Raw genomic sequence first — 48,978 nt, 5'->3', positions numbered from 1 at the left:
GCCCCCTTGCGCTTGCCCCCACCCCCACGCTTCTTCTTCCACGGTGCACCCTTGCCGCCAGGCGCCAGCGGTGGCCCGCTGATGGTCAGGCGCATCCCCGCGCAACGCTGCACCAGCTTGCCCATCCACGCTGACTGCCGGGCGACGAACTCTTCGAGGGTCATCTCACCGCTTTGCACCATGTCCAACGCCTGCTCCCAGATCGCCGTGGTGCCGGGGTCGGCGATGGCGCGGGGCACCGCGTCGATCAGGCTGAAGGCGGCGGGGGTGGCCGACAGCGCCTTGCCCTGCTTGACCAGGTAGCCGCGGTCGAGCAGGCCCTGGATGATGCTGGCGCGGGTGGCCTCGGTGCCGATGCCGGTGGTTTCCTTGAGTTTCTGCTTCAGTAGCGGGTCGTCCACCAGCTTGGCGACGTTCTTCATCGCCTTGATCAGGTCGCCTTCGGTGAAGGGCTTGGGTGGTTGGGTCCACAGGTCTTTCAATTGCAGATCGTGCACCGCGCAGTCCTGGCCCTCGCGAAGCGTTGGCAGTACCTGCGCCGGGGGCGCCTCGCGGCCTTTGGCCGGGGTGAGCGCCTCGGGCAGTGCGCGGCGCCAGCCCGGTTCGACGATCTGCTTGCCCACTGCGCGCAAGGCATGACCGGCGCAGTCGAACTCGGCTTGTGTGCGGTCGTATTCATGGTTGGGCAGGAACTGCGCCAGGTAACGGGCGCGGATCAGCGTGTACACCGCCTTGTGCTTGGGCGGCAGGCGCGACGGGTCGCTGGCGGCGGCGGTGGGGATGATGCCGTGGTGGGCGCTGACCTTCTGGTCGTTCCACGCCCGTGAGCGGCGTTGTGCGTCGAGGTGCGCTTGCAGGGGGGCGAGGCTGGCATCGGCACGTTGCAGCGCGGCGAGGATCGCCGGCGCCTCGCCGTGCTGGCTGAGTGGCAGGTAGCCGCTGTCGCTGCGCGGGTAGGTGATCAGCTTGTGGGTTTCATACAGCGCCTGGGCGATGTCCAGGGTTTCCTGGGCGCCGAGGCCGAATTTTTTCGAGCACAGTTCCTGCAGCGTGCCCAGGTCGAAGGGCAGCGGCGCCGCTTCGCGCACGCGCTCGGTGGCCACCTTGAGCACCCGCGCCACGCCTGCGGCCTGCATGGCGACGGCGGCCTGTTGCGCCAGTGCCTGGTGCAGGCAGCGGCTCTGGTCGTCACAGGCGTCTTCTGGGGCGCGCCATTGTGCATTGAACACTTGGCCCGCGCTTTCCAGTTGCACGTCGATGGCCCAGAAGGGAACGGGCACGAAATCGGCGATGCTACGGTCGCGGTCCACCACCAGGCGTAGCGTCGGGGTCTGCACCCTGCCCACTGGCAGTACGCCCTGATAGCCGGACTGGCGGCCGAGCAGGGTGAACAGGCGGCTCATGTTCATGCCGATTAGCCAGTCGGCGCGCGAACGGCCCAGCGCCGAATGGTAGAGGCTGAAGGTTTCCTGCCCGGGCAGCAGCCGGCCCAGGGCCTTGCGGATCGAGGCGTCGTCCAGGGCCGATAGCCACAGGCGCTGGATCGGGCCACGGTAGCGGCAATGCTCGACCAGCTCGCGGGCGATCATCTCGCCCTCGCGGTCGGCGTCGGTGGCGATCACCAGTTCGCGAGCCTCGCCGAGCAGGCGCTTGACCGCCTTGAACTGGCTGGCGGTCTTGGGCTTGACGGTCATCTTCCACTTTTCGGGAATGATCGGCAGGTCCTCCAGCGACCAGCGCTTGTAGCGCGCGTCATAGCTGTCGGGCGGGGCCGTTTCCAGCAGGTGGCCGATGCACCAGGTCACGCACACGTCGGTGCCTTGCCAGCAGCCGTCGCCACGGCGCTGGGCGCCGAGCACCTTGGCGATGTCTTTTGCCTGGGAGGGTTTTTCGCAGAGGAACAGGCGCATGGCCGGGAACGCTTCATCACAGGAGGTGGCCACTAGGATGCGCAAGCCAGGGCGAGCAGGCAAGTTTTATCTGTATGCATGTACAGGTTTTATGCCCGCACTTTTGGCAGGGTTGCCCCAGCCAGTGGGTTGGACCTCGGGCCGGGAGCATGCGAAGTTTGGCCCTTCGCCTATCAGTCGTGTCACTGGACGATGTCGCTGGGGCGAATTTCCTACATGCAACAGGGATGTCACCCAATGCCCGTATTCGACTACAAGCAACTCGGCAGCGCGGCCTCCGGCGCGCTTTACAAGGACGCCATGGCCCTGGCCATGTACGCCTACCACGGTATCGACGATGGTTTCGCCGCCGGCTACCAGCAACACGGTTTTGGCCTCGGCCTGCCCGCCACGCTGGTCAAGGCGCTGATCGGCGGCACTGACAGCCAGGGCGTGATTCCAGGCATCCCCTGGAACCCCGACTCCGAAGCCAAGGCCCTGGCCCAGGTGCAGGCCGCCGGCTGGACACCGATCAGCGCCGCGCAGTTGGGCTACCTGGGCAAGACCGACGCGCGCGGCACGTTTCACGGTGAAACACCTGGCTACACCAGTGCCCAGGTGGAAATTCTCGGGCGCTATGACGCCAACGGCCAACTGACCGGCATCGGCATCGCCTTCCGTGGTACCAGCGGGCCGCGCGAGAACCTGCTGGGCGACACCCTCGGCGATGCGGTCAACGACCTGCTGGCCGCGCTGGGGCCGGCCGGCTACGCCCGCGACTATGCGGCCAATGCCTTCGACGGCCTGCTGGGCAGCGTCGCGGCGTTCGCCAAGGGCCATGGCCTGACCGGCGCCGACATCACCGTCAGCGGCCACAGCCTGGGCGGCCTGGCGGTCAACAGCCTGGCCGACCTGAGCGCGTCGCGTTGGGGTGGCTTCTACGGGGATTCGCGCTACGTCGCGTTCGCCTCGCCGACCCAGGCCGCCAACCCCGACAAGGTGCTCAACATCGGTTATGAGAACGATCCGGTGTTCCGCGTGCTCGACGGCACCTCGGCCACCTGGGGCACCGTCGGCGTACACGACGGCGCCAAGGCTTCAGCCACCAACAACATCGTCAACTTCAACGACCACTACGCCTCGGATGCCTGGAACCTGCTGCCGTTCTCCATCGGCAACATCGCCACCTGGCTGTCGCACCTGCCGGCCGCCTATACCGATGGCCTCGGCCGGGTGCTGGATTCGAGCTTCTATCAGTGGACCAGCCGCGACTCGACCATCGTGGTCAGCAACCTGTCCGACGTGACCCGCGGCTCGACCTGGGTCGAGGACCTCAACCGCAATGCCGAGGCGCACAAGGGCAGTACCTTCATCATTGGCAGCGAGCAGGCCGACCTGATTCACGGCGGGCGCGGCAACGATTACCTGGAAGGGCGTGCCGGCAACGACACCTTCCGCGACGACGGCGGCTTCAACCTGATCGACGGCGGCAGCGGCCACGACACCCTGAAGCTTGGCGATGCGCTGGCCAACCTGAGCATCGCCCGCGACGCCCAGGGCACCTTGTACGTGCGTGATGCCGGCGGCGGTATCAGCCTGGTGCGCAACGTCGAGAGCCTGGTGAGCAAGGAGCCGAGCCTGGTGATCTTCAGCAAGGAAGTCACTCATGCGGTGGCCGCGGACGGCCTGCTCGCCAGTGGCAAGCTCAACCCCTATGCCGCCGCGCAGAGTGGTGGCCAGGCGGGTGACACGCTGCAGGCGGGCAGCCAGGGGCAGTGGCTGTTCGGCTTGGGCGGTGATGATCGCCTGGTGGGCGGCGCCGGCAACGATGTGCTGGTGGGTGGCGTCGGCAACGACACGCTCAGCGGCGGGGCAGGGCGCGATACCTTCCTGTTCGATGGCCATTTCGGCCAGGACCGGGTGCTGGACTTCAGTGGTCAGGATCGACTGGTGTTCATGGGCGTGGACGGCGGTACGGCGGCGCCGGACTGGCGCGATCACCTCAGCCAGGTGGGCAATGACCTGGTGCTGAGCTTCGGCAAGGACAGCGTGACGCTGGTGGGGATCGCCGGGCAGGGCCTGGCGGACGGGCAGGTGGTCATCGCCTGACCGAATGAGGCCGCCGCGGCCAGGTGCCGCGGCGGTTTCAGGCAGGGATCAGTATTCCCAGAAGATCCGCTGCAGCTCTTTGCTGTCCTGGGTCTTGGTCATGGCGACCATGGCCAGGATGCGGGCTTTCTGCGGGTTCAGGTCGTGGGCCACGACCCAGTCGTTCTTGTCGTCAGGCTGTTCGGCGTTGCGCAGTACGAAACCGCCCTGGTTGACGTGGGACGAACGAATGATCTGCACACCCTCCTTGCGCAGTTCCTGCAGGGCAGGGACTACCCGCGAGGACACCGAGCCGTTGCCGGTACCGGCATGGATGATCGCCTTGGCGCCGCCTTGGGCGAGTGCCTTGTAGGCAGTGTCGGTCACGTTGCCATAGCCGTAGGCGATGTCGACCTGGGGCAGGCTGCTGATCTGCTTGATGTCGAATTCCGAATTGACCGTGTGACGCTTGGCTGGCAGGCGGAAGAAGTAGGACTTGCCTTCCACCACCATGCCCAGCGGGCCCCATTGGCTCTTGAACGCCTCGGTCTTGATGTTGACCGACTTGCTCACGTCGCGACCCGACTGGATCTCGTCGTTCATGGTCACCAGCACGCCCTTGCCGCGCGCGTCCTTGCTGCCGGCCACGGCCACGGCGTTGTACAGGTTGAGCATGCCGTCGGCGGACATGGCAGTGCCCGGGCGCATGGAACCGACGACGATGATTGGCTTGTCGGTCTTCTCCACCAGGTTGAGGAAGTAGGCGGTCTCTTCCAGGGTGTCGGTGCCGTGGGTAATGACGATGCCGTCGACATCCTTGCTCTCGGCCAGCTCGGCGACGCGCTTGCCCAGCTTGAGCAGGTCGTCGTTGCCGATGCTCTCCGAGGCGATCTGCATCACTTGCTCGCCGCGTACGTTGGCAATGTCGGCCAGCTCCGGCACGCCGGCAATCAGTTTGTCGATACCCAGCTTGGCGGCCTGGTAGGTGGCGCTGTTGGCGGCGCTGGCGCCGGCACCGGCGATGGTGCCGCCGGTGGCGAGGATCACCACGTTGGCGAGCTTCTGTTGTTGCGCGGCTTCCTTGGCGGAAACGGCGGTCGGCAGGACCAGCAGCAGGGCCAGGGCGCCCGGGGCGAAGGTCTTCAGTGCGGTATGGATCATTTCTGCTTCTCTCTTCCTGGTGAGATGTGTGCTGTGTCGCATGACTGCAAAGGCAGATTTCGTACCAGCTACTACCGTTCGTCGTATTTCATCTTCAAGCCATTGATATTCATGGTGTGTAACGTGAATGCGGTAGCCTTCGCCGGCTGCAGTCGTTCGGCAATCCGAACGAGTGTAGGAAAGATGTTCGGTTTTTCGGATAAATCACGGATAATCCGACCGGCGTGGCGGCAATTTGCCCACACGATGGATTTGACAAACGCGGGGCCTGTTTCCATAGTGAGTCACCGCAAACGTTTGCATCCGATAAAAATCACAAAATTCGGAGTCATTTCCATGAAGCTGCCGTTCCCCGGCCGTCCGCTGGCCCTCGCTGTGCTCTCCTCGTTGATCTTCGCCCTGCCGCTGTCTGCCGCCCATGCCGAAGACGCGCCCAAGGTCGCGCTGGTGATGAAGTCGCTCGCCAACGAGTTCTTCCGCACCATGGAAGACGGCGCCAAGGACTACCAGAAAGCGCACCCCAGCGAATTCGAACTGGTCGCCAACGGCATCAAGAACGAAACCGACACCGGTGAGCAGATCCGAATCGTCGAGCAGATGGTCAACGCAGGCGCCAAGGCCCTGGTGATCGCGCCGGCCGACTCCAAGGCGCTGGTCTCGGCAGTGAAGAAGGCCATGGACAAGGGCGTGATCGTGATCAACATCGATAACCGCCTGGACCCCGAAACCCTCAAGAGCAAGGGCATCAGCGTGCCGTTCGTAGGGCCGGACAACCGCAAGGGCGCGCGCCTGGTCGGCGACTACCTGGCCAGCCAGAAGCTCAAGGCGGGTGATCAGGTCGGCATCATCGAAGGCGTGCCGACCACCACCAACGCCCAGCAGCGCACCGCCGGCTTCAAGGATGCGATGGAAGCCGCGCAGATGAAGATCGTCTCGGTGCAGTCCGGCAACTGGGAGATCGACAAGGGCAACGCGGTGGCTGCCTCGATGCTCAACGAATACCCCGACTTGAAGGCGCTGCTGGCCGGCAACGACAGCATGGCCCTGGGCGCAGTCTCCGCCGTGCGCGCCGCCGGCAAGACCGGCCAGGTGCAGGTGGTCGGCTACGACAACATCAATGCCATCAAGCCCATGCTCAAGGATGGCCGTGTGCTCGCCACCCTCGACCAGGCGGCCAGCCAGCAGGCGGTGTATGGCATCCAGGCGGCGCTGAAGATGCTCAAGGGCGAGCAGCCGGGTGTGGATGCCGACAATGTCATCCAGACGCCGGTCGAGTTGATCACCAAGCCATAGGCCGCAAGGCCCCGTTTGTGGGAGCTGGCTTGCCAGCGATTACCGGCGCAGCCGGTGCCATGCACCGCGTTGCCTGCATCGCTGGCAAGCCAGCTCCCACAAGGGGCGTGCCAATTGAATCTGTTGGGAGAGCTGGCCATGTCAGTACCGGCCAATGAAACCGTGCTAGCCGTCAGCGGCCTGGGCAAGACCTACGCCCAGCCCGTGCTCGGCGACGTCACCCTTGAGCTTCACGGCGGCGAGGTGTTGGCCCTGACCGGGGAGAACGGCGCGGGCAAGTCGACGCTGTCCAAGCTGATCAGTGGCCTGGAAACCCCCACCACCGGGCAGATGCTGTTCCGTGGCCAGCCCTACACCCCCGGCAGCCGCGCCGAAGCCGAGCGTCTGGGTGTGCGCATGGTGATGCAGGAGCTCAACCTGCTGCCCACCCTGACCGTGGCCGAGAACCTGTTCCTCGACAACCTGCCCAGCCGCCTTGGCTGGATCAGCCAGAAGCGCCTGCGCCAGCTGGCCACGGCGGCCATGGCCCAGGTGGGCCTGGACGCCATCGACCCGGACACGCCAGTGGGTGAACTGGGTATCGGCCACCAGCAGATGGTCGAGATCGCCCGCAACCTGATCGGCGACTGCCGGGTGCTGATCTTCGATGAGCCCACGGCCATGCTCACCGCCCGCGAGGTGGAGCTGCTGTTCACCCAGATCGAGCGCCTGCGCCAGCGCGGCGTAGCCATCGTCTATATCTCGCATCGCCTCGAGGAGCTGCAGCGCGTGGCCCAGCGCATCGCCGTGCTGCGCGACGGCAAGCTGGTGTGCGCCGAACCCATCCAGCGCTACAGCAGCAATGAGTTGGTCAACCTGATGGTCGGCCGCGAACTGGGCGAGCATATCGACCTGGGCCGCCGCGAAATCGGCGCGCCGTTGCTCAAGGTCGACAAGCTCAGCCGTGGCGACAAGGTGCGCGATGTGTCGTTCGAGGTCAGGGCGGGGGAGATCTTCGGCATCTCCGGGCTGATTGGCGCCGGGCGCACCGAACTGCTGCGCCTGATCTACGGTGCCGACCGCGCCGACAGCGGGCAGGTCGCCCTCGGCCTGCCACCGCAGCCGGTGAGCATCGACTCACCCAAGGCCGCCGTGGCCGCCGGTATCGCCCTGATCACCGAGGATCGCAAGGGCGAAGGCCTGCTGCTGAGCCAGTCGATCAGCGCCAACATCGCCTTGGGCAACCTGGGCGCCGTGTCCCGTGCCGGGGTGCTCGACCGCGACGCCGAGCGCGATCTTGCCGAGCGCCAGATCGACGCCATGCGCATCCGCAGCGCCAGCTCCGCGCAGGCGGTCGGCGAGCTGTCCGGCGGCAACCAGCAGAAAGTGGTGATCGGCCGCTGGCTGGAGCGCGACTGCCAGGTGCTGCTGTTCGATGAGCCCACCCGCGGTATCGACGTCGGTGCCAAGTTCGACATCTATGGCCTGCTCGCCGACCAGGCCCGCCAGGGCAAGGCCCTGGTGGTGGTGTCCAGCGACTTGCGCGAGCTGATGCTGATCTGTGACCGCATCGCCGTGCTCAGCGCCGGCCGCCTGATCGACACCTTCGACCGTGACCACTGGAGCCAGGACCAGCTCCTCGCCGCCGCCTTCGCCGGCTACCAGAAACGTGACGCCCTGCTGCACGACGCAGCCCCCAGGATGGACGCATGAAAACCACCCCTCTCGACACCTCCGGCGCCGCGCCGGTTCGCCGCAGCGGCACTTACTTCGGCCTGGGCACCTACCTGGGCCTGGCCGGCGCCTTGCTGGCGATGATCGTGCTGTTCTCGCTGTTGAGCAGCCACTTCCTGTCCTACGCCACCTTCAGCACCCTGGCCAACCAGATCCCCGACCTGATGGTGCTGGCCGTGGGCATGACCTTCGTGCTGATCATCGGCGGTATCGACCTGTCGGTGGGCTCGGTGCTGGCCCTGGCCGCCTCGACGGTGAGCGTGGCGATCCTCGGCTGGGGCTGGGGCGTGCTGCCCTCGGCGCTGCTGGGCATGGCCGTGGCAGCGCTGGCCGGCAGCGTCACCGGCAGCATAACCGTGGCCTGGCGCATCCCCTCGTTCATCGTTTCGCTGGGCGTGCTGGAAATGGCCCGCGGCCTGGCCTACCAGTTCACCGACTCGCGCACCGCCTATATCGGCGATGCCTTCGCCTGGTTCTCCAACCCCGTCGCCTTCGGCATCTCGCCGGCCTTCATCATCGCCTTGCTGGTGATCGTGCTGGCGCAACTGGTGTTGACCCGCACGGTGTTCGGCCGCTACCTGATCGGCATCGGCACCAATGAAGAAGCGGTGCGCCTGGCCGGGATCGACCCGCGCCCGTACAAGATCCTGGTGTTCGCCCTGATGGGCGTGCTCGCCGGGCTGGCCGCGCTGTTCCAGATCTCCCGGCTCGAGGCCGCCGACCCCAACGCCGGGTCCGGCCTGGAGCTGCAGGTGATCGCCGCCGTGGTGATCGGCGGCACCAGCCTGATGGGCGGGCGCGGCTCGGTCATCAGCACCTTCTTCGGGGTACTGATCATCTCCGTGCTGGCCGCAGGCCTGGCGCAGATCGGCGCCTCTGAACCGACCAAACGCATCATCACCGGGGCGGTCATCGTCATCGCCGTGGTGCTCGACACTTACCGTAGCCGGCGCGCGAACCGGCGGAACTGAACCCATGGCAACCATCAAAGACGTCGCGGCACTGGCGGGTATCTCCTACACCACCGTGTCCCATGTACTGAACAAGACCCGCCCGGTCAGCGAGCACGTGCGGCTCAAGGTCGAGGCGGCGATCGCCGAGCTCGACTACGTGCCCAGCGCCGTGGCGCGCTCGCTGAAGGCGCGCAGCACCGCCACCATCGGCCTGCTGGTGCCCAACAGCGTCAACCCGTACTTCGCCGAACTGGCGCGGGGTATCGAGGACGCCTGCGAGCGCAACGGCTACTGCGTGATCCTGTGCAACTCCGACGATGATCCGCAGAAGCAGCGCAGCTACCTGCGCGTGCTGCTGGAAAAACGCATCGACGGCCTGGTGGTCGCGTCGGTGGGCGAGGATCGCGACCTGCTCGACAGCCTGGCCTGCGTGCGCACGCCGATGGTCATCGTCGACCGGGCGCTGGAGGGGGTCGAGGCGGACCTGGTGCGCATCGACCATGAGCACGGTGCGTACCTGGCCACCCGTCATCTGCTGGAACTGGGCCATCGTGAGATCGCCACCATCGCAGGCCCCGTCGATACCGGCGTCAGCCAGCTGCGCCTGGCCGGTTTTCGTCGCGCCATGGCCGAGGCGGGGCTGCGAGTCGCCCCCGGCCATGTGTTGCACAGCGACTTCACCAGCCCCGGTGGGCATGCCGCTGCGGCGCGCCTGCTTGACGGCGAGCGGCCGACGGCGATCTTTGCCGGCAACGACATGATCGGTTTTGGGGTGCTGCGCGCCGCCGCCGAGCGCAACATCAACGTCCCCGGCGAGCTGTCGGTGATCGGCTTCGATGACATCGAGCTGAGCCGCTACGTGTACCCGGCGCTGACCACTGTCGGCCAGTCGATCCGCGAGCTCGGCGAGAACGCCGCAGCGCTGCTGCTGTCGCGCATCGGTGCACCGCGCCGTTGCGAGGCCGAACAGCGCATCGTCGCCCCGCGTATCGTCCTGCGCGAGTCCACCGGGCCGCGCCCGGACCTGTTCAACGATTACCGATAAGGAATGCCCATGAATGCCAAGGTGGTTGTGGTCGGCAGCCTGAACATGGACCTGGTGGCGCGCGCCCAGCGCCTGCCGCGCGGCGGTGAAACCCTGGCCGGCGACAGCTTCTTCACCGCGCCCGGTGGCAAGGGCGCCAACCAGGCCGTGGCGGCGGCCCGGCTGGGCGCCAGTGTGGCGATGGTCGGCAATGTCGGCGATGACGCCTACGGCCAACAGCTGCGCCAGGCCCTGGAAGTGGAGGGTGTCGACTGCCAGGGTGTCAGCGTGTGCGGCGGCGTTTCCAGCGGTGTGGCGCTGATCGTGGTGGACGCCGCCAGCCAGAATGCCATCGTCATCATCCCGGGCGGCAACGGCCGGCTCGGGCCTGAGTCAGTGCGCCGCTTCGACAGCTTGCTGCAGCAGGCCGAAGTGGTCATCTGCCAGCTGGAAGTCCCCACTGCCACCGTGGCCTGGACCCTGGCCCGAGGCCGTGAACTGGGCAAGACGGTGATCCTCAACCCGGCACCGGCTACCGGCCCGCTGCCGGCGGAATGGTTCGCCCATATCGACTACCTGATCCCTAACGAAAGCGAGGCCGAGGCCCTGGCTGGGCTGAAGGTCAGCGATCAGGACAGTGCGCGCCGCGCGGCGGAACGCCTGCGCCAACTGGGGGCGGGCAAGGTCATCGTGACCCTGGGGGCCCAGGGTGCGTTGTTGGTCGACGCAGACGGCGCTCGGCACTTTCCGACGACACCGGTCAAACCGCTGGACACCACGGCGGCCGGCGACACCTTCGTCGGCGCTTTCGCCGCCGGCCTGGCCCGTGGCCTTTCGCTGCAAGACGCAATCGTTTTCGGGCAGCGCGCCGCAGCGTTGTCGGTCACCCGAGTGGGCGCTCAGCCGTCGATTCCCTATTTGAAAGAGCTGACACCATGAAGAAGACGCCGCTGCTGAATATCGCCCTGTCGCGGGTGATCGCCGGGCTGGGCCATGGCGACATCCTGGTGATCGGCGACGCCGGTTTGCCGGTGCCGCCTGGGGTCGAGCTGATCGACCTGGCGTTGACCCCGGGCATCCCTGATTTCGCCAGTGTGCTGCGCGTGGTGCTGAGCGAAATGCAGGTGGAGCGGCATGTGCTGGCCGAGGAGATTTTCCAGGCGCTGCCACCGGCGTTGGCCGAGGTTGAACGTTTGCGTGGCGAGGGGGCGATCGGCCAGCGCCAGCAAGTGGGGCATGCCGAGTTCAAGGTGCTGTGTGAAAGGGCGCGGGCGGTGGTGCGTACCGGTGAGTGCCAGCCCTACAGCAATATCGCCCTGGTGGCCGGCGTTACCTTCTGATTGCAAAGGCGAGGGCTGTGCCCTCGCATCGCTGGCAAGCCAGCTCCCACAGGTTGCGGCGCAACCTGTCATTACCACCCAAGCAACAAGGAGTGCTAAATGTCCCTCAAGCGCCTGTTTCAAGGAGCTGTCCTCATGTCCGCGCTAGCCAGCACCAGCCTCATGGCCGCCCCGCGCGACCTGATCATCGATACCGACCCCGGTGCCGACGATGTGGTCGCGCTGCTGCTGGCCATGGCCTCCAAGGAAGAGCTGAATATCCGCGCCATCACCACGGTCGCCGGCAACGTGCGCCTGGAGAAGACCTCGCGCAACGCCCGGCTGGCCCGTGAATGGGGTGGCCGCGAGGATATCCCCGTGTACGCCGGGGCAGGGCGGCCGCTGGTGCGTGCACCGATCTACGCCGCCAATGTGCACGGCGAAGAGGGCCTGACCGGCGTGCAGGTGCACGAGCCGAGCAAGCCCCTGGCCAAGGGCAATGCCGTGCAGTACCTGGTGGACACCCTTGGCGCCGCCGAACCCCACAGCATCACCGTGGCCATGCTCGGCCCGCAGACCAACCTGGCGCTGGCGCTGATCCAGCAGCCAGACATCGCCAAGGGCATCAAGGAAGTGGTGATCATGGGCGGCGCGCACTTCAATGGCGGCAATATCACCCCGGCGGCGGAGTTCAACCTCTTCGCCGACCCCCATGCCGCCGAGGTGGTGCTGGCCAGCGGCGTCAAGCTCACCTACCTGCCGCTGGACGTGACCCACAAGCTGCTCACCAGCGACGCGCGCCTCAAGCAACTGGCCGCGGTGAACAACCAGGCCAGCAAACTGGTGGTGGATATTCTCAATGCGTACATCAAGTTCGATATGGACACCTACGGCATGCCCGGTGGCCCGGTGCACGATGCCAGTGTGATCGCCTACCTGCTCAAGCCCGAACTGTTCAAGGGCAAGCAGATCCACATGGTGGTCGACAGCCGTGAAGGCCCGACCTTCGGCCAGACCGTCGCCGACTGGTACGGCGTGCTCAAGCAGCCGGCCAACGTGATGTGGATCGAGGAGGGCGATGCCCAGGGCTTCTTCGACCTGCTCAGCGCCCGCTTGGCTCGACTGAAATAGCCGCACTCGGCGCGTGGTGTTCGAGCACCTGCTCGATGAAACTGCGCGCCGCTTCACCGCCGAGGTCGCGCACCAGCAGGTCGATGGCGATCAGCACCAACTCTTCGGGCGTGCCCGGGCTGTAGGCGCTCTGGCCTTCGTCCCATTTCACCTTGATATCGGCATCGATGCTGTGGCTGCTCATGTGGGGCTCTCGCGTGGGCCTTGGCTGTGGGGTCGAATGCCGGGTCCTGGCGTTCGAGGGGGAGGCGAGGCGCGCTCCACTTCTTGCAGTAAATCATGCCTTTGCCGCAGCGGCCCTGCGACTTAGGCATAAGTGACGGTTTTTCGCGAACCCCTGGTTTGGTGCAAAATCCGGTCACGATTGCGTTTCGCGTCTGCTGCGGGGTTCAGGCAGAATCTTGCGGTTTTGCAACAAACAGTTGAAGGAACTGTCGCATAGGCAGGTTCCCTGATCGATCTAGGAGGATTCATGTTCCGTACCCGCGCTACCCTGGCGACCCTGCTGCTGGCCAGCGTCCTGGCAGGCTGCAGCACCGGCGGCTCGTCGGGCGGCAGTGCCGCGCCCACTGCTCCAGCCGGCAACGATGGCCGCTGCGAAGCCAGTGGCGCCGACTTCACTATCGGCAAGCCGGGCACCCCGGAGTTGCTCGAGCAGGCGCGCAAGGCCAGTGGTTCGCAGATGGCGCGTATCCTCAAACCGCACGATGTGATCACCCTGGAGTACCGCTCGGAGCGCTTGAACCTGAATGTCGACGAGAAGGGTGTGGTGACGCGCGTCAACTGCGGTTGAACCCAGGCCCTGCAACGGCTCTGTAGCCGCGGCCTTGTGCCGCGCAAGAGGGCAGGGCTGGCGCGATACAGGCAATAAAAAACCCGCCACAAGTGGCGGGTTTTTTTGTAGCGGTAGCCGAATTACTCCGGACGAACCTGTGCAGCCTGCATGCCCTTCTGGCCTTTCTCGGCAACGAAGGAAACAGCTTGGCCTTCTTTCAGGCTCTTGAAGCCGTCGGATTCGATGGCCTTGAAGTGAACGAACAGGTCGTCGCCGCCGCCTGCTGGGGTGATGAAGCCGTAGCCTTTTTCATCATTGAACCATTTGACGGTGCCGTTTTGGCGATTGGACATGAGGTGAATCTCCAGAAACATGATTTTTTTTCGAAGTGCGATGTTGCCGAGGCTACAGGTGCACGGGCGACATCATAGTCCATTTCTGCGCATGTAGCGCCTATTACCTTCGCAGGATGTTGATCCAGCGCAAATGATCTGCGCGATGGCCGGATAGCCCTGCCTATTTCGGCTTGCAGGCGGCTTGTACAGTCATCTGCGCCTTCTGCATCAGCTTGGCGTCGACGCCGTCCTGGCTGTCGAGGTCTTCGATCTCCTTGTTATTGAAATTATCTTTGATGGCCTTGGCACCGCATTCGCAGTGCTTCTTCGCCGTGGCCGCATCCACGCCCTGGGCGCTCGCCACTTGCTGGCACTGCGCCATGTAGGCGCCTTCCTTGCCTGCTGGGAAGTTGCCCGCGTTGGCCGCCAGGGGCAGCAGCAGGGCGCTCGCGGCACAGGCGGCCAGAAGAGACTGAAGTCGCATAACCACACACTCCTTAGGTTAAGGTCTCATCAAGAGTAGGTTGCTTCAGAAGGTCTGATCGGAAATTTTCCGCACAAGTTCATCCCGTCTGCGCAATTTCCAAATAAATCTGCGCCCCCGCACAACCCGCGTGCTAGCATGCTCGGCTTGCAGCTTGCCACTGGCGGCTCGCAACTTTTTACCTTCCAGTCACTCTGGTTCGACCCTGGCAGACCGAACAGGTCTCTGCCACTGTGAGGCAGGCTTTCCCCACGGAAAGGCAGGGCGGATCTTGTACTGGCTCATCCCAACCCACGTGACCTTTGGTAGGGGTCACCACTAGGAGAGGAGGCGCCATGCCCGTTATTACTCTTCCCGATGGCAGTCAACGCACGTTCGACCAGCCGGTATCCGTAGCCGAAGTCGCCGCCTCGATCGGCGCAGGCCTGGCCAAGGCGACACTCGCCGGCAAGGTCGATGGCAAGCTGGTCGATGCCTGCGACAAGATCGCACACGACGCCACCCTGCAGATCATCACCCCCAAAGATGCAGAGGGACTGGAGATCATCCGTCACTCGTGCGCCCACCTGATCGGCCACGCAGTGAAGCAGCTGTATCCGACCGCCAAGATGGTGATCGGCCCGGTGATCGACGAAGGCTTCTACTACGACATCGCCTACGAGCGTCCCTTCACCCCGGACGACCTCGCCGCGATCGAAAAGCGCATGCAGCAGCTGATCGACACCGACTACGACGTGGTCAAGAAGATGACCCCGCGCGCCGAAGTCATCGACGTGTTCACCCAGCGTGGCGAGGACTACAAGCTGCGCCTGGTCGAGGACATGCCGGACGAGCAGGCCATGGGCCTGTATTACCACGAAGAATACGTCGACATGTGCCGCGGCCCGCACGTGCCGAACACCCGCTTCCTCAAAGCCTTCAAGCTGACCAAGCTGAGCGGCGCCTACTGGCGCGGCGATGCCAAGAACGAGCAGCTGCAACGTGTGTACGGCACCGCCTGGGCCGACAAGAAGCAGCTGGCGGCGTACATCCAGCGCATAGAAGAAGCCGAAAAACGCGACCACCGCAAGATTGGCAAGCAGCTCGACCTGTTCCACCTGCAGGAAGAAGCCCCGGGCATGGTGTTCTGGCACGCCAACGGCTGGACCGTGTACCAGGTGCTCGAGCAGTACATGCGCCAGGTCCAGCGTGAAAACGGCTACCAGGAAATCAAGACCCCGCAGGTTGTCGACCGTATCCTCTGGGAGCGTTCCGGTCACTGGTCCAACTACGCCGAGAACATGTTCACCACTTCGTCGGAAAACCGCGACTACGCGGTAAAACCGATGAACTGCCCGTGCCACGTGCAGGTGTTCAACCAGGGCCTGAAGTCCTACCGCGACCTGCCGCTGCGCCTGGCCGAGTTCGGCGCCTGCCACCGCAACGAGCCGTCCGGCGCGCTGCACGGCATTATGCGCGTGCGTGGCTTCGTGCAGGACGACGCGCATATCTTCTGCACCGAAGAACAGGTGAAGAAAGAAGCCGCCGACTTCATCAAGCTGACCCTGGACGTGTACAAGGACTTCGGTTTCACCGACGTCGCCATGAAGCTGTCGACCCGCCCCGCCAAGCGCGTGGGCTCCGAAGAGCTGTGGGACCGTGCCGAAGGCGCACTGGCCGACGCCCTGAACGAGTCGGGCCTGGAGTGGGAATACCAGCCGGGCGAGGGCGCCTTCTACGGGCCGAAGATCGAGTTCACCCTGCGCGACTGCCTCGGCCGTAACTGGCAGTGCGGCACCCTGCAGTACGACCCGAACCTGCCCGAGCGCCTGGACGCCAGCTACATCGCCGAAGACAACAGCCGCGTGCGCCCGGTGATGCTGCACCGCGCCATCCTCGGTTCGTTCGAGCGCTTCATCGGCATGCTCATCGAGCACTATGCCGGCGTGTTCCCGGCGTGGCTGGCCCCGACCCAAGCCGTGATCATGAACATCACCGACAAACAGGCCGATTTCGCCCTGGAAGTGGAAAAAGCCCTGAACGGTAGCGGATTCCGTGCCAAGTCGGACTTGAGAAATGAGAAGATCGGCTTTAAAATCCGCGAGCATACGTTGCTGCGGGTCCCTTATCTTTTGGTTATAGGGGATCGCGAAGTCGAAACGCAAACCGTCGCTGTGCGCACCCGCGAAGGCGCAGACCTGGGCTCGATGCCCGTCGCGCAGTTCGCTGAGCTGCTGTCGCAAGCGGTTTCCCGGCGTGGTCGCCAAGAATCGGAGTAATGACTATTAAGCGTGAAATGAGAAACGATAAACGAACTGCACCGAAAGCCCCGATCAACGAGAATATCTCGGCACGCGAGGTTCGGTTAATTGGTGCTGACGGCGAGCAGATTGGCATCGTCTCGATTGATGAAGCGCTGCGTATCGCTGATGAAGCGAAGCTGGATCTGGTGGAAATCTCTGCAGACGCGGTGCCGCCCGTCTGCAAGGTGATGGACTACGGCAAGCACCTCTTCGAGAAGAAGAAGCAGGCCAACGAAGCCAAGAAGAACCAGAAGCAGATCCAGATCAAAGAAATCAAGTTTCGTCCAGGGACGGAAGAAGGGGATTACCAGGTAAAACTACGCAACCTGGTACGTTTCCTTAGCGATGGGGACAAGGCCAAGATCTCTCTGAGATTCCGCGGCCGTGAGATGGCCCACCAGGAGCTGGGCATGGAGCTGTTGAAGCGGGTCGAGGCTGACCTCGTGGAATACGGCACCGTTGAGCAGCATCCGAAGATGGAAGGACGCCAGCTTATGATGGTCATCGCCCCCAAAAAGAAGAAGTAATCTCCCGGGCACGGCAGGCCTGATGATTATTGTGTAATTTTTATTCGAATGCGGAGTTCCAACATGCCAAAAATGAAAACCAAGAGCGGTGCTGCAAAGCGCTTCCTGAAGACGGCTTCCGGCTTCAAGCACAAGCACGCTTTCAAGAGCCACATCCTGACCAAAATGTCGACCAAGCGTAAGCGTCAACTGCGCGGTGCCAGCCTGCTGCACCCGTCTGACGTGGCAAAAGTCGAGCGCATGCTGCGCGTTCGTTAATTCTGGTTAAGATAGAGGAAGTTACTCATGGCTCGTGTTAAGCGCGGCGTTATCGCTCGTAAGCGTCACAAAAAAATTCTGAAACTGGCTAAAGGTTACTACGGTGCACGTTCGCGCGTATTCCGTGTAGCCAAGCAAGCGGTCATCAAGGCAGGCCAATACGCCTACCGCGACCGTCGCCAGAAGAAGCGTCAGTTCCGCGCACTGTGGATCGCTCGTATCAACGCCGGTGCCCGCACCAACGGCCTGTCCTACAGCCGTCTGATTGCTGGCCTGAAAAAAGCGTCGATCGAAATCGACCGTAAGGTTCTGGCTGATCTGGCAGTGAACGAAAAAGCGGCGTTTGCTGCGATTGTCGAGAAGGCTAAAGCCGTACTGGCTTAAGTACCCACGACAATCATCCGGCGGCGCCTGCGCCGTCGGGTGTAAAACGTCATCGGATAGGGGAAGAGCCTTCAAAAGCTCTTCCCCTATTTTCGTATCTGGAGTCTGTACATGGAAAACCTGGACGCGCTGGTCGCCCAAGCCCTCGAGGCCGTGGAACGCGCTGAAGACATCACTACCCTGGAACAGATCCGGGTCCAATATCTCGGCAAGAAAGGCGAGCTGACCCAGGTGATGAAGACCCTGGGCAACCTGCCAGCCGAAGAGCGCCCCAAGGTTGGCGCGCTGATCAACGACGCCAAGGAACGCGTCACCGACGTGCTCAACGCACGCAAGGCCGCCTTTGAAGAGGCCGAGCTCAACGCTCGCCTGGCCGCCGAATGCATCGACGTCACCCTGCCAGGCCGTGGCCAGACCACCGGCGGGCTGCACCCGATCACCCGTACCCTCGAGCGCATCGAGCAGTTCTTCACCCACATTGGCTACGGCATCGCCGAAGGCCCCGAGGTCGAAGACGACTACCACAACTTCGAAGCGCTCAACATCCCCGGCCACCACCCGGCCCGGGCGATGCACGACACCTTCTATTTCAATGCCAACATGCTGCTGCGCACCCACACCTCGCCGGTCCAGGTGCGCACCATGGAATCCACGCAACCGCCGATCCGCATTGTCTGCCCGGGCCGCGTGTACCGTTGTGATTCGGATATCACCCACTCGCCGATGTTCCACCAGGTCGAAGGCCTGCTGATCGATCGCGGCATCAACTTCGCCGACCTCAAGGGCACCATCGAAGAGTTCCTGCGGGTGTTCTTCGAGAAAGAACTGGCCGTGCGCTTCCGCCCGTCGTTCTTCCCCTTCACCGAGCCGAGCGCCGAAGTCGACATCCAGTGCGTGATGTGTTCCGGCAACGGCTGCCGCGTGTGCAAGCAGACCGGCTGGCTGGAAGTGATGGGCTGCGGCATGGTCCACCCGAGCGTGCTGCGCATGTCCGGCATCGACCCGGAAGAATTCCAGGGCTTTGCCTTCGGCATGGGCGCCGAGCGCCTGGCCATGCTGCGCTATGGCGTCAACGATTTGCGTCTGTTCTTCGACAACGACCTGCGGTTCCTGGCGCAATTCCGCTAGGCCCAATCGACGCAAATTCTAGGAGAACAGCATGAAATTCAGTGAACAGTGGCTGCGCGGTTGGGTAAACCCGCAAGTCTCCCGTGACGAACTGGTCGCCCGCCTGTCCATGGCCGGCCTCGAAGTCGACAGCGTGACCCCCGCTGCCGGCCAGTTCAGCGGCATCGTGGTGGGCGAGATCCTCACCACCGAACAACACCCGGACGCCGACAAACTGCGTGTGTGCCAGGTAAGCAGCGGCGCGGAAACCTTCCAGGTGGTCTGCGGCGCCCCCAACGCCCGCCCAGGCATCAAGATCCCGTTCGCCATGATCGGTGCCGAACTGCCGGGCGACTTCAAGATCAAGAAGGCCAAGCTGCGCGGCGTCGAATCCTTCGGCATGCTGTGCTCGGCCGCCGAGCTGCAGATCAGCGAAGAGAACGACGGCCTGCTGGAACTGGCGGCTGACGCCCCGGTTGGCCAGGACATTCGCCAGTACCTGAACCTGGACGACGCCAGCATCGAGATCGGCCTGACCCCGAACCGTGGCGACTGCCTGTCCCTGGCGGGCCTGGCTCGCGACGTCAGCGCCCTGTACGACGTGCCGGTCACTCGCCCGGTGGTGCCGGCCGTAGCGCCTGCCCATGACGAAGTGCGCTCGGTGGAAGTCAGTGCTCCAGCAGCCTGCCCGCGCTACCTGGGCCGCGTCATCCGCAACGTCGACCTGAGCAAGCCGACCCCGCTGTGGATGGTCGAGCGCCTGCGCCGCAGCGACGTGCGCAGCATCGACGCCGCCGTCGACATCACCAACTACGTGATGCTCGAACTCGGCCAGCCGATGCACGCCTTCGACCTCGCCGAAATCAACGGTGGCATTCGGGTACGCATGGCCGAGGAGGGCGAGAAGCTCGTCCTCCTCGATGGCCAGGAAGTCGCCCTGCGCGCCGACACCCTGGTGATCGCCGACCATACCCGCGCCCTGGCCATCGCCGGCGTGATGGGCGGCGAGCACAGTGGCGTCAACACCGAGAAGACCCGCGACCTGTTCCTGGAAAGCGCCTTCTTCGAGCCGATCTCCGTCGCCGGCAAGGCCCGCTCCTACGGCCTGCACACCGACGCCTCGCACCGCTACGAGCGCGGCGTGGATTCGCAACTGGCCCGTGAAGCCATGGAGCGCGCCACCGCCCTGGTGCTGGACATCGTCGGCGGCGAAGCAGGCCCCATAGTCGAAGCCGTGAGCGAGCAGCACCTGCCGAACATCGCGCCGATCACCCTGCGCGACGAACGCATCACCCAGATGCTCGGCATGCAAATGCAAGCCGCCCAGGTCGAGCAACTGCTCAACGCCCTGGAGCTGACCACCAGCGCCAGTGGGGCAGGGCAGTGGACCGTCAGCGTCCCAAGCCACCGCTTCGACATCAGCCTGGAAGTCGACCTGATCGAAGAGCTGGCCCGCCTGTACGGTTACAACAACCTGCCGGTGCGCTACCCGCAGGCCCGCCTCGCACCTCAGGCTCGCCCAGAGACCCGCGGCGAGCTGCCGAACCTGCGCCGCCTGCTGGTCGCCCGCGGCTACCAGGAAGCGATCACCTACAGCTTCATCGACCCGAAACTGTTCGAGCTGTTCACCCCAGGTGTCGAGCCGCTGCTGCTGGCCAACCCGATCTCCAACGACATGGCCGCCATGCGCGCCTCGCTGTGGCCGGGCCTGGTCAAGGCGATGCAGCACAACCTCAACCGCCAGCAAGACCGCGTGCGCCTGTTCGAAAGCGGCCTGCGCTTCGTCGGCCAGCTGGGTGACCTCAAGCAGCAGCCGATGATCGCCGGCGTCGTCACCGGCAGCCGCCTGCCCGAAGGCTGGGCCAACGGCCGCGACGGCCTCGACTTCTTCGACGTCAAAGCCGACGTGGAAGCCCTGCTGGGCTACTCGGGCGCCCTGAGCGACTTCACCTTCGTCGCCGGCAAGCACCCAGCCCTGCACCCCGGCCAGACTGCCCGCATCGAGCGCGACGGCAAGGAAGTCGGCTACCTCGGCGCCATCCACCCCGAGCTGGCCAAGACCCTCGGCCTCGACCGCCCGGTGTATGTCTTCGAGCTGGTACTCGGTGATGTCGTCGAAGGCCGCCTGCCGAAGTTCAGCGAACTGTCCAAGTTCCCGGAAACCCGTCGTGACCTGGCCTTGATCGCAGGCCGTGATGTTGCTTCCAGCGCCGTGCTTGAAGTAATTCGTGACAATGCCGGCGAATGGCTCACAGACCTCAGGCTGTTTGACGTCTACCAGGGTAAAGGCATTGATCCTGATAGAAAAAGCCTGGCCGTCGGCTTGACCTGGCAACATCCATCGCGCACTCTTAACGACGATGAGGTGAACGAAACCCTGCAATCTATCCTCGCCTCGCTCGAACAAAGGTTGAACACCACGTTAAGGAAATAACGGCATGGGTGCTCTGACGAAAGCTGAGATGGCCGAAAGGCTGTACGAGGAGCTGGGGCTCAACAAGCGAGAGGCCAAGGAGCTGGTCGAGCTGTTTTTCGAAGAAATTCGGCACGCGCTTGAAGACAACGAGCAGGTCAAGTTGTCCGGTTTCGGCAACTTCGACCTTCGCGACAAACGCCAGCGGCCGGGCCGCAACCCCAAGACCGGGGAAGAGATCCCGATCACCGCACGCCGCGTCGTCACCTTTCGTCCAGGGCAGAAGCTGAAAGCCCGGGTAGAGGCCTATGCTGGAACCAAGCCATAACGACGAGCTGCCCCCCATCCCGGGCAAACGCTACTTCACCATCGGTGAAGTCAGCGAGCTCTGTGCGGTAAAGCCGCACGTGCTGCGCTACTGGGAGCAGGAATTTCCGCAGCTCAACCCGGTGAAGCGCCGCGGCAACCGGCGGTATTATCAACGCCAAGACGTGCTGATGATCCGCCAGATCCGCGCTTTGCTGTATGACCAGGGCTTTACCATTGGCGGGGCGCGGCTGCGGCTCTCCAGTGATGAGGTCAAGGATGAGTCCAGCCAGTACAAGCAGCTGATTCGGCAGATGATTGCCGAGTTGGAGGATGTGTTGGTGGTGTTGAAGAAGTGACCTGGTTGGCGACGAGTGGAAATTTTTGAAAAAAAGCTTCCATTATTCAAAAGGTTAGGTTAAATTCTTCAACGTTCTCAGCGGTATCGAGAATGATGTCGGGGCGTAGCGCAGCCCGGTAGCGCACTTGCATGGGGTGCAAGGGGTCGAGTGTTCGAATCACTCCGTCCCGACCAAAATACTCCAAAAAATCCAGTCACCTAGCGGTGACTGGATTTTTTTATGCCTTCGCATTTTGCCGCTGATAAAAATTTACCCCACTTTTTGCGCCACCGAAATGTTGATTAGGTTTCGCGGGCTGCATAGTGCATCGAAAGCCGTGCTTGAGGGCTGCTCAGGGCCATTTACCTTTAGGGGATGATGGTCAGATGCTCGCACCCAACTGATCTGCAAATGGTGAACTTCGGATGGCCACTTTCGACCCACAGCGTCCATCAGGTGTCGGCAATTTAGTGACTGTTGTCCAGACGCTTTGAAGCCGTGCCGTAATTACCAAGCTGATATATCGCAATGTTTTTGGCGCCAAAGGTGAAACGATCGAATGGCTTCTTTTCAAGCGCCTTGAGCCAATCGAGCGGTGCAACGCCGATCGTCACGTGTGGTTTGTATCTGTCACCGGTCTGGTTGGGGATGAACGTGTCGACGTACGCGAACAGGGCCGTGGGGAAGGCGACACCAGACTTGTCGGGCACGAAGGCCGAGACATCGCCGTCCTTGACCGCATACTGGCCCGCGCCATCGATGACCGCTTGCTGCAACTGGCTCAAACGTTCGGCCGGCTCGATAACGATACCAGCCAAACCTTCGTTGCCATTCGGAATGTGGTACAGCCCAGTTGCCGTCATTTCGAGACTGCCCAGGTTGTTCTTTGACTTCACGCTGTCAACGGCTGCCACAACCTTCGGCAGGTCAGTTTGCGCAATGTACAACTGGAGCAAGGTAATGTGCGGGGCGTGCTCTGCGTCCAGTTCGAAGCCGTTTGGGCTTTGCTCGCGCATCAAACCATTCCATTTACCGGCCTCTTCGACCATTTTCGCGCTGGGCTGTATGAGAATGTCGATGGCGATCAAGTCATCACGGGCAACAGCTGACGACGCAGCCAGCAACAGTGCTGTCAGTACGAGCGTTTTCTTCACGATAGTCGGGAGCATTGTCACTTCTCCTACGCTTGCTGAGCGATTGCAGTGCAGGGTCGCTCTGATGAGTGAGATCAAGCGTAGCCGAGGAATATTCATCCAAGCCGCTTCAGTGGGGCCAGTTATCATCATGCTGAGCGTACAGCCAAGGAGTTAAATTTTGAGAAGCATAGGGATATTGCTGTTGTTCTATTGCGTGAATATTTTCGCCATAGAGTCGTCACTCGAGAATTATGCCGAAGCTAATCGCGCCCGTGCGGTCGGCATCACTCAACTAGATAGCTCGACAATTCTTGTCGAGGAGGCTCGGCTCGCACCGTTGGCCAGTGACCTGTTACTCAAGGTCAAGCCGATGATCCGTGAGGGCGGCAGCGGTGCGGCGATTCAACGTTACGTATTGACGCAGTTCGAACACTACGGCTGGCTACCAATGCTAGTGGGCTACAAAGGCTACACGGCAGCAGTGCCGGTTTCGGTGAACAGCCAAGTGGGTAACGCACTGCCTACTGATACGCCATTCCCGAGCGCAGCCTTGGTCAAAGTTGAGTTGGTTGCCGCATCAGCCCAGGCCCATGTCGCCCAGGTTTGGACATTTGCCACCGCCAACGCCACCGAACAGCAGCGTCAGCTGTTGGCAACAGCCCGCAGAGCGTTGCGCGGTGGCATTGATCAGGTTCGTGCTGGCGAGCGGCTGTTCAATGTGGGCCAGGCCATTCAAGAGGTGCTTGATGCCAACCAGGCGGTTGCGATTCATGAACTCGCGGGCTATGCCATGGGGCAGTCGCGCATTCAGGAACCTCAGGTGCTGGGTTACAAGGGCAACATAAACGATGACCCCCTCATGCAACCAGGGCAGGTGCTGAACATTTATGTGATTGCGAAGGCAGGTGCCTTCGGGGTGCGGTTTCAGCCGCCTGATTTTTGGACAATCCTCACTCAGGATGGTGCAGACAGCGTCATGCTGTCTGCGATGGTGGAGGTTACAGTTGACGGGCACCGGCTGCTAAGTCGATTGGTGGACTAATTGCTGTTGGCCAAGTAGTAGAAGATATAACCCGACGTACGCTAACGATCCGGCCAAATTTTTACCTTGAGGTATTCCTTGAGTGCACCTTCATCCGAAAACCCGTACTCCGGCATCAAATATACTGCTGCATTTGATTGTATCGGGCTTCATGTGGGCTATGGCCTGATTATCAAAAGCAAATAATTGCAGGACCAATAGCTGGCTATGTGCTCAATTGACAGCCTCGGGGCGAAAGTTGCCCGATGCGAGTTGCTTCTACCATCTGCCGGGGGCTTCACATACGCTTGGTTGCCTCCAGCCCTGACGTAGGCGATCTGAGGCATGCAGAAACTTACATTCTCAATATGGAACGTCGTATCCGAACTGCCTTCCCCTGACCGATGCCGGCGAGGCGTTCTATCGCACGTGTGCTTAGCCGGCAATTGATCCCAAGGTCGATAGCATCCGGCGTCATCTTTCCCGGCATTTAACGCCATTGTTCCTCGACCCCAACTGAATCCAGTCCCGCCCTGCGGCGTGGCGAAGGGGCGGCATGGCCTTGCGCGTGTGGATCACACCTCGTGCTCGAACGGCAGGTCTGGCCCGACCCGGGAGCAGGTGATCGCGGCGGCACGGATGGCGAAGTCGAGCAGAGCATCGAGGGTCGCGCGATCGAGCATCGTCACCCTGGCCGGGGTGTCGGCGCCAAGGCGGGCGAGGTAGGCGAGCACGGCGGCTTGGAACGTATCGCCGGCACCCACGGTATCGCGCACTGGCAACGAGGTATCCGCCGGACGCTGCCATGAGCCATGCGCGCAATGCACGCTGGCGCCATCTGCCCCATGGGTAACGAAAACCAACCGGCAGCGTTCGTTAAGCCAGCCACGGGCCACATCACGAGTTTCCCGACCTGGATAGAGCAGGGCGAGGTCTTCATCACTGGCCTTGATCACATGCGCATGTGCAGCAAACGCTTCCACCTGCCGCCGCCACAGCGCCACATCCGGCTGCGGATTGAGCCGCACATTCGGATCAAGGCTGATCAACCGCCGGTCCCGCTCGCGCTCCACCAGCGCCATCAGCGTATCGGCCACCGGCTTCACCACCAGGGTGTACGACCCCACATGCACCCCTCGCACACGCTCATCCAGCTCCGGCAGATGCTCCAGCTTCACCTGCCGATCCGCACACCCTTCACCGCGAAACTGATAATGCGCCGAGCCACCGGCATCCAGCCCAACCATGGCCAGCGTGGTCGGCGCATCGCTGGTCACAACATAGCGGCAGTCCACCCGTTCCTCTTCCAGCACCCGGCGCAGCCGGGCACCGAGGTAGTCGCTGGACAATCCGCCGAACATCGCCGATTCCACGCCCAGCCGACGCAGGCCGACCGCAACGTTGAACGGCGACCCGCCGGCAATCGCGGTCAACCCCAGCTCGCTGCTGCGGGTGCTGTTTTCCTGGCTGAACACATCGAACAGGGCCTCGCCACACACCAGATACATGAACTTCTCCAATTCAAAAGAGGGGGCAGACGCTCAGCGCGCCGGCAGATGATCCCGATACCGTCGATAGGCCACTTCGTACGCGGCCTGCTGTACTGGGCGGGGCAGGGTGCGGGTGCTTTCGTCCAACGCCACGCAGCGCCGGCACAGCACCTCAAGGCTGTCACCCCGGCCGAACTGCCGGCCCAGGCTCCAGGCAGCCTGGACCGCCGCACCCAGCGCCGCGGCTTCGGTCTGTCGGGGGCACACCACCGGCAAGCCCAGCAAATCTGCCAGCACCTGCTGCCACAACGGGCTTTTCGCCGCGCCGCCCACCAGGCGGATTTCGCTGCCGTGCAGGCCGCTTTCGCGCAGCAGGTCGAGGCCGTAACGCAGGCTGAAACAGGTACCTTCGAGCACCGCGCGGCAGAGGTTGGCGCGGGTCAGGTTGAAGCTGGTCATACCGTGCAGGCTGGCGGTGGCTTCCGGCAATGCGGGCACGCGCTCGCCGTCGAAGAACGGCAGCATCAGCAGGCCGTCGGCGCCGATCGGGGCCTGGGCGGCGAGCTCAGTGAAACGGTCGAGGTCGAGCTCCAGCAGGTCGCGCACCAGGGCACAGGCGCTGGTGAGGTTCATGGTGCAGATCAACGGCAGCCAGCCGCCGCTGGAGGCGCAGAAGGTCGCTACTTCACCCTGTGGGCTGACGTGGGGCTGGTCGGCGTAAGCGGCCAGTGTGCCGGACGTGCCCAGGCTCAGGGTAATCATGCCGGGGGCGATATTGCCGGTGCCGATGGCGCCGAGCATGTTGTCGCCACCGCCGCTGGCCACCCATGCCTGCGGGCTCAAACCGAGGGCCGCGGCGGCCTGTGGGCGCAGGGTGCCGATACAGTCGCCAGCTTCGACCAGCGTCGGCAGCGCCGCCAGCAGGCGCTCGCCGGGCGCGATACGTTGCAGCACATCGGCCGCCCAGGCGCGGCGGCGCACGTCGTAGTAGCCGGTGCCGGAGGCATCGCCGGGCTCGCTGCAGGCGCGGTCGGTCAGCCAGTAATTCAGGTAGTCGTGGGGCAGCAGAATATGGCTGATGCGGGCGAACAGTTCGGGGTGATGGCGCTGGGTCCACAGCAACTTGGACACGGTGTAGCCGGGCGCAATCACCAGCCCCAAGCGTTCGAGCGAGCCTTGGGCGCCACCCAGCGCATCGAGCAGTTGCTGATTCTCGGGCGCAGTCTCGGTATCGCACCAGAGCTTGGCTGGGCGCAGCACCTGGCCCTTGCTGTCGAGCAGCACCAGGCCATGCTGCTGGCCAGACACCGCCAGTGCGCGGATCGCCCGGCCCTCGACACCGGCCTCACGCAGCGCACCCGCTACCGCGATGGCCAGTGCCCGCAGCCAGTCCGCCGGCTCCTGCTCGCGCCGGCCATCACGGCCGTGGGGCGGTGCATGGGTGGCGCTGCCCAGGCCGAGCACTTGGCCACTGCCGGCGTCCAGCACCAGGGCCTTGGTGCCTTGGGTGCCGCAGTCGATGCCGAGGAACAGTCCGTCCATGTCGAAAGCCTCCGTGTCAGTCGCCGAGGACCTGGCGCAGGGTTTCACTCACGCCGACTTCGCGCAAGCTGTCGTACAGGCGCTCGAAGGCGCTGACGAAGGCCTTGGACGCCGGGATTGCCGTGCCGAAGATTGCCTCGTCGCCGAGTACCCGGGCGGCCAGGCCGTCGCGCTGCGCCACCCGAGCCTGGCAGTCGGCAGCGCGCGGGTCGGGGATGTTGTAGTGGTTGCCGCGCTCATCGATGCCACGCAGGTACAGGGCCCACGCCGCCACCACCAGGGCCACGCGCTCCAGCGGCTTGCCGTCGGCAATCAGGCGGTTGGCGGTGGGCACGATGAACTTGGGGAATTTCGACGAGCCGTCGGAGCACACGCGTTCCAGCTGGTCAGCGATGGCGCGATTGGCGAAGCGTTCGGTGAGGCTGTGCTTGTAGCGCGCCAGGTCGATGCCCGGCACCGGGGCCAGTTGCGGGGTCACGACCTGGTCCATGAAGGTGCGCATGTAGCGGCGCAGCAACGGGTCGGCGAGGGTTTCGTGGACGAAGCGATAGCCTTGCAGGAAGCCCAGGTAGGTGAGCGCCAGGTGGCTGCCGTTGAGCAGCTTGATCTTCATTTCTTCATAAGGCGTGACGTCGTCGGTGAACTGCACGCCGACGTTTTCCCAGGCCGGGCGGCCGGCGACGAACTTGTCTTCCACCACCCATTGCAAAAACGGCTCGCACACCACTGGCCAGGCATCGTCGACGCCGTGGCGCTCGAGCAGCTGCTGACGGTGGGCCGGGCTGGTCATTGGGGTGATGCGGTCGACCATGGCGTTGGGGAAGCTGACGTGGTGGGCGATCCATTGGGCCAGGTCGGGGTTCTGCAGGTGGGCAAAGGCCAGCAGGGCTTTGCGGGCGACGTTACCGTTGTGTGGGAGGTTGTCGCAGGACATCACCGTGAATGGCCCGCTGCCGGCGGCGCGGCGGCGGCGCAGGGCTTCGCAGAGGAAGCCGAACACGCTCTGCGGGGCTTGCGGGTTGGCCAGGTCGTGCTGGATCTGCGGCAGGTCGGCGCGGAACTCGCCGGTGCTGTCGTCGATGCAGTATCCGCCTTCGGTGATGGTCAGCGAGACGATGCGGATGGCGGGTTCGGCGAGCTTGGCCAGCAGCGCTTCGGCGCCGTCTTCGGCCAGCAGCATGCCGTTGATGGCGGCGATCACGCGGACTTGAGTGTCGGGTTGGTCGCCCAGTTCGAACAGGGTGTAGAGGTGGTCTTGCGCGGCCAAGGCGTCACGCATGGCGCGGTCCTCGTGGCGCAGGCCGGCGCCGCAGATGGCCCAGTCGAGGCCTTCGCCCAGGTTCATCAGGGCGTCGGTGTAGGCGGCCTGGTGGGCGCGGTGGAAGCCACCGACGCCGATGTGCACGATGCCCTGGCGCAGATGCGTTGGGTCGTAGCTGGGGCGGGCGACCGCCAGGCGGGGGAGGTTGTGTTGGTTGAGTTTCATCCTGAGGGTCCTTAGGCCGCCTGTTGCAGGCGCTTGTCGAGGGCTTGGCCATTGCTGTCGAACAGGTGGCAATGGGCGGGGTCGAAGGTCAGCTCCAGGGCCTCGCCGAAGGTCGGCGCGAAGTCCCCGCGCACGCGCACGGTGAGCATCTCGCCGGATGCGGCGCGCACATGGCAGTAGCTGTCGCTGCCCAGCCGCTCGCTGACATCGGCCGTCACCTGCAGCGAGCCCAGGGTGCCCTGGCAGGCATGGCTGATGGTCAGATGTTCCGGCCTGATCCCCAGCGTCACCTGGCTACCGGTATGCAGTTCCCCCGCGCACAGCGGCAGGACGATGCGCGCACCACACTCCAGTGCCACCTCGCACTGGTTGCCTTGATTACGACTCAGGTGCCCGCGCAAGAACCCCATCTTCGGCGTGCCGAGAAAACCCGCGACGAACAGGTTGGCCGGGTGGTGGTACAGCTCTAGCGGCGAGCCCACTTGCTCGATGCGCCCGCCATTGAGCACCACCACCTTGTCGGCCAGAGTCATGGCCTCGACCTGGTCGTGGGTCACGTAGATCATGGTCGCCGCCAGCTCCTGGTGCAGGCGCGCCAGCTCCAGGCGCATCTGCACGCGCAGGGCGGCGTCGAGGTTGGACAGCGGTTCGTCGAACAGGAAGATCTTCGGGTTGCGCACGATCGCGCGGCCGATCGCCACCCGCTGGCGCTGGCCGCCGGAGAGCTGGCGAGGTTTGCGTTCCAGCAACGGTTGCAGCTCGAGGATGCGTGCGGCGTTGTCGACCTTGGCGGTGACCTCGTGCTTGGCAACGCCGGCCAGGTCCAGGGCGAAGGACAGGTTCTTGCGCACGGTCATGTGCGGGTACAGGGCGTAGGTCTGGAACACCATGGCCAGGTCGCGCTTGGCCGGGGCGGTGTCGGTGATGTCGGCGCCGTCGAGGGTGATGCTGCCGCTGCTCACTTCTTCCAGGCCGGCGATCACGCGCAGCAGGGTGGACTTGCCGCAGCCGGAGGGGCCGACGAACACCACGAACTCGCGGTCGCGCACGTCGAGGTCGATGCCCTTGATGATGGCGTGGCCATCGAAGCCTTTGTGCAGGTTGCGGATTTTAAGGTCAGCCATGGGGGGCCTCCAGGGGAGTGGTGCAAGGGCTTTTGGGATGTAGAAAGGCTGCTGGTGCCGGGACCGCTTTGCGGTCCTTTCGCGACACAAGGCCGCTCCTACAGGCAACCGCGATCCCCTGTAGGAGCGGCCTTGTGTCGCGAAAGGGCTGTAAAGCAGCCCCAGCAGGCTTGAAGGCGAAACTCATTTCACAGCCCCAAACGAAAGCCCGCGCACCAACTGCTTCTGGCTGATCCAGCCAAAGATCAGGATCGGCGCGCAGGCCAGGGTCGAGACGGCCGAGAGCTTGGCCCAGAACAGCCCTTCGGGACTTGAATAGGAGGCCACCAGCGCGGTCAGCGGGGCGGCGGCGGACGAGGTCAGGTTCAGCGACCAGAACGCCTCGTTCCAGCACAGGATCAACGACAGCAGCAACGTCGAGGCCAGCCCGCCGCGGGCGATCGGCAGCAGCACGCGGACGATCTCCTGCCAGGTGCCGGCGCCGTCCAGCCGCGCCGCTTCGAGGATGTCCACGGGGATGTCCTTGAAGTAGGTGTACACCATCCACACCACGATCGGCAGGTTGATCAGGGTGTACACGATGACCAGCGCCAGGCGCGAATCGAGCAGGCCGAACTGCTTGGCCAGCAGGTAGATCGGCATCAGCACGCCCACCGGCGGCAGCATCTTGGTCGACAGCATCCACAGCAGCGTGCGCTTGGTGTGGCGGGTTTCGAAGAAGGCCATCGAATACGCCGCCGGCACGGCGATGAGCATGCACAGCAGGGTCGCCGAGAACGAGATCAGCACCGAGTTCCAGGCATAGGCGAAGTAGTCGCTGCGCTCGTTGATGTGCAGGTAGTTCTCCAGCGTCGGCGCAAAGATGAACTGCGGCGGTGTGGCGAAGGCGTCCAGCTCAGTCTTGAAACTGGTCAGCAGCATCCACAGGATCGGGAAGAAGATCACCAGGGCGATGGCCCAGCACAGCAGGCCGAGCAGGGCGTTCTTCAGGGTGCGGGTTTGCTTGAGTGTCAGCATGGCGGGCTCCTCAGCTGCGCGCGGTGAGGTTCTTGCCGATCATGCGGACCAGCACGATGGCGGCGATATTGGCGATCAGCACGGCGATCAGGCCACCGGCCGACGCCATGCCCACGTCGAACTGCAGCAGCGCCTGGTTGTAGATCAGGTAGGCGAGGTTAGTGGACTCGAACCCCGGGCCGCCGCTGGTGGTGGTGAAGATCTCGGCGAACACCGACAGCAAAAAGATCGTCTCGATCATCACCACCACGGCGATGGGGCGCGCCAGGTGCGGCAGGGTCAGGTGCCAGAAGATCGCCAAGGGGCCTGCGCCATCCAGGCGCGCGGCTTCCTTCTGCTCCTGGTCCTGCGACTGCATGGCGGTCATCAGGATCAGGGTGGCGAACGGCAGCCACTGCCAGGAGACGATCAGGATGATCGACAGCAGCGGGTAGTGCGCCAGCCAGTCCACCGGTTGCGCGCCGAACAGGCGCCACACGGCGGCGAGGATGCCCGACACTGGGTGCAGGATCAGGTTCTTCCACAGCAGCGCGCTGACCGTGGGCATGATGAAGAACGGCGAGATCAGCAGCACCCGCACCACGCCGCGGCCCCAGAACTCGCCGGCCTCCAGCAGCGCGGCAATCAGCACGCCCAGCACCACGCTGATCGCCAGCACGCTGCCGACCAGGGTCAGGGTATTCAGGGCGCCGGGCATGAAGCCGGCGTCGGTGACGAAGAAGCTAAAGTTCTCCAGGCCCACGAACGGGTTTTCGCCGGGGTACAGCAGGTTGTAGCGGATCAGCGAGAAATACAGGGTCATGCCCAAAGGCACGATCATCCACAACAGCAGCAGCGCCACCGAAGGGCTGACCAGGAACCAGCCGGGGCCGACGCGGCGTTTGCCGGGGCGCGCGCTGGCGAGGCTCTGGGTGTCGAGGGCCGATGTGTTCATGGCGACTCCGTGTGCATCGGGAAGGGGGCACCGCGCCGGGGTTCGGCGCGGACGGGGGCGCTGCGGGTTACTTGGGGTAACCGGCGCGCTTCATCTCGCGTTCGGTGGACTGCTGGGCGGCGGCCAGCACTTGATCCACTTTCATCTGCCCGGTGAGGGCGGCGGCGAACAGCTTGCCAACCTGGGTGCCGATGGCCTGGAACTCGGGGATGGTCACCAGCTGGATGCCCACGTAGGGCACCGGCTTGAGGGTGGGGTGGTTGGGGTCGACGCGCTTGAGTGATTCGAGCGTGACCTTGGCGAATGGCGCAGCGGCCAGGTACGCGTCGCTGTAGGTCGAGGCGCGGGTGCCGGGCGGCACGTTGGCCACGCCTTCCTGCTCGGCCACCAGCTTGCCGTAGGCCTCGGAGGTGGCCCAGGTGGCGAACGTCCTGGCGGCGGCCTTGGATTTGGAACTGGTGGGGATCGCCAGCGCCCAGGAGTAGAGCCAGGTGGCGCCTTTGTCGGTGACTTGTTTGGGCGCGAAGGTGAAGCCGACCCGGTCGGCGACCTTGCTCTGGGTCTTGTCGGTGACGAACGAGCCGGCGACGCTGGCATCGACCCACATCGCGCACTTGCCGCTGTTGAACAGCGCGAGGTTCTCGTTGAAGCCGTTGCTGGAGGCGCCGGGCGGGCCGTATTGCTTGAGGGTGTTCACATAGAAAGTCAGCGCGTTCTTCCACTCGTTGCCGCTGAATTCGGGTTGCCATTGCTCATCGAACCAGCGCGCGCCGAAGGCGTTGGCCACGGTGCCGATCAGCGCCATGTTCTCGCCCCAACCGGCCTTGCCGCGCAGGCAGATGCCGTACTGGCCCTGGTCGGGTTGGTTGAGCTTGGCGGCGAATTCGCCGAGCTGGCTCCAGGTCGGTTGCTCGGGCATGCTCAGGCCGGCTTGCTGGAACAGGTCCTTGCGGTAGTAGGTGATCGAGGCTTCGGCGTAGAAGGGCAGGGCGTACAGCGTGCCATTGGCCGACAGGCCGTTGCGTACCGAGGGGAACACGTCGTCGAGGTTGTAGTCGGCGGGCAGCTCGGTCATCGGCGCCAGCCAGCCCTTGGCACCCCACAGCGCGGCTTCGTACATGCCGATGGTCAGCACGTCGAACTGGCCACCCTGGGTGGCGATGTCGGTGGTCAGGCGCTGGCGCAGCACGTTTTCTTCGAGTACCACCCACTTGAGCTGGATGTCCGGATGCTGTTGTTCGAACACCTTGGCCAGGCGCTGCATGCGGATCATGTCGTTGTTGTTGACCGTGGCGATGGTCAGGGTGTCGGCGGCCTGGGCATACAGCGGCAGGCTGAGGCAGGCGGCGGCCAGGCAGGCCTTGATCGAGTCGTTCATCAGTGAACTCCCTTATTGTTTTTGTATCGCTCGGCGCTGATTACACCCGTGCACAGCGGCGTCGACAAAGCCTCGCCTGCACCTTGGCTGATACTTTTTTGCGGTGCAGATCGGCATGCGCACCCTCTGTAGGAGCGGCCTTGTGCCGCGAAAGGGCTGCAAAGCAGCCCCGGCACCCTGCACTGAAGATGAAGATTGCCGGGGCCACTGCGCGGCCCTTTCGCGGCACAAGGCCGCTCCTACAGACCTTGCGTCTGGAAGACGCGTGCCTTAGTCAGGCCCGGTTCTGCTCGGTCAGCCGCTGGGTCACCAGGCTGCGGTAGTCCGAAGGGGTCATGCCCTTGAGTTGCAGGAAGCGCCGGTTGAAGTTCGACAGGTTGCTGAAGCCTGAATCGAAGCACACCTCGGTCACCGGCAGCTCGCCCTTGGCCAGCAGCTCGCAGGCCTTGCTTACCCGCAGCCGGTTGACGAACTCGACGAAACCGCGCCCGGCAGCCTGTTTGAAAAACCGCGAGAAGTAGGTTGGCGTCATGCCCAGATGCTCGGCCACCTCGTTCTGGCTCAGGTCCTGGGCGTAGTGCTGGAAGATGTAGTCCACCGCCCGGTTGATACGCTCGACGTTGTGCTCGTCGGCCAGTTGCGAGGAAGTGACGGTGGACAGCAGTTGAAAGTCGTCGCAGGCGGCCAGCTGCTCCATCAGGATAAAAAAGTATCCCAGCCGGGTCATGCCGCGGCTGTCGGCGATACGCTGCAGCAGCTGGCCGCTCTCCTTGATCAGTGCCGGATCGCGGAACTCGATGCCATAGCGCGCCCGGGCAAGCAGCGGGGCCAACTGGTTGAGCTCGGAGAACACCTGGCTGCCATCCTCGAGCACTTCGTCGGTGAAGTTCACCAGCATGTCACGCTTGCCCACCACCTCGTCGGGGGCGACCTGGCTGATCCAGTTGTGCGGCAGGTTCGGCCCGGTGAGGAACAAGGTGTCGGGGGCGAAGTTGCCGATGTAGTCGCCAATGAACACCTTGCCCGAGCTGGCCACGATCAGGTGCAGCTCGTACTCCTTGTGGAAGTGCCAGCGCACCAGCGGGCTGGGGAAGCCGTGCTGGCGGTAGATCAGCGAGTGGCCTTCGTGGTCGTCCATCAGCTCGTAGGACGGATCGGTGACTTTGCTCGTTCTGGGCATGGCGCTGACTGAGCCTTGGGGACGAGGCGTCATCGTAGCGCGAAGTATCAGGGGCAGGCAGCTCCCCGCACCCATCAACGCAAATCCCCGTAGGAGCCGGCCTTGCCGGCGAAGGCGTCCGATCATGCAGCGCTGGTGTGACGGCTGACGCACTCGCCGGCAAGGCCGGCTCCTACCGTGACACTGGGCCGATCAGCAGCAGTCCTACAGTCATTCTTCCCGTGTTCGTGTAGTCCATTTCCCAAAGGGGCCTTTTCCATCCGTTTGCCCGTTGTGGCCCCGGGAAGGTCGCTTTAGTCTCGCCCTGCTCGTCGTGCTTCACCCGCCAGGGTTGCCCGAACTGCTGGGCATAACGCTGCGCAAGGATCGCGCGGTGTGGTCCGGGGCCTGGTGGGTTGGGGCGCGGCGAGCGCTTTCTTTATCAAGCCAGGGGGTGGGCCATGGACAACGATGATCGAGGCAAGGGCGAAGGCGAACTGAAAATCATCAGCCTGGTGGACCGCATCAAACGGTACACCGTGCGCGACTGGGTACGGGCAATTCCCGGCATGCCGCCGCAGGAGGTACTGCAGGAGACGACCATCATCCTCGGCTGCATCACCGGGTTGACGCACCAGGCCTTGAGGCAGCCCAAGGAGGCGCAGACGCTGATGCGCGCCACCTACTACCTCAGTGGCATGGTCAAGGCAATGATCGAGGGACAGTTGCCAGGGAACCAGGCTGAGGAAGGCGACCGCGAGCCGTGATGCCTGGCCTGCGCTGAATATGGGCAGGGTGAGTTTCACACAAGCCGCTTCCGGCAAGTTCGGAAGCGGCTTTTTCATGCCCGCGGGCGAGGATAAACAATCCGTTTAAAAACGGGCTGGCAATTTCAGACGCGGCTGGCATACAGGTCCGGCTTGAATCCGTAGCCTGCATGCCTAGCTCACTGCTTCGAGCGCCTCGGAGTGCAATATCGATCTAGATTTGATGAAAGAACTTCTCAGTGAGGATTTTGCAGCTGTTGTTGTTTGCGTTGTGTGATGTGGTCGTCACGCTAGTGTTAACTAATTATGTATTCAAGGACTTGGTTGCGGGGTGGCGGTTTTGGGGGCTTTGTCGTATGCGGTAATACTGGGAGGGCTTTATCTTGAATTGATAGGTGGGCATGGTTTCGTCATGTTTTCATTGAAGAATTTGACGTTGGCCGAGTATGTTTCGCTGGTGGTTTTCAGTTTGGGGATGATGGCTTTTCATTTTGGTGTGTTGAGAATTTGGTAGGTGTGTCGAGTGTCTTTGTGTTGACCACAGAGGAGGTGAACGCTTGAATGATGTATAAGGCCTTATAAAAGATATTGCGACGTGAGCATCTGGGGGTTGATTTCGCTAACGATAGTTGATGTTTTTGTGACGTTGGCGTTGAGTCGATATGTATTCAAGGAGCTTGTTGCAGGTTGGCAATTTTGGGGCGCCTTTCTGTATGCGTCAGTCGTGGGCGGATTCTATTATGAGCTTATGAGTGGAGAGGGTTTTGTTTCTTTTGTCGTGGATGCATTGTCACCGATCGAATTTGTCTCGCTGGTGATATTCAGCTTGTTGATGGCTTTTTTTCATTTTTGGGCGTTGAAAATTTTGTAGGCGTGCAACCAGCGCGGCGCATCGCCGGCAAATCGCAGCGGCGAACCGCGGCTCCCACATCCGTTTCGGGCCAATCTATCTTGTGAGGTCTCTGCTGTCCGCCTTGGCGCATGACTCAAGTCTGGCGGTGCGGTATCAGCGCCATTGTTGGAACCGCGTCGTACAAACAAGGCGAACAGCCGAGGCGGTGCAGGCATGAACGGCCCGAAACAGTTGTGGGAGCAACTGTCTTGTTCTGCCTGTGCTGCCCTCATCGCTGGCAAGCCAGCTCCCACAGGTGCAGTGCAAGTCCTGAGAATAACGCGGTCGGGGTGGGAGCCGGCTTGCCGGCGATGTGCCGCGCGGGCGGCGCTCGATCTTGAGAGCACCGAAAAGCTCTTGCCAGGCGCCTGGTCGCCCTCATGCAATAGCTGCCTGGACTTTGTCCAGAAAGCTTGTAGGACCTCGGGAGGGGCTACACCCCAAGCCCAATGCCTCATAGGCCCAGTCGCTGCCGAGCCCTCAGCTCATCAACTGGCCCGTATGCGGCGCAGGCCTGCGGCCAATGCGATGGTCAGCGCCACTGCCACGCCCATGGCCAGGCTGATGGTCACGGCCACACCCAGCCGCTCGAGCAACCCCGCCACCACCAGGTAGAACGCAATTACCCCCACCGCCCCGATCGCATTGCCCCGTACCATCGCCGCCATTGCGGCACGCCCGCCCTGCACATGGGCGAATACCACCAACGGCCAGGCAATCACCGGGATCGGCGCCAGCATCCCGCTGGTCGCCGGGCCCAGCCAACTGGCCAGGCTGGTCGTGACCATCAGCAACGAAGTGGCGGACACCATGCGCAGCGGGATCTCCCAATAGCGGTGCCGAGGCCGGGTGAGGGTGTCGGGTTGCGGTTCCCGTCCGCTGACGCGTATCAGCACGCCGATCAGTAGCAGCGCCACGCCAATCGACAGGTACAGCCCGCCCCAGTGGGTGAAGGCATACGCCGCCACTCCATAGAACAGGATCGCCATCAACGCCGCCGAGGCCACCCCGGCCTTGCGCGTGGCGAACAGGTAGAACGCATAGGTGGCCTGCACCGCCGCCAGGCCGCCCAGCGCGCCGGGCACCGCGCCCAGGACAAAATCGGCGCCCTGTTCCAGGCACAGGAAGGTCATCACCAACCCCGAAGTGATCGGCAGGCCAGACAACAACCCGCCCAGCAGGCCACCCCAGCGCCGCGAGGCGAGGGAGATGGCCCACATCAGCAGCGGGGTGACGCAGAGTTTCAGGTAGAACAAGGTCATTGCGAGGGTATCCAGCCATGCAAGGGAGCGCCCGCCGTCGGCATTGGGTGGGGCGCGGGCAGATCAACCGCGGCTGGCTTCCAGCGCCTGCGCGAGGTCGGCAATGATGTCGTCGCTGTGTTCGATGCCGATCGACAGGCGCACCATGTCCCGCGGCACGCCGGCCTTCTCCAGCTCTTCGTCGTTGAGCTGGCGGTGGGTGGTGGAGGCGGGGTGGCAGGCCAGCGATTTTGCGTCGCCGATGTTCACCAGGCGCACCACCAATTGCAGCGCATCGATGAACCGCGCACCGGCCGCCTGGCCGCCCTGGATGCCGAACGACAGGATCGCCGCCGGCTTGCCGCCGGTGTAGCGCTTGGCCAGTTCATGTTCGGGGTGGTCGGGCAGGCCTGCGTACTTCACCCAGGCCACGTGTTCATGCCCTTGCAGGTAGCGGGCGACCTTGAGCGCGTTCTCGGTGTGGCGCTCCATACGCAGGGCCAGGGTTTCCAGGCCTTGCAGGATCAGGAAGGCATTGAACGGCGACAGTGCGGCACCGGTGTTGCGCAGCGGCACCACGCGGCAGCGGCCGATGAACGCGGCGGTGCCGAAGGCTTCGGTGTAGGTGACGCCGTGGTAGGACGCATCGGGGGTGTTGAGCAGGGCGAAGCGTGCCTTGTGCTCGGCCCAGGGGAACTTGCCCGAGTCGATGACGATGCCGCCAATGCTGGTGCCATGGCCACCGATGTACTTGGTCAGCGAATGCACGACGATATCGGCGCCGTGCTCGAACGGCCGGCACAGCACCGGGGTGGCCACGGTATTGTCGACGATCAGCGGCACGCCGTGGCGGTGGGCGGCGTCGGCCAGGGCCTGGATATCGACGATATTGCCGGCAGGGTTGCCGATGGACTCGCAGAACACCGCCTTGGTGCGTTCGTCGATCAGCGCCTCCAGCGCGGCGATGTCGTCGTGGGCGGCGAAGCGGGTGTGGATGCCCATGCGCGGCAGGGTGTGGGCCAGCAGGTTGTAGGTGCCCCCATACAGCTTGGCCACCGAGACGATGTTGTCGCCGGCTTCGGCGACGGTCTGGATGGCGTAGGTGACGGCGGCCATCCCTGACGCCACCGCCAGCGCGCCGACCCCGCCCTCGAGGGCGGCCATGCGCTGCTCGAGCACGTCGTTGGTGGGGTTCATGATGCGCGAGTAGATGTTGCCAGCCACCTTCAGGTCGAACAGGTCGGCACCATGCTGGGTGTCGTCGAAGGCGAACGAGGTGGTCTGGTAGATCGGCACGGCCACCGCCCTGGTGGTCGGGTCGGGGCTGAAGCCCGCGTGGATGGCGAGTGTTTCCAGCTTCATGCGGTCGGTCCTTGAGCGTGGGTGGAAGCGGCTGAGCATGGGCTGCGAGGTGCGAGAGGGTCAAGTCGTTCGGAGGGGCGGGGTACTCCAGTTGTGATCGTGCTGTCTGTCGTACTTGGTAACTTCTCATTGAAGTAATTTCGGAAGCGTCCGACATACAGGCGAACAGTGCGCCATTAGATTGCGAACCTCTTACAAGGGAGTTCGCAACATGGCTTATCACGGATATATGTCGATCACTGGCGCGCTGCAGGGTTTGATCTCGGCGGGCTGCTCTACACAGGACTCCATTGGCAACAAGTGCCAATTGGGTCACCGCGACGAGATCATGGTCCTCGCTTTCGACCATGGTCTCATCAATACCGACAACACCCGGCGCGCAATGCACCGGCCGGTCTATATCACCAAATTCGTCGACAAGGCCAGCCCTCTGTTGGCCCAGGCACTGGACGCGGGCGAACGGGTCGAGTGCGACATTCAGTTCTACCGCACCAGCGCCGCGGGCCTCCAGGAAAAATACTACTCGGTGAGGCTCGGCGGGGCGGTGATCGTCCAGCAGAACGTTGCCATGCCCCATGCCGTGCTGCTCAACGAGCAGGAGCCGCAAGAGCACCTGGCGCTGCGCTATCGGGATATCTCCTGGATACACCACGCGGCGGGGACTACCGGCTATGCGACCTGGGGGTAGGAATGAGGGCGTACTACGAGCAGCACGTCCCGTTGGACGACGACTTCTGGGAAGTCAGCCATGCGGCGGCGCGGCTGACGCAATACGCCTGCGAGGTGGCCGCACGATGCCTGGATGACGGCATGTTGCGGCTGCAGTTTACGCAGGAGATGGCGTATGTCGGGAAGGGCATTGTGGAGGATGTTCGGACGGGAAAGATATCTTCAGCGCAAGGAATGGAAAAGATAAGGGATGAGCATGTACTCCTAGTTAACCAATTATCGACATATCTGCGGATAGTTGCTGGTTTCGTATCGGGTGTATTAGTCGCAGGGACAGGTGTCGCTGTCTGCAAGGTGTCATTAGGGTTGGCATGTGGCGGGCTTGGGGTACCTATGATGCTTCATGGCTTCAATGCGATGTATGAAAATAGCCTTAATATTTATCTAAAGCGTTCGGATGTTGAAGGGCCTGTGAGAAGAGCTTATCAAAAAGTGGCGGTTCGGGTCGGTGGCAATGCTTCTCATGGAAATATAGCTTATGGAGTGGTTGATTTAGGGCTTTCAGCGTACGGGCTTGGAAGAAAGGTGATCGCACCGGGGGCTAGGCGACTTTGGCATTACATTGACTCGGATAAGGTAAGAGCATATAGAGCGATGGGGACTGGAACCAAAGCTTTTGAACTTGGGGTTGATGTGATGACTGGGCAGCAAATTTGGGTGGAAATTGAGAAGCAATAATTTGCGAACTGTCTTGGGGCTAGTAAGGTTTGATTTTTAAGATGGTGGATATGTATGCTATTAATTTATGTCGCTTTTTCAATACTCGGTCTTGCGGGTTCCCGCCTTCTTCGTTGTTTGGTCACGAAAAGGGGGGAGGAGCATCTCAGGCATGGCTTGGTGATTTTTTATAACTTTATCTTTGCTTTTATGCATATGACTGTAATTGCGCAGGATAAATACTTTTATGTTTATAAGCGGCCGGATGTGTTGGTATTTCATCCGTGGCTGGCATGGTTTGCGTGGTTACTTATGGTTCTGCATTTTTGGGCTAAATACAGTAACAATGATGTGAATTGCTTCCGCTGGAAAAAAGATATGGATCTGTTTAAGTAATGGTGGGCGAAAATGAGTATTATGGTTTTTGTTTTGGTCGTGGTATGGAGCTTTATCTCTTCACCGCTTTTGTTTTTGGTGCTTTCAGGAGCTGATCTGACTGAGGGCAAAGAGGTTATCGGCATTTTTACAACAGCGCGTTCGCGGCTTTCTACTACTTCAATATATTCCCTGGAGAGCATGGTGGCTTTGGTCCACCTCCTGAAGTGCTCCTGGATCATCCTTGGGTCGTCTGGCTTTCCATCCCGATGATCCTCTTCCACCTCTGGATGTTCCCAGGTCTGCGACCCGCTCATCTTCGCCTGCGCCGCAAATGGGACCCTACCTTCAAAAGCCACGATGACCCCTGACCCTACCGCTCCACCACCCCCTGCACCCGCGTCGTTTCCTCTTCCAGGTACGCCAGCAACGCCGCCACTTCGGTCTCCCCCAACCGCATATTGGGCATCGCCAGCTGGTTGTACTGCTCATACAGCAGCATCGCCAGCGGGTCTTTCTCCGCCAGCATCCGATCCGGTTCCATCATCCAGCGTTTCAGCCATTGCTCCTCGCGCTGACGGGTCACCCCCAGCAAGTCCGGCCCGATGCCGCGGGTGACGCCGCGCTCCGCATCGCCAACGGTATGGCAGGACGAGCACCGTGTGCGGAACAGCTGCTCGCCGGCACTGGGGGTGCGAATCTCCGGCGCCTGGTTGTAGTCGTTGCTGGCGCTGGCCTGCTTCCAGTTGTGCAGGCTGTTGGCCAGGCGGTCGGCGAGGATGTACGGGCTTTCGAAGGGCGAGGCCTTCATCCAGCGGCCGGTGGCCTGGTTGCCGATGATCAGGCTGAGGTTGTGGTCCTTCGAGCGGCCGTTCTCCAGGCCTTCGATGTACAGCCCCAGGCTGCGGCGCAGTTGCTCGATGTCGGCGGCTTCACCGGTGAGCAGGGTCCAGCCGGGGCCGATGGCGAATTTCTCGGCGTAGCGTTTGAGGGTGGTGGGGGTGTCGTTGTAGGGGTCGATGCTGATCGAGTAGATGAAGATGTCCTGGCCGACGCGCTCGCCCAGCAGTTTCTGCACCTGGCGCAGGCGTGCGGTTTCCACCGGGCAGGAATCGCCGCAGCCGGTGAAGATGAAGTTGATGGCGACCACTTTGTCCTTGATCAGGTCGTCGAAGAAACGCACCTGCTTGCCGTCCTGGGTCAGCAGCGGGATGTTGGGGAAGTAGTTGGCGCCCCAGGGGGTGTCGGGCTCGCTGCTGGCGCTGGTCGGGGGCAGGGCGCAGGGGAGGCTGAGGATGAGCAGCAGGGGGAGCAGCAGGCGCCAGGTGCGGGGCATGGTCTTACCCTCTTGGGTATCTGATGGGGCCTGCGGTGCAGGCCATCGCCGGCAAGCCGGCTCCCACAGAGACCGCGAAAGATGTGGGAGCCGGCTTGCCGGCGAAAGGGGCGCAGCGCGCCCCCCGCCTTGTTTCACTTGACGCTCAGCGGTGCGGTCACCACCTGCCCGAGCGCCGATTTCACCGTCACTGTCGGCGGCGAGGCCGGGCCGCTGCCGGTGGTGGTCACCGACAGCTTCCAGCGTGCGCCGCTGCCGCTGACGGTCAGCGTGGCCAGGCCCAGGTCCAGCGGGCCGCTGGTGGTGGTGGCGCTCACGCGGATGCTGTTGTTGCTGGCTACCGTGGTGGTGCCGGCCACATCCCAGGTCCAGCGGTTGTTGCTGCGCAACTGCACCGTGGCGCTGCTGACCTGGATCGTGTCGGCGGCCACCGCCGGCGACACGGCGACACTCACCGTGGCCGGGTTCACCGACTCCAGGCCTTTGGCGTCACGCGCCAGGTAGGTGAAGCTGGCGGTGAACGGGCTGGCGACCGTGGCCGGCGGGGTGTAGGTCACCTGGGTGCCGTTGCTGCTCACCGCACCCATGCCTGAGTCGGGCTGGGCCAGGCCACTGACCGTCAGCGGCAGGTTGCCGTCGGGGTCGGTGTCGTTGGCCAGCACGTTGAGCACGATCGGCTTGCCGGCGCTGGTGGCGGCGCTGTCGTTCACGGCCACCGGTGGCTTGTTGGCGGGGTCGTTGTTGCCACCGTCATCGCCGTCGGCGCGGCGGAAGGTCGGCAGGGCGGCGGAGCTGACGTACTGCACGCCATCCCAGCCGGGCAGGGGCGTCGGCATCAGCTGGAACTGGCCGGGGTGCTCGATGTCCCAGCGCAGCAGCATCGAGGTGTCCTCGTGCTGGGTGTTGTGGCAGTGCTCCATGTAGGTGCCGGCGAACTCGCGGAAGCGGATGGCCATTTCCACCTCCTCCGAGGAGTCGCTGTCCGGTCCGATGCGGTACACGTCCTTGCGCGCCCACTTCTCCCATTCCGGCGGCGCCTTGCCGTCGCGGCTGAGGATCACCCCTTCTTCGAAGTGCACGTGCACCGGGTGGCTCCAGCCGTTGCCGCCGTTCTTGATCTTCCACACCTCCATCGTGCCGTCGCCGCTGAAACCGCCATCGGTGGCTTCGTTGGCCAGCTGCGGGGCGGCGCTGATCCGCCGTGGGTCCATGGTGTAGCCGAAGCCGCCGTCGGTCTTGATGGTCCAGGGCGTGCTGTCGGTGCCGTCCGAGCGGCCGAAGATGAACTCGCGGTGGCGGGCGGCCTTGATTTTGGCCTGGTCGGCGGTGTCACCCGGGTTGATGGACAGGGGGATCATCACCAGGCCTGCGGCCTTGCCGGGCTTGGCGGGCTCATACAGCGCCGGGTTCATGCTCACGTCCTGGCCGCTGTAAGGCTGCACCACCAGTTGCAGGAACTTGCCGACCGCAGGGTCGCCCTTGTCCCATTCCGGGCCGTTGCTGGCCTGCTTGATCACCGCCTTGTACTTCTCCGACAGCACGTCGGCCAGGGCGATGGGCTGTTTCGGGCCCTTGCCGGTGTCGTGTTCCATCAGGTTGACGAAGTACAGCTTGTCACCCACGTTGATCCCGTTCTTGGCGAAGTTGACGATGATGTCGTAGCGCTCGGCGATGCCCTGCAGCGGCAGGATGGCGTTGTTGTCCTGCAGGTCGCCGTTGCCGTTGAGGTCCAGGGTGCCGTCGAACGGCACAGCGTGTTCCATGATGTTGCCGTCGTTGGCGATCATGTGGAACGGCACGCGGTTGTAGGACACATTCGAGCCCGACGGGCCCTTGAACTCGCCGCTGTTGCCGGCCACTTCGCGCACCAGGGCGAACTTGAAGTAGCGCGACACCGAGCCGTTGAGGATGCGGAAACGGTAGCTGCGTGCGCGCACCTTGAGCTTGGGCTGGTACTGCCAGTTGACCAGGATCTGGTCACCCAGGAAGCCGTCGGTGTTGAACGGGTTGAACCACAGCTGGCCGTTGGCATCCCAGGCCTTGTCGGCGATCACCAGGTTGACGTCATAGTCGCGGTTGCCCCAGGGCATCGCACTGCCGCTGGGGAAGCGCAGGTTGACGCCGTCCTGCAGGGCCTCGTTGCCGCGGTCGAGCGCCGAGTAGTAGTTCATCATCACCGCGTTGCCCTTGTAGACGTTTTGTGCGGTGAAATCGAGCATGTGGTCGTGGAACCAGTGGGTGCTCATGGTCTCGCGCCAGTCGCCACGGATCTTGATGCTGCCGTTCTCGCAGGTCTTGATGCCTGGCGAGGCATCGTTGACGAACAACGTTTCGCCCGGCGAGCAGGGGAACGCTGCGCGCGGGTCCTGGGCGCGGGTGTTGATGGTGTCGTAGCCAGCCAGCTGGATCGGCCAGCGGTAGTCGTAGTACTGGCCGGGGAAGAAGTAGGCGTTGGCGAAGCCGTCGCTCTCGGCCGGCGAGTGGCCGTTGTGCTCGTGGGTGGAGATGGTGTGCAGGCCAAAACCGTTGTTGGCCGACGGATCGATCGGCAGGGCGTTGTAGTGGCGCATCAGCACCGGCTGGCCGTAGCGCACCATCAGCAACTTCACTGGGAAGGTGCCGTCGAAGGTCCACAGCGCCTTGTGGTTCTGCAGCGGCATTTTCGGGTGGAAGCGCGTGTCGATGCCCTTGGTGGTCCCCAGGGTGGTGGGGATGTCCGAGGTCTGGTAGTACAGGCCACCCGGGCCGAATTCGCCCTTGCTGTAGCCGTGCAGCTGCTTGCGGTCACGCAGGCCCTGGTTGATGCGCGCGCCGGCTTGCGCGGTCTTGAACGCGGCCTGTGGGTAGAACTCGTTCCAGCGCTGGTGCGACCAGCCTTTTCCTGGCGGCCGCCCTTCGGCGGGCGAACCCACGCCGGTGCGGTTGAGGAACATCTCGATCTGCGCCTTCCACGGGTTGCGGTCGAGTACGTTGGCATACTGCGACGGGAAGGGCGTGAGCCCCGGCTGGGTGAGGAAGGCTTCCAGCGCATTGCCGTTGGGGCTGCTGCGGGCGACGATGTTCGGGTCTTGCGCGGGGGCGGGCCCGAGGATCGGTGGTGGGAACGTCAGCTCGTAGGGCGGTGTGGCCGGGTCGAGCTTTTCCGGGCCAAATTCTTCGAACAGCAGCAGTTGCTGGGTGAACGGCTCGGCCCCGAACAGCGGGCTGGGCTTGCCGTTGGTGGGGTACTTGCGTGAGGTCTGCTGCGCCGGTGGCAGCACGTTGTCGGTGGTCACCGTGGCGCGGGTGCCGTAGACGCCATTGCTCAGCTCCAGCGAACCTTCGTTGGCCTCGGGCATGCTCTTGAGCGCTTCCAGCGCCGCCGCCGCGGCCACCGGGTCGGCGGGCGGGTCGCTGTAGGCCGAAGGGTCGGTGGGCGGTGGTTGGCTCACGTCGTCCAGCGATCCGGCAACCGCGCCAACCAGCCCGAAGCTGAGCAGCAGCGCCGTGACGGAGGACAACCTGAACACCTGTAGGGATGTTGCAGCTGGTCTTTTCATTGCGGAATGCCCCGTGTTGTGCAGCCGGGCATCTGTTGCCCACCCGAACGGATGGCGCCGTGCCCTGTACAGGGCATGAGCAACCACTGTGCCAAACGGAAGGTGGCCAAGGGCCAGATATTTCAAGATGTTACAAAAGATGCGAACGCGTAACGCTCAGGGTTTGCCGCAAACCTGGGGATAGGCCCCCACTCCTGGGTGGGGAATCCGGCCCTACAGGCCTGTGCAGGCCTTGCCTCGGCCAAGGCTTCTTGGCACCCTTTGCCCGCCATTGCCTGTCGCCAAACCCGTTGAACAAGGAACCCCAAGGTGAGCTGGGAAAAAGTCGGTAAAACCCTCGCGGGCCTGCTGGTCGTCGTGGTCATTGCCACCGCGCTCTTCGCAGGGTTACGCGACGACGACCGTCTCGAGGCGCGCCTGACCTACTCGCACCTCACCTACCCAGGGCAGTTCAACGAGCGCATCAGCCAGGCCAATGCATTGCTCAAGTACGAGCGCCTGCATGGGTTGATCAGTGAGGTCGGCAATGGTGCGCTCAATCATCCGCAGGTGGACAGGCTGGTCGAACTGGCCCAGGCGCCGTACCTGCAACTGTTCGCCCGGCCCTTCGAGGCGGGTTTGGTGGACCACCGCACCGGGCTGCTGATCGAACTGGCCAACCCGCGCCAGACCCCGTTGCACGACGTGCATATCCGCCTGCCGGCCAAGGGCCTGGTGCAGATTCGCGATGCCATGGGCAACGACACGTTGCTGCCGGCTCCCACCAGCAGCATCGAGATTCCGACCCTCGATGCACTGGGCGAGAGCCGGGTCTGGGTGTACTTCGATGCCGACTATTCGCAGATCCGCCAGGGCGGCATCAGCATCCGCCACGCCGATGGCAGCGCGGATATCCAGGTGTACCGCGAGGTGATCGGCTTCCCGTCGCTGGTCGCGCGCTACAGCCGTGAACTGATGGTGCTGCTGGGCGCACTGCTGCTCGGTGTGCTGTGGCTGGGCTATCGTGCCGGCACGCGTCGGGCGCCCGCTCACGGCTGAGCGGCGCCGGCCTGGTTATTTGTTGTTGATGCACTGCGACTGCATCACATAGCGCACGGTGCGCAGGGTGCCTTGGCTATCTTCGAACGTCATCAGCCGCGGCACCACCTCGCAGGTGCGTGGGTCGGCGGACTGGCGCACGAAGCGTGCGACGTCCAGGGGCATGCCGTAGCGGTAGTCGACGATCTGCGGCATGGGCTTGGCGCGTTTGGCCGCATAGGCCGCCACGGCCTGTTGGTGTTCGCTCTGCAGTTGTTCGCTGCGCTGCGCGTTGAAGCCCGTGGCCTGGGCCGAGCACGCCAGTGCCAGCAGCAGGGCGGTGAGGGTCGGGCGTAGCATGGTGAGCCTCCGAAAGTGTTCAGGTTTCGTAGCCCACGCTAATGAGTGCCCCCCAACAGCGGCATGACGCCAGGGTTACAGTTGCGCAAGGTGGCGGTTCATGGCCGCGCCGCGTCGCCCTCCTATCCGACTGCTCATGCTCAACCGCCCCAGGGCGCACGCATGACGCGATTGTAATTTGCCGATCACCTTGCCGTTATCCCGCGCCTGCGAGCATCTGCCTCGGCCGAAGGGGCTGGGTGCGCATGCGCTTGGCCAGACCAGGGACGCTCCAGCGCCGAGGCCGTAAAAAAACAACAGCCGCAAAGGAGCATCGGATGAGAAACGGTCCAACACTTTCCCTGGCCGCTTTGGTGGCGCTGACGGGCCCCGCGGCCTGGGCTGGCGACGACAGTCAGGAAGGGTTCATCGAGGGCAGCCGCCTGAATGTGCTCAACCGCAATTTCTACTTCAACCGCGACCATCGCGATGGCCCGGCGCCGACCTATAACAGCGGCAAGGCCAGCGACAATGGCTACTCCGAGGCTTGGGCCCACGCCATCATCACCCGCTTCGAGTCCGGCTACACCCAGGGCACCGTGGGTGTGGGGGTGGACGCTTTCGCCATGCTAGGCCTGAAGCTCGACACCGGGGGTGGGCGCAACGGCGGGCGCAGTTCGTTCGACGTACTGCCGGTGGACCGCGACGGTCAGGCCCGTGACGAATACAGCAAGGTCGGCGGCGCCGCCAAGCTGCGCCTGTACGACACGGTGCTGCGGGTGGGCGATGTGTTCCCGGTCAACCCGGTGGTGGCGGCCGGCGACTCGCGCCTGTTGCCGGAAAGCTTCCGCGGGGTGACGGTGGAGAACACCAGCCTCAAGGGCCTGACCCTGCAGGGTGGGCGCCTGCATGCCATGAGCCAGCCGGTGTCCAGCGACTTGCGCGACAATTTCGTGACCTTCTATGGTGGCCCGGTGGACTCGCCGTGGATTGCCTATGGTGGCGGCGACTACGCAGTCAACGACTATGTCAGCGTCAGCCTGTTCGGCAGTCGTCTGAAGGATGTGTGGAACCAGTACTACGCCGGTACCAGCGTGACCTGGCCGCTGGGTGACGAGCTGGCGTTGATCGGTGGTTTCAACTTCTACAACGCCAAGGATGAAGGGCGCCAGCGCCTGGGCCAGTTCGACAACGACATCTGGAGCGCCAAGCTCGGTATCCGCTATGGGGCCCACACGGTGGCGCTCACGCATCAGCGCAACAACGGTGACGATGACTTCGACTACCTGCGCCAGTCCGATTCGATCTTCCTCGACAACTCCATCCAGTACAGCGATTTCAACTCGCCGAAGGAGCGTTCGTGGATGCTGCGATACGACTTGAACATGGCGGCTTATGGGGTGCCGGGGTTGAGTTTCATGACCCGTTATGGGCGCGGCAGCGACGCCGACTACAGCCACGCCAACGCTTTCTACATGCGCCGTGACGGCAATGGCGATCCGCTTACCGACCAGAAGCGTTGGGAGCGTGATGTGGAGGTCAAGTATGTGGTGCAGACGGGGGCGGCCAAGGACCTGTCGCTGCGGGTGCGCCAGGCTACCACGCGGGCTACGGCGTTCGAGTCTGACCTCGATGAGGTGCGGTTGATCGTGGAGTATCCGCTGTCGATCTTGTGATCATGAGAATTCACCTTCAGAAGCTTAAGTGCTCCTTTGGTTACAGGTGAATGTTTTGGCGCCTCGATGAGGCGCTTTTTTTGTGTTCTTCATGAGGTTCTGGGGAGGGCTGGGTTGTGTGTGATATTGGATCGGCTTGTGGTCGAATTGGTTGGTTAGTTGGTTAGTTGGTTAGTTGGTTAGTTGGTGGATTGGTTAGTTGGTTTTGAAGTTGTGTGAATATCCATTTGCTTTGGTGACGCTTATTCACCTTTCCGCCCTTACGGCGGCTTACTTTGGTCTTGGCCAAAGTAAGCAAAGCCGCTCGCTCCCATCATACGGCCCCTACGCTGCGCTCCGGGGTTCCCTCACTCCGGTCTTGCTCCCGGGAGTACGCACCGAAGGGCCATCCATGGCCCATCGGTGCTCGACGGGCATCCATGCCCGTCGCCTCCCTCCGCAAGCCCTCCGATCGGCCTCCTGAAGTCGCGAAGTTAGGGGCGGCGCCTATATTGGCGCTGCTGTCGCTAGTTGGTTGTTGTGTTGGATATTAAATTGCATTCGCCGGCACAGCCGGCTCCTGCGCGTGTACGAACTTTTAATTGCACACCGTCCGTGGGAGCCGGCCTTGCCGGCGAACAGGCCATTACAAACAACAGATCAATAACAATTAAACACTATCCGCTCTTGCTCTTGCTCTTGCTCTTGCTCTTGCTCTTGCTCTTGCTTCTAAGCGCGCGATAGCCCAGTCACCGCCAAACGCGACTTCAGGAGGCCGAACGTAGGACTTGCGGAGCGGGGCGATGGGCATGGATGCCCATCGAGCACTGACCGGGCCATGGATGGCCCGTCAGTGCGTCCACGCGGGAGCAAGGCCGGAGTGAGGGAACCCCGGAGCGAAGCGTAGGGGCCGGATGATGGAGCAAGGATTTTTTGGTGACTTTTTGATCCTTCAAAAAGTTACCCGCCGTAAGGGCGGAAAGGTGAATGAGCGTCTCC

44 protein-coding genes and 1 tRNA gene are annotated in these 48,978 nt (G+C 63.2%); 25 read left to right on the top strand and 20 right to left on the bottom strand.

What is annotated here, in order from left to right; translation table 11 throughout:
- Nucleotides 1-1,910, bottom strand: a 1,910-nt coding sequence (locus IX761_RS15455) for a DNA topoisomerase III (protein ID WP_194790439.1), incomplete at its 3' end; no start/stop codon positions are given.
- A 237-nt stretch (nt 1,911-2,147) separates the two neighbouring features.
- On the opposite strand from IX761_RS15455, the gene IX761_RS15450 reads away from it, so the two are divergent.
- A complete protein-coding gene (locus tag IX761_RS15450) occupies nt 2,148-3,998 on the top strand; it encodes a polyurethanase (RefSeq protein WP_194790432.1) in 1,851 nt (616 codons plus the stop codon).
- A 48-nt stretch (nt 3,999-4,046) separates the two neighbouring features.
- Here IX761_RS15450 and IX761_RS15445 read toward each other — a convergent pair whose 3' ends face one another.
- On the bottom strand, nt 4,047-5,138 hold the full coding sequence (locus tag IX761_RS15445) for an asparaginase (RefSeq protein WP_194790431.1): 1,092 nt from the start codon (nt 5,136-5,138) through the stop codon (nt 4,047-4,049).
- Between the two features lie 336 nt (nt 5,139-5,474).
- Between IX761_RS15445 and IX761_RS15440 the strand changes: the two genes are divergently transcribed.
- The 7 genes from IX761_RS15440 (at nt 5,475) to IX761_RS15410 (ending at nt 12,571) form a co-directional block, all read left to right on the top strand.
- Nucleotides 5,475-6,431, top strand: a complete 957-nt coding sequence (locus tag IX761_RS15440; protein ID WP_194790430.1) for a sugar ABC transporter substrate-binding protein — start codon at nt 5,475-5,477, stop codon at nt 6,429-6,431.
- Between the two features lie 138 nt (nt 6,432-6,569).
- On the top strand, nt 6,570-8,123 hold the full coding sequence (locus IX761_RS15435) for a sugar ABC transporter ATP-binding protein (RefSeq protein ID WP_194790429.1): 1,554 nt from the start codon (nt 6,570-6,572) through the stop codon (nt 8,121-8,123).
- Nucleotides 8,120-9,115: an ABC transporter permease gene (locus IX761_RS15430; RefSeq protein WP_194790428.1), complete on the top strand. Its 996-nt coding sequence runs from the start codon at nt 8,120-8,122 to the stop codon at nt 9,113-9,115. The genes IX761_RS15435 and IX761_RS15430 overlap by 4 nt, the downstream gene beginning before the upstream one ends.
- A gap of 4 nt (nt 9,116-9,119) precedes the next feature.
- A complete protein-coding gene (locus IX761_RS15425; protein ID WP_194790427.1) occupies nt 9,120-10,142 on the top strand; it encodes a LacI family DNA-binding transcriptional regulator in 1,023 nt (340 codons plus the stop codon).
- 9 nt (nt 10,143-10,151) lie between these two features.
- Complete coding sequence (rbsK, locus tag IX761_RS15420) at nt 10,152-11,060, top strand: ribokinase (RefSeq protein ID WP_194790426.1); 909 nt, start codon at nt 10,152-10,154, stop codon at nt 11,058-11,060.
- Nucleotides 11,057-11,461, top strand: coding sequence for a D-ribose pyranase (rbsD, locus tag IX761_RS15415; RefSeq protein ID WP_194790425.1), 405 nt, complete (start codon nt 11,057-11,059; stop codon nt 11,459-11,461). The genes rbsK and rbsD overlap by 4 nt, the downstream gene beginning before the upstream one ends.
- 99 nt (nt 11,462-11,560) lie before the next feature.
- Nucleotides 11,561-12,571 carry a nucleoside hydrolase gene (locus IX761_RS15410; RefSeq protein ID WP_194790424.1) on the top strand — a complete coding sequence of 337 codons (1,011 nt, stop codon included), beginning with the start codon at nt 11,561-11,563 and terminating at the stop codon, nt 12,569-12,571.
- On the opposite strand, the gene IX761_RS15405 is transcribed toward IX761_RS15410, so the two are convergent.
- Nucleotides 12,543-12,755, bottom strand: a complete 213-nt coding sequence (locus tag IX761_RS15405; protein WP_194790423.1) for a hypothetical protein — start codon at nt 12,753-12,755, stop codon at nt 12,543-12,545. The genes IX761_RS15410 and IX761_RS15405 overlap by 29 nt on opposite strands.
- A 288-nt stretch (nt 12,756-13,043) precedes the next feature.
- On the opposite strand from IX761_RS15405, the gene IX761_RS15400 reads away from it, so the two are divergent.
- Entirely contained in the window at nt 13,044-13,364 is a 321-nt protein-coding gene (locus IX761_RS15400) for an I78 family peptidase inhibitor (RefSeq protein WP_194790422.1), read from the top strand.
- A gap of 122 nt (nt 13,365-13,486) precedes the next feature.
- On the opposite strand, the gene IX761_RS15395 is transcribed toward IX761_RS15400, so the two are convergent.
- Together IX761_RS15395 and IX761_RS15390 are read right to left on the bottom strand one after the other, a co-directional pair.
- Nucleotides 13,487-13,699 carry a cold-shock protein gene (locus IX761_RS15395; protein ID WP_194790438.1) on the bottom strand — a complete coding sequence of 71 codons (213 nt, stop codon included), beginning with the start codon at nt 13,697-13,699 and terminating at the stop codon, nt 13,487-13,489.
- Nucleotides 13,700-13,862: 163 nt separating this feature from the next.
- The gene (locus IX761_RS15390; protein WP_194790421.1) at nt 13,863-14,165 is read right to left on the bottom strand and encodes a hypothetical protein; all 303 of its coding nucleotides are present in this window, start codon (nt 14,163-14,165) and stop codon (nt 13,863-13,865) included.
- A 335-nt stretch (nt 14,166-14,500) separates the two neighbouring features.
- Between IX761_RS15390 and thrS the strand changes: the two genes are divergently transcribed.
- From thrS to IX761_RS15345, 9 genes are all read left to right on the top strand, one after another.
- Nucleotides 14,501-16,423 carry a threonine--tRNA ligase gene (gene thrS, locus IX761_RS15385; RefSeq protein ID WP_194790420.1) on the top strand — a complete coding sequence of 641 codons (1,923 nt, stop codon included), beginning with the start codon at nt 14,501-14,503 and terminating at the stop codon, nt 16,421-16,423.
- The gene (gene infC / locus IX761_RS15380; RefSeq protein ID WP_172670897.1) at nt 16,423-16,974 is read left to right on the top strand and encodes a translation initiation factor IF-3; all 552 of its coding nucleotides are present in this window, start codon (nt 16,423-16,425) and stop codon (nt 16,972-16,974) included. The genes thrS and infC overlap by 1 nt, the downstream gene beginning before the upstream one ends.
- 63 nt (nt 16,975-17,037) lie before the next feature.
- Nucleotides 17,038-17,232, top strand: coding sequence for a 50S ribosomal protein L35 (gene rpmI / locus IX761_RS15375; protein ID WP_003250667.1), 195 nt, complete (start codon nt 17,038-17,040; stop codon nt 17,230-17,232).
- 27 nt (nt 17,233-17,259) lie between these two features.
- Nucleotides 17,260-17,616 carry a 50S ribosomal protein L20 gene (gene rplT, locus IX761_RS15370; protein ID WP_003250671.1) on the top strand — a complete coding sequence of 119 codons (357 nt, stop codon included), beginning with the start codon at nt 17,260-17,262 and terminating at the stop codon, nt 17,614-17,616.
- Nucleotides 17,617-17,727: 111 nt separating this feature from the next.
- Complete coding sequence (pheS, locus tag IX761_RS15365) at nt 17,728-18,744, top strand: phenylalanine--tRNA ligase subunit alpha (RefSeq protein WP_194790419.1); 1,017 nt, start codon at nt 17,728-17,730, stop codon at nt 18,742-18,744.
- Between the two features lie 31 nt (nt 18,745-18,775).
- On the top strand, nt 18,776-21,157 hold the full coding sequence (pheT, locus tag IX761_RS15360; protein WP_194790418.1) for a phenylalanine--tRNA ligase subunit beta: 2,382 nt from the start codon (nt 18,776-18,778) through the stop codon (nt 21,155-21,157).
- Nucleotides 21,158-21,161: 4 nt separating this feature from the next.
- A complete protein-coding gene (gene ihfA / locus IX761_RS15355) occupies nt 21,162-21,464 on the top strand; it encodes an integration host factor subunit alpha (protein WP_009394049.1) in 303 nt (100 codons plus the stop codon).
- Nucleotides 21,445-21,801, top strand: coding sequence for a MerR family transcriptional regulator (locus tag IX761_RS15350; RefSeq protein WP_011533210.1), 357 nt, complete (start codon nt 21,445-21,447; stop codon nt 21,799-21,801). The genes ihfA and IX761_RS15350 overlap by 20 nt, the downstream gene beginning before the upstream one ends.
- Nucleotides 21,802-21,900: 99 nt before the next feature.
- A tRNA-Pro gene (locus IX761_RS15345) sits at nt 21,901-21,977 on the top strand.
- Nucleotides 21,978-22,250: 273 nt separating this feature from the next.
- Here IX761_RS15345 and IX761_RS15340 read toward each other — a convergent pair.
- Nucleotides 22,251-22,952, bottom strand: a complete 702-nt coding sequence (locus tag IX761_RS15340; protein ID WP_194790417.1) for a 2'-5' RNA ligase family protein — start codon at nt 22,950-22,952, stop codon at nt 22,251-22,253.
- A 145-nt stretch (nt 22,953-23,097) separates the two neighbouring features.
- On the opposite strand from IX761_RS15340, the gene IX761_RS15335 reads away from it, so the two are divergent.
- A complete protein-coding gene (locus tag IX761_RS15335; RefSeq protein WP_228533583.1) occupies nt 23,098-23,961 on the top strand; it encodes a M24 family metallopeptidase in 864 nt (287 codons plus the stop codon).
- Nucleotides 23,962-24,515: 554 nt separating this feature from the next.
- Here the strand turns inward: IX761_RS15335 and IX761_RS15330 are convergent.
- The 8 genes from IX761_RS15330 to IX761_RS15295 all read right to left on the bottom strand — a co-directional run bounded on the left by IX761_RS15330 (nt 24,516) and on the right by IX761_RS15295 (nt 34,091).
- The gene (locus IX761_RS15330) at nt 24,516-25,448 is read right to left on the bottom strand and encodes a carbohydrate kinase family protein (RefSeq protein ID WP_194790416.1); all 933 of its coding nucleotides are present in this window, start codon (nt 25,446-25,448) and stop codon (nt 24,516-24,518) included.
- A 33-nt stretch (nt 25,449-25,481) separates the two neighbouring features.
- Nucleotides 25,482-26,972 carry a xylulokinase gene (gene xylB / locus IX761_RS15325; protein WP_194790415.1) on the bottom strand — a complete coding sequence of 497 codons (1,491 nt, stop codon included), beginning with the start codon at nt 26,970-26,972 and terminating at the stop codon, nt 25,482-25,484.
- Nucleotides 26,973-26,988: 16 nt separating this feature from the next.
- Nucleotides 26,989-28,458, bottom strand: a complete 1,470-nt coding sequence (locus tag IX761_RS15320) for a mannitol dehydrogenase family protein (protein ID WP_194790414.1) — start codon at nt 28,456-28,458, stop codon at nt 26,989-26,991.
- A gap of 11 nt (nt 28,459-28,469) precedes the next feature.
- The gene (locus tag IX761_RS15315) at nt 28,470-29,582 is read right to left on the bottom strand and encodes an ABC transporter ATP-binding protein (protein ID WP_194790413.1); all 1,113 of its coding nucleotides are present in this window, start codon (nt 29,580-29,582) and stop codon (nt 28,470-28,472) included.
- Nucleotides 29,583-29,765: 183 nt separating this feature from the next.
- A complete protein-coding gene (locus IX761_RS15310; protein WP_194790412.1) occupies nt 29,766-30,599 on the bottom strand; it encodes a carbohydrate ABC transporter permease in 834 nt (277 codons plus the stop codon).
- A 10-nt stretch (nt 30,600-30,609) separates the two neighbouring features.
- Nucleotides 30,610-31,533 carry a carbohydrate ABC transporter permease gene (locus IX761_RS15305; protein WP_194790411.1) on the bottom strand — a complete coding sequence of 308 codons (924 nt, stop codon included), beginning with the start codon at nt 31,531-31,533 and terminating at the stop codon, nt 30,610-30,612.
- 67 nt (nt 31,534-31,600) lie between these two features.
- Nucleotides 31,601-32,911: an ABC transporter substrate-binding protein gene (locus IX761_RS15300; protein ID WP_194790410.1), complete on the bottom strand. Its 1,311-nt coding sequence runs from the start codon at nt 32,909-32,911 to the stop codon at nt 31,601-31,603.
- Nucleotides 32,912-33,185: 274 nt separating this feature from the next.
- Nucleotides 33,186-34,091: an AraC family transcriptional regulator gene (locus tag IX761_RS15295; protein WP_194790409.1), complete on the bottom strand. Its 906-nt coding sequence runs from the start codon at nt 34,089-34,091 to the stop codon at nt 33,186-33,188.
- 440 nt (nt 34,092-34,531) lie between these two features.
- Here IX761_RS15295 and IX761_RS15290 point away from each other — a divergent pair, with 440 nt between their 5' ends.
- Nucleotides 34,532-34,837, top strand: a complete 306-nt coding sequence (locus tag IX761_RS15290) for a DUF3077 domain-containing protein (protein WP_194790408.1) — start codon at nt 34,532-34,534, stop codon at nt 34,835-34,837.
- A 595-nt stretch (nt 34,838-35,432) separates the two neighbouring features.
- Nucleotides 35,433-35,708, top strand: coding sequence for a hypothetical protein (locus IX761_RS15285; RefSeq protein ID WP_194790407.1), 276 nt, complete (start codon nt 35,433-35,435; stop codon nt 35,706-35,708).
- 509 nt (nt 35,709-36,217) lie between these two features.
- Here IX761_RS15285 and IX761_RS15280 read toward each other — a convergent pair.
- Nucleotides 36,218-36,991 carry a hypothetical protein gene (locus IX761_RS15280; RefSeq protein WP_194790406.1) on the bottom strand — a complete coding sequence of 258 codons (774 nt, stop codon included), beginning with the start codon at nt 36,989-36,991 and terminating at the stop codon, nt 36,218-36,220.
- Nucleotides 36,992-37,054: 63 nt separating this feature from the next.
- Nucleotides 37,055-38,332, bottom strand: a complete 1,278-nt coding sequence (locus IX761_RS15275) for a bifunctional O-acetylhomoserine aminocarboxypropyltransferase/cysteine synthase (protein WP_194790405.1) — start codon at nt 38,330-38,332, stop codon at nt 37,055-37,057.
- Between the two features lie 211 nt (nt 38,333-38,543).
- On the opposite strand from IX761_RS15275, the gene IX761_RS15270 reads away from it, so the two are divergent.
- Together IX761_RS15270 and IX761_RS15265 are read left to right on the top strand one after the other, a co-directional pair.
- Nucleotides 38,544-39,020 (top strand): Hcp family type VI secretion system effector, encoded by a 477-nt coding sequence (locus IX761_RS15270; RefSeq protein ID WP_194790404.1) that lies wholly within the window; start codon nt 38,544-38,546, stop codon nt 39,018-39,020.
- Between the two features lie 32 nt (nt 39,021-39,052).
- A complete protein-coding gene (locus IX761_RS15265; RefSeq protein ID WP_194790403.1) occupies nt 39,053-39,739 on the top strand; it encodes a DUF4225 domain-containing protein in 687 nt (228 codons plus the stop codon).
- Between the two features lie 257 nt (nt 39,740-39,996).
- On the opposite strand, the gene IX761_RS15260 is transcribed toward IX761_RS15265, so the two are convergent.
- The 3 genes from IX761_RS15260 to IX761_RS15250 all read right to left on the bottom strand — a co-directional run bounded on the left by IX761_RS15260 (nt 39,997) and on the right by IX761_RS15250 (nt 44,968).
- Nucleotides 39,997-40,452, bottom strand: coding sequence for a hypothetical protein (locus IX761_RS15260; protein WP_194790402.1), 456 nt, complete (start codon nt 40,450-40,452; stop codon nt 39,997-39,999).
- Nucleotides 40,453-40,466: 14 nt separating this feature from the next.
- Complete coding sequence (locus tag IX761_RS15255) at nt 40,467-41,429, bottom strand: SCO family protein (protein WP_194790401.1); 963 nt, start codon at nt 41,427-41,429, stop codon at nt 40,467-40,469.
- Nucleotides 41,430-41,563: 134 nt separating this feature from the next.
- Nucleotides 41,564-44,968, bottom strand: coding sequence for an Ig-like domain-containing protein (locus tag IX761_RS15250; protein WP_194790400.1), 3,405 nt, complete (start codon nt 44,966-44,968; stop codon nt 41,564-41,566).
- 309 nt (nt 44,969-45,277) lie between these two features.
- Here IX761_RS15250 and IX761_RS15245 point away from each other — a divergent pair, with 309 nt between their 5' ends.
- A complete protein-coding gene (locus IX761_RS15245) occupies nt 45,278-46,006 on the top strand; it encodes a hypothetical protein (protein WP_194790399.1) in 729 nt (242 codons plus the stop codon).
- Between the two features lie 15 nt (nt 46,007-46,021).
- Here IX761_RS15245 and IX761_RS15240 read toward each other — a convergent pair whose 3' ends face one another.
- The gene (locus IX761_RS15240) at nt 46,022-46,345 is read right to left on the bottom strand and encodes a DUF2790 domain-containing protein (RefSeq protein ID WP_194790398.1); all 324 of its coding nucleotides are present in this window, start codon (nt 46,343-46,345) and stop codon (nt 46,022-46,024) included.
- A gap of 317 nt (nt 46,346-46,662) precedes the next feature.
- On the opposite strand from IX761_RS15240, the gene IX761_RS15235 reads away from it, so the two are divergent.
- Entirely contained in the window at nt 46,663-48,000 is a 1,338-nt protein-coding gene (locus tag IX761_RS15235) for an OprD family porin (protein WP_194790397.1), read from the top strand.
- Nucleotides 48,001-48,978 lie beyond the last annotated feature (978 nt).

It is taken from the genome of Pseudomonas sp. UFMG81 (genome assembly GCF_015354575.1).
In the GTDB taxonomy this organism is placed as follows: Bacteria; Pseudomonadota; Gammaproteobacteria; order Pseudomonadales; family Pseudomonadaceae; genus Aquipseudomonas.
Note: the sequence above shows the minus strand (reverse complement) of the source record. Positions and strands in the feature narration are given on the sequence as shown.

Coding starts and splice junctions, on each gene's coding strand:
- IX761_RS15450 (WP_194790432.1), top strand. CDS start 2,148: ATGCCCGTATTCGACTACAAGCAACTCGGCAGCGCGGCCTCCGGCGCG.
- IX761_RS15445 (WP_194790431.1), bottom strand. CDS start 5,138: ATGATCCATACCGCACTGAAGACCTTCGCCCCGGGCGCCCTGGCCCTG.
- IX761_RS15440 (WP_194790430.1), top strand. CDS start 5,475: ATGAAGCTGCCGTTCCCCGGCCGTCCGCTGGCCCTCGCTGTGCTCTCC.
- IX761_RS15435 (WP_194790429.1), top strand. CDS start 6,570: ATGTCAGTACCGGCCAATGAAACCGTGCTAGCCGTCAGCGGCCTGGGC.
- IX761_RS15430 (WP_194790428.1), top strand. CDS start 8,120: ATGAAAACCACCCCTCTCGACACCTCCGGCGCCGCGCCGGTTCGCCGC.
- IX761_RS15425 (WP_194790427.1), top strand. CDS start 9,120: ATGGCAACCATCAAAGACGTCGCGGCACTGGCGGGTATCTCCTACACC.
- rbsK (WP_194790426.1), top strand. CDS start 10,152: ATGAATGCCAAGGTGGTTGTGGTCGGCAGCCTGAACATGGACCTGGTG.
- rbsD (WP_194790425.1), top strand. CDS start 11,057: ATGAAGAAGACGCCGCTGCTGAATATCGCCCTGTCGCGGGTGATCGCC.
- IX761_RS15410 (WP_194790424.1), top strand. CDS start 11,561: ATGTCCCTCAAGCGCCTGTTTCAAGGAGCTGTCCTCATGTCCGCGCTA.
- IX761_RS15405 (WP_194790423.1), bottom strand. CDS start 12,755: ATGAGCAGCCACAGCATCGATGCCGATATCAAGGTGAAATGGGACGAA.
- IX761_RS15400 (WP_194790422.1), top strand. CDS start 13,044: ATGTTCCGTACCCGCGCTACCCTGGCGACCCTGCTGCTGGCCAGCGTC.
- IX761_RS15395 (WP_194790438.1), bottom strand. CDS start 13,699: ATGTCCAATCGCCAAAACGGCACCGTCAAATGGTTCAATGATGAAAAA.
- IX761_RS15390 (WP_194790421.1), bottom strand. CDS start 14,165: ATGCGACTTCAGTCTCTTCTGGCCGCCTGTGCCGCGAGCGCCCTGCTG.
- thrS (WP_194790420.1), top strand. CDS start 14,501: ATGCCCGTTATTACTCTTCCCGATGGCAGTCAACGCACGTTCGACCAG.
- infC (WP_172670897.1), top strand. CDS start 16,423: ATGACTATTAAGCGTGAAATGAGAAACGATAAACGAACTGCACCGAAA.
- rpmI (WP_003250667.1), top strand. CDS start 17,038: ATGCCAAAAATGAAAACCAAGAGCGGTGCTGCAAAGCGCTTCCTGAAG.
- rplT (WP_003250671.1), top strand. CDS start 17,260: ATGGCTCGTGTTAAGCGCGGCGTTATCGCTCGTAAGCGTCACAAAAAA.
- pheS (WP_194790419.1), top strand. CDS start 17,728: ATGGAAAACCTGGACGCGCTGGTCGCCCAAGCCCTCGAGGCCGTGGAA.
- pheT (WP_194790418.1), top strand. CDS start 18,776: ATGAAATTCAGTGAACAGTGGCTGCGCGGTTGGGTAAACCCGCAAGTC.
- ihfA (WP_009394049.1), top strand. CDS start 21,162: ATGGGTGCTCTGACGAAAGCTGAGATGGCCGAAAGGCTGTACGAGGAG.
- IX761_RS15350 (WP_011533210.1), top strand. CDS start 21,445: ATGCTGGAACCAAGCCATAACGACGAGCTGCCCCCCATCCCGGGCAAA.
- IX761_RS15340 (WP_194790417.1), bottom strand. CDS start 22,952: ATGCTCCCGACTATCGTGAAGAAAACGCTCGTACTGACAGCACTGTTG.
- IX761_RS15330 (WP_194790416.1), bottom strand. CDS start 25,448: ATGTATCTGGTGTGTGGCGAGGCCCTGTTCGATGTGTTCAGCCAGGAA.
- xylB (WP_194790415.1), bottom strand. CDS start 26,972: ATGGACGGACTGTTCCTCGGCATCGACTGCGGCACCCAAGGCACCAAG.
- IX761_RS15320 (WP_194790414.1), bottom strand. CDS start 28,458: ATGAAACTCAACCAACACAACCTCCCCCGCCTGGCGGTCGCCCGCCCC.
- IX761_RS15315 (WP_194790413.1), bottom strand. CDS start 29,582: ATGGCTGACCTTAAAATCCGCAACCTGCACAAAGGCTTCGATGGCCAC.
- IX761_RS15310 (WP_194790412.1), bottom strand. CDS start 30,599: ATGCTGACACTCAAGCAAACCCGCACCCTGAAGAACGCCCTGCTCGGC.
- IX761_RS15305 (WP_194790411.1), bottom strand. CDS start 31,533: ATGAACACATCGGCCCTCGACACCCAGAGCCTCGCCAGCGCGCGCCCC.
- IX761_RS15300 (WP_194790410.1), bottom strand. CDS start 32,911: ATGAACGACTCGATCAAGGCCTGCCTGGCCGCCGCCTGCCTCAGCCTG.
- IX761_RS15295 (WP_194790409.1), bottom strand. CDS start 34,091: ATGCCCAGAACGAGCAAAGTCACCGATCCGTCCTACGAGCTGATGGAC.
- IX761_RS15290 (WP_194790408.1), top strand. CDS start 34,532: ATGGACAACGATGATCGAGGCAAGGGCGAAGGCGAACTGAAAATCATC.
- IX761_RS15280 (WP_194790406.1), bottom strand. CDS start 36,991: ATGACCTTGTTCTACCTGAAACTCTGCGTCACCCCGCTGCTGATGTGG.
- IX761_RS15275 (WP_194790405.1), bottom strand. CDS start 38,332: ATGAAGCTGGAAACACTCGCCATCCACGCGGGCTTCAGCCCCGACCCG.
- IX761_RS15270 (WP_194790404.1), top strand. CDS start 38,544: ATGGCTTATCACGGATATATGTCGATCACTGGCGCGCTGCAGGGTTTG.
- IX761_RS15255 (WP_194790401.1), bottom strand. CDS start 41,429: ATGCCCCGCACCTGGCGCCTGCTGCTCCCCCTGCTGCTCATCCTCAGC.
- IX761_RS15250 (WP_194790400.1), bottom strand. CDS start 44,968: ATGAAAAGACCAGCTGCAACATCCCTACAGGTGTTCAGGTTGTCCTCC.
- IX761_RS15240 (WP_194790398.1), bottom strand. CDS start 46,345: ATGCTACGCCCGACCCTCACCGCCCTGCTGCTGGCACTGGCGTGCTCG.
- IX761_RS15235 (WP_194790397.1), top strand. CDS start 46,663: ATGAGAAACGGTCCAACACTTTCCCTGGCCGCTTTGGTGGCGCTGACG.